Here is a 50467-nt window from a genome sequence, read left to right as displayed (position 1 = left end):
GTTAATGCTTTATTGCGTGGACCTTATATAATGAATATGCAAGTATTATGCAGTATGCAACAGCAACTGCCGAACAAGTTGCTTGATTACCTAATGCAGGACAAGCATTATATAATTTAACTCATCGTGTGGTATGACAAAATGATTATTCATTACCAAATGGTGGAGCAAATCAAACAATGGGATTAACAAGAATTCCAGTACCTATTGATAAAAGATTTAATTTAAAATTAATGAATGAGGCTTTTGATTTAGCATTAATAGAACAAAATATTAAAAATGGTGTTATTGCTGATGCTATTTCTAGTGTTGTACAGAATAAATTTGTTAATTTAGAATGTGAATTAATTCAGGCTATTTATGATTATTGTTTAGCAGATGGTCAATATGAAGTAATTCCATTTCGTAGTTATACAGCAGAAAATGCTGATGATGCAAATAAGGCATTCTTTACATTAAATGAAACTTTGATTGAATTAACTAATCAAATTAGTAATTTATATTTTGGATTGCCAACTGATAAAATGTTTATGGTTTTAGGACGAAGAGCATATTTAGGATTAACACCGGCTTATTTAAAAGTAATTGGTTCACAAGCTCAATTAAAAGCAATGGTTAATGGTGAATTATATGAAAATACCGCAATGGGAATTCCTGTATCAAAAAGTTTTCATTTAGAAAAAACATATACAAAAGGACAAGTTAACCGTGATAAAGGTTATAATTTTACTAATGTAAGTGGTTTAATTATTAATAAACAAGTATGAGCATATCCAATTAATATGGATACTATTCAACAAGTTTTAGATAATGATACTGCTAACCCTAAATGAATTGGTAAAGTACAATATGCAACACCAACAATTTTATATCCAAAAACATGTAAAATTATTTTAGAAAAAGAACCAACAATTGAAGAAAGAACAGCAGCTTACAATAATTTAAATAAAACATTTAGAGTACCAGTTGATTATGTAATTAATGAACCAACAACAAATAAAATTGATATTAGTAAAATTAATAAATTAGATAAACCAACTATTCATGTCACAGACCCAACAAAAGCAACAATCGAACAATTAAAACCACAATTTAAAGCTGTCGTTTTAAAAGCAGTAAAAGCGGTAGATAGTTCTTTAACTGAAAATGATTATGATTACTTTATTGAAAGTAAGGGTGAAGATTGACCAATTGATATTACAAATGATAAAGCAATTTCAGTTCAGATTGAGGGTAAAAACAACGCTACTGGTCAAACAAATCCAATTGATGTCGTAATTAAAAATACTTAATAAACAATGAACTTATTAATATTACGAATTTTAACTTTATTAGCAGAGAATTTAGGTAATAAATCAATAATAAATAAATTTGTTAATTTAATTAATAAGGTTAACAAATTTGCTTCATATTATTCTAATCCGCTACAAAAAATTACAAATAAGATTGAAGATATTTATCAGTGGTTAAATCCATTTACTTATTTAGATTTAATTAAAAAGGGTCATAAAAGAGAAATTCAACAAATATTAAGTCAATTAGAAAAAGATAATAATATTAAAAATAGAGAACAATTTAAAAAAGAAAATTATCTAAATACTAATTGACAACCTTTAAATAGTAGTTGACTTGATAGTGGTATGTTTAATATTACAAATAAATTAACTTTAACAGGTAATTTAACTATTTTAATATATACAAAAACAGCAAAACACCCGAAGTTTTATGGTCCCTATGTTTATCCTAGTGTTCCAGTTGAAATTTGAAAATTATTAAGTAATGCCGTTTCTAATGCGGGTACTTTATTTTGACGTTATTGATTAAGAAAATGATTACCTAGTCATTTAAGAAATTATATTAAAAAAAGACTGCCAAGAGGATTAAAAGAAAAATATCCCAAAGGAACTACTAAATTAACATTACCAACAGTTCAAAAATTACAACAAATTAAAAAGTTTATTAATAATTTAAAGATTGGCCATTTTAATTTTAATTTTGCTGGTGAAATTAATAATAAAAAATGGTATCGAGAACGAAAAAGTGATGTTAAAAATATTAAGAATTTATATAAATCACCAGTTAAAAATATGTTTTACAAAACTAATCAAACTATCAAAACAATTAAGAAAACAAAAACAAGAGTTAATAGTTATAAGCCAAGTAATTTAAAAAATAAATATCGTAATCAATTAAGAGGTGTTTTATATGGAAAATAATTTAAGTAATTTGTTATTTATAACAGTTGAAGATGTGAAAGAAAGTAAACTTTGACAACCTATTAATGATAGAAAGCAATCTGCTTGTAATGATAACTTAATTTATAATGCTATTTTAAAAACTAGTTTATGAATGGATAGATTATCAGGTGGGACAATTTCAGATAAAATTAATAAAAAAGATTTGTTTCCTTGAGTAAAAAAAGATAATACTGGTTTAATTGAATATGATAAATGATTAAGTTATATTCAATCGGCTTGTTTATTAGCAGTTATAAATTGATATTTACCAAAAGGAGTTAATGATTTAACTGGTAGTGCTTCATTTTCACAAGGTGGTGTAGCATATTCACAAACTAATGACCCAGAAGCAAATGAAAATATTACTCGTGATGTTAAAAATGCTTTAAAATTAGCAGGTGAAATAATTGATATTATATCTAGTAAAACGGTATCTAGACCGTATAATTATCATTTAGGAAACTATTCTCATCCATGAGAAGAAGAATATAAATATATTACTAAAAAAACATTTTATCCAACATTATTATTTTGATTAAAAGAGCGATTGCAAACAGATGGTTCAATAAATATTACTTATCCAATTATTAATGATTTTTCTAAAATTGATTATAATGAATATATTAAATTAATAGTTCCATTTGATAATAACACGATTTATTATGAAGATAATGTCTGAAAAGCAAAACAAAGTGGTGATATTCCATCATATGGTATTAAAGATAGTGATTTAAATAAAGATTATATTGATAAGCAAGATGATAAATATATTGTAAAAACATCACAAGATATTATTCTTAAACAAGATAAATTAGTAAGTGGGGAAAATATTAAAACTATTAATGGTAATTCATTATTAGGTAATGGTGATATTTCTATTAGTGTTGGTAATGATTGAGAATTTGTAGATACTAGTGATTTTAAACCAGCAACTGAATATCAAATTAAAGATTTTGATAGTTCTAAATTTAAATATAAAATATGATGTCAATTTTCAATTTTACCATATATGTTTGTAGAAACTTTTAAAGATTTTGATATTGGTTGTGGAATTGTTGTATCATATAGTAAAGGTGTTTCAGGTTGGTATATTGACACAAATGGTCTTATTAGTTCTTATGATAATGTAAATATAGTTAATTTAAAAATTGAAAGAAAATTGGTGAGTTAATTATGAAGCAAGATAAAACAACTTGATTAAAGGGGGCGTTACCTTGAAATTGATTTAAAAAAGACCCTATTCCAACTTATAATTGAACTCATAAAGATATTAGAGAATGAGAAAGAAAATATAAAATTCGTAGTTGAGTAGTTAGTTTTTATACATTGATATTTTTAGCATTAAATTGTTGGTTAGAATATGGAATGATTAATGCAATTAAAGATGATATTAATTGATATAATTATGGTCAATATTGAGGTAATGGCATTGCTATTTTATTAACACCTTTATTTACGTATGGAATTCAGGGCATATTTGTTGCTAGTAGTAAACCAAAAGTAGATATGAAAATTGATATACCAAGATTAAAAATATCTAAAATGGGATTAGTATTTACAATATTACCTTTAATTACTTTAATAATTTCTTTAATTATCATTTGAATTGATAAATCAAAATGAAAAAAAGACCATTTAAGACATTGTTTAGATTGTCGGATTAATCCGCGTGTTATTCAACCAAGATTAGCAAAACAATGAAATAATTTAGATGGCATAACAGAAGAAATATTTAAAAATATACAAAATGAAAATATTAAAAAACAAAAACAAGAAGAAAATAACAAAGAATTAAATTTAAAATAGACTATATATAGGGGCGGTTGATATTTTTGGGTGGTTATATAGTTTAATTTATAAATTATTTTGTTCTGAAAGGATAGATGGCCACTGTTTGAGTAAGAATAAGAAAGGAATTAAATAAAATGAATGAAACATTAATGATTGCTTTACTTGTGTTAGCGGGTGCGGGTGGAATGGGTAGTCTTGGTATTCTAGGATTATCTGCTAAAAAAATTAAAAAATATAAAGCAGAAATCAGAGAATTAAGAACTGCTGTTATTGCCCACGAAAAACATTTACGAGGACCTGATTATGCAACAGAATTAGCATTAAAAACAGGTCAAATTAAAAATGTTAAAAAACAAGTTAAAGTTAATGATAAAAAACAAGCACAAAAAGATGCCATTAGACAATTAACAAATAATATTTAAAAAAATAACCTTAATTGGTTATTTTTTATTTTTCTTTATTGTGTGTTATATAAAAGTTTATAAGATATTCAATTCGTTGCGAATAAGTATTAAAATTTAATTCATTTCAAACTTGTTCTTCATTTTCATTTAAGTAAACATTTATATTCCGAATTTTACAAGAATAATATTTTCCTGTTTTTTGATTATATGAATGTTTCATAAATTAACTTTCATAATTAGCAATAATAATTGCATCTCGTAAATGATTACTTATTTTTTCATTATTATATTTTCAACTTTTACCATATTGATAAGTTAAATTAACATCTTTTTCATATTTTCATATATAACCATCATTATATTTACTTAAATTTTCCATATTTTTAACAACTGATTTTGTATGTTTTGGTGAAATAGTAGCAATATATCCTTGCGTTTCTAATGAACCTAATAATTTCAATAAATCATCTCTATCTTTTGAGCCATTGGCATTTGTATATAAACAATTTTCTATAAAAATTAAATATTCTAGTTTATGATTATTTGATAATATTTTCCCAAATAGTTTTTCATTTTTCAAATAATTTATAATAAATTCATAATGTTCTTTTCAGCCTTTATTTGTAAATTCTTGTTTATCTATTAATTTATTATTTTTATAAACAACAATAGCCGTAGTACCAGTTCCTGATGGGTCAATACCTATTTTTATCAATTGGCTCATTCTTCATCATTGTTATTATTAACTACTGGTACTACATTTGATATATCTTCTTCTTTAACTACATTATCGTTTATGTACACTATTTCATCATTAGGTGGGGTATTATAATTTAAATTTATATTATTTGATAAAGTTTCATCGTTAATATGCCCATTATTTTGGATGAAAGTAGCATCATTATCAATATAAATCTTTTCATCATTAGTTGTAATAACTGCTTGATCTGATTTATATGCTTGTTGTAATTCAACTGACATAATACCTCATTTTCTTAATAATGATGTTAATACTGTTTTAAGGGCCATTTCATCAAAACTAGCAATATAAAATGATTTATTTTTAGCATAAGTTTTAGAATATTTCATAAAATGATTTTCCATTTGCTCTTTTGTCATATATAAAGTTTTTTCAAAACCATTAACCATTTTAAAATATGCTACATAACCTATAATTGATAATTTTTCTCGTTCATCTTCATTTTGATTTCAATTAAAAGCAGTACCTTTTAAACGATCATAATTTATTAATTCATTTGCTCTAACATCTGATACTGACATATCTAAATATTGGCCACTTCTTTGGGCTAATTGAATATAACCTTTATAACCCATTTGAAATTGGGCTTGATTAATTCATTCTTGGATTTCACGACCATTAATAATTCTTGTTATTTTTGTATTATATGGTACTACATAAGCATAACCGAATTGTTTTTCCATTGGTAAATTTAATAAAACACCTTGATAACAAGCAGTCATAATTGTTTTTGGATCTGCTTTTTGTAATAATTCATTACTATTTGATATTGCAATTATATTACTTTTAAATCTTGCAATTTCATTTTCATTAGAAAATTTACTTTTTATTCAATCAGTTACCTTATCTGTTCTTAAAAATTCTACAATATTTGTCATGTTATTTTTCTCCTTTATTTATTTTAAAATTAATACCTTTAACCCCAATTAAATTAATATCTTTATTACTATCTCATTGATCTTTAATTTCATTTTTAACAATTTGTTCATCAACAGTTAAATAATTTTTAATAAGATTAATAAGTTCTAATTTATCAGCATTTTGTAAAAAATCATCATTAATACCAATAACCTCAATATCTTTAATTAATAATTTTTCTTTCCGAAAATTACTAGTAATAATTTTTAATTCTTGTTCTTGTTTTGCTATACTTTTAATTTCTAAAAATTGCTCTTTTTTATGAGTTTCAATAATTTTATTTTGTTTTTGAAATTGAATATTAATGACACTATTTTTTAAAGAATCATGATTATTCTTAATATTATTTTCTAAATTTAAAATATCTTTTCTAATAAAATTTAATTCATCTTTAAAAGATTTTATTATTTCTAATGGTTCTCTAAAAATATAATCAATTTTTGAAACTACTAATTTTAAATCTTTTAGTGATTGTGATTTATATTCTCCATTTATTAATCAAGCTTGTTGTCGATATATAAATTCTGCTAATTCTTGTCCATTTTCATCAATTCACTTTTTAATTGTTAATGCTTTTAAGCTTAATTCTTTAAAATTATTTCCTTTTAAATAAAACGGATAAGTAATATTTTTAACTTCATTATTTAATTTTAAATCTTCCATAATTAAATTTCCTCTAATTCCATTTCATTAATTAAATTATCAATATATTCATAAGCACTTTCTTCTGAATAACATTCATCTAATGCTAAATTAAATAAATCTTCTTCTGTATAAACATAACCATTTTCATCTTTTCACATAATTATTTATCTCCTTGTCATTTAATATTGCTATCTTCTAAATCAATAATAGTTGTTAATCAATGATTTTCATTTTCAACATTAGCAGTAATCCTCGCTTCTTCTAATGTATAAAAAAAATCTGTTTTAAAAATAGTTGTTTTATCAAACAAATTATTATATTTCATTATTAATACGTATCTTTTATTCATAATTTAATTCCTCCTAATTTTGTTTCCCTAATGCTCAATGTTCATCAGTCATATCTTAAAATGATACTGAATAACTTTTAAACATTAATTCTTGTAATTTGTTTTCTTGATTGCATTTTGAGCAATATCCTCAATATTTTTGTTTAAGACAAATTTTATTTAACTTTTTCATATTTACCTCCTAAATTATTTTTCCTATTTTTTAACTCGCTGGCACTCACTACCAAGTGAAAGTGCCAAAGCGAGAATTAGTTATATAAGTATTGTATTTATCTATTTTATTTACTACGCCATCCGCTTCGCTGTGGGTGAGAGGTGGCGGTATGTTGTTAGTTAAATAATCGACAGTTGTTTTTTGTTTTTGTAGCCAGAGAGTTTTCTCTCTCTTCACCCGCACCATTTCAGGTCAAAGCGTTCAGTTTTTAAAATAAATCTACTTGCACCTTGAAGAGCCTAATGCTGACTTTGTGGTTTTTAAACCGCTGTCACTTCTAAGAAGTAATATCTATCGCAAATTTATTTATAAAGTGACCATCTCTTTTGTTTATTGTGGTTCGATGTTGACCGCGCACTTATCACCACTATCGCTTGTTAAAGCGTCTATTATTTCCGGACTGATTACCGCTGTGCTAGACCGCCTCCTGTGGAATAAAAACACTTAGTTATTTAAAATAACCGTTCCACTCTGCATTAAGTTGTTTTATAAAATCAAAGTTTTAAAAAACCAGTTTTATAATCAAAGATAATTTTTGAATTTTCTAAACGTTTATAAAACCACTCTTGGTTTTTATCTTTTGTATGATTTAATAAATTTTTATGTTTTTCACAAGTTCATAAAACTTTATTTGATAAAAATTCTTTGGTAATGAATGATATTGATTTATAGCAATCAATAACATCACATATTTTTTGTTGTTTATTAATTTCCATTACTTACTCCTTCTTTTATTAAGTTTTTTTATTTATTAACAAACTAATTAACTGAAACAAAGAAAAGACAACACCTTAAATTAGGAGAAAAAACAGGTACACTTTGTAAAAATTTCTAAGATATTTATAAATGTGTAAACAACTTAAAGAGGGTATCAGAAAGTTGTGTAAAAAGTTTCTATTTTAAGAATTTAAGATGCTGTCCTTTCTCTGAATCAATTAATAATTTTGGTTTTACAAATAAAAAAACCATTTTAGTAAATGGTTTAATTTATTATTCTTATTCAATTTCCGAGTTTTTTTCCAAAACCCCAATATTTTTTATACGACCTAATCCTGTTGGTAAATAACAATTTTTACAAATATATCCTTCTTCAATAAAACTAATTGTTTTAATATTATGTTTTCCCCCACAACGTTTACACATCGTTAGATTTCATTGTAATCCATACCATTTTAAAACTTGTAACATGAAAACAATCACAACACTTAAGTTATCTTCTCAAGCAACTAAATTATCTAATGCTGTTGCTAATAAATCATATAGTTTTAAATCAGCAGAACGTTCTTCAACAGCTTGTTCGGTAATTTCACAAAGCAATGTCCCTAGTAAATAATCATAATAATTTTGTGTTAATTTAATTCGTGTTATTAACAAATTTCCTGTTTTTAACTTACTTAATTTATTTGCTTGATATGATAAAAATATTTCAAATGCACTAGTTGCTAACCATTGCACCGCATATTGATTTTTCGAAGTAATTTTTCAAACACCCGGAGCAAAAAAAGCTAACTTACCTAATTCTTTGGTAAAAACCGTTATAATTTCACTGTCATCATCGTAACTTTGCTTATTAATAACAATTCCAGTAACTTTTGTTGTCATTATTGCTTAATAACTTTCTTTGTTATATCCTAAACGAGCAATCATTGATGGTTTATCACGTCATTTTTCAACCACTTTAACAAATAACTCTAAAAATATTTTTGTTCCTAAAATTTGTTCTAACTCTAAACGAGCTTGCGTCCCAATTTCTTTGATTAACCGTCCATTTTTACCAATCACAATGCCTTTTTGTGAATCGCGCTCAACACAAATTGAAGCCATAATTTTTAATAATGTTGGTTGTTCTTCAATCTTGTCAATTAAAATTGCCACACTATGTGGAATTTCATCTTCTGTTAAAAGTAAAATTTTTTCGCGAATAATTTCACGAATTAAGAACTTTTCTGGTTGGTCAGTTAACATATCATCAGGATAATATTGTGGTCCTTCTGTTAGATGATCTTTTAATAATGTTAATAACTGCGGAACATTTTCGTGTTTTAATGCTGAAATTGGGATTACAGCAGTAAAATTATGAACTTTTTCTCATTCAGCAATTTTAACCATTAATTCCCCTTTTGAAACTAAATCAATCTTAGTAACAACTAAAACAATTGGAACACCTCGTTCTTGGAGTGCTTTAATAATATAACGATCATTATCACCAATATGTTCATTTACAGGCGCTAAAAATAAAATAACATCAGCTGCTTTTGTTGTTGATAAAGCAACTTTATTCATAAATTTACCCATTTCATGATGTGCTTTATGAATTCCTGGCGTATCCATAAACACAATTTGCGCTTCATTGTCATTATAAATTCCTTGAATTCGATTACGCGTTGTTTGGGCTTTGGCGGTAACAATTGCTACTTTATTATTTAAAATTGTGTTTAATAATGTTGACTTTCCAACATTTGGACGGCCAATAATTGCCACAAACCCTGATTTAATTGTCATTTTTATCACCTCGTAATTAACTTAATTATAAAGGAAAATAAGATAAAAGCTCATTATTTTAAAATTCAAATGCAATTTGATCATCTAATGATAAGCCTTTTAAAATTCCAAGTTCTTCAAAAGACTCTAAATGTACTTTTGTAATATTTGTTCGTTTTTGTAAATCAGCAATTGATAAAAATGGTTTTTCTTTCCGAGCATTAATAATGCTATCACCAACAGCGCCTCCCAAACCATCAATCGCTGAAAATGGTGGTAGAATAATTTTTTCATGATTATCATTTTCAACAACGGTAAAATTTTTATTCATACTTGTTTTTAAATCAATATTACTCATTTTAATCCCGCGGGCATACATTTCTAAAGCAATTTCATAAACAGGTATTAAATCCTTTTCTTTTTGTGATGGTTTATTTGGCGCATTAAAATCCTTATTATCTAAACGAACTTGAATATCACGTAAAACTTGTTTAATTGTTTCTGCTCCTTTTAAAATTGTTTTAATATCAAAAACATCAGTTCTCGTTGAAAAGAATGTTGCGTAATATTCAACTGGATAATTTATTTTAAATCATGCCACGCGTCATGCCATTAAAACATACGCTGTCGCATGCGCTTTTGGAAACATATATTTAATCTTATTACATGAATCAATGTATCATTGTTCAACATTATTTTCACGCATTAATTGTTCATGTTCTGGGGTTAAGCCCTTTCCTTTTCGGACATCTTCCATAATTTTAAAAGCACTTTGTGCTGGTAAGCCCTTATAAATTAAATTAACCATAATATCATCACGACACCCAATAACATCAGAAATTCGAATATTCTGGTTTCGAATTAAATCTTGGGCATTCCCAATTCAAACATCAGTTCCATGTGATAACCCTGAAATTTGGACTAAATCAGCAAAAGATGTTGGTTTAGTATCTAATAACATTTTCCGAACAAAAAAAGTTCCAAACTCTGGAATCCCAATAGCCCCCGTTTTCTCACCATTAATATCGTCTGGTTTAATGTTTAAAACATCTAAACTACGAAAAAGACTTAACACTTTTTCATCATTAGTTGGAATTGTTTTTGGGTCAATTCCCGTTAAATCCTCTAACATTCGTAAAGCGGTCGGATCAACATGTCCTAAAATATCTAATTTTAAAACATTATCATGAATCGCATGGAAATCAAAGTGTGTTGTTAATCAATTTGACTTAATATCATCAGCAGGAAAATTAACCGGCGTAAATTCTTCGACTTGATATTCTTTTGGGATAACAACAATCCCTCCCGGGTGTTGTCCCGTTGTTCGTTTCACACCTTCACAGCCTTTTGCAATTCGTTCTAATTCAGCACGTCGTTTTAAATGTAAGGTATTCTTATTTTCAAAATAACCCTTCACATATCCATAAGCAGTCTTTTCTGCCACCGTTGAAATTGTTCCGGCACGATAAACATTTCGCTCTCCAAACATTTCTTTCGTAAAATCATGGGCATTTGGTTGATATTCACCCGAAAAGTTTAAATCAATGTCCGGAACTTTGTCTGCTTCAAATCCTAAGAATGTTTCAAAAGGAATATCATGACCATCACCTTTTAATGGGTGTTGACATTTTGGGCAATTACGTGGTGGCAAATCATAACCACATTTTACAGACCCATCAACAATGAACTCGCTATAAGTACAATTTGAACACAAATAATGTGGTTGTAATGGATTAACTTCTGTAATATTACTCATCGTGGCAACAAAACTACTTCCAACACTTCCTCGTGAACCAACTAAATAACCATCTTGTAATGACTTGTCAACTAATTTATGGGCAATTCAATAAATAACAGCAAAACCATGCTTAATAATCGCACTTAATTCTCGTTCTAATCGTTTTGCCACAATTTCGGGTAATGGATTACCATAAATCTTATAAGCATTCTGATAACACAACGCTTCTAAAAGTTCATCACTACCATCAATTTTGGGAGTATATAATTTATCTTTAATAATTTCAACTTTTTCAATTTGATTGGCAATAAGACTTGGATTTGTAACAACAATTTCTTGAATTAATTCGTCATCATTTAAAAATTTAAATTCATTTAACATTTCAGGTGTTGTTCGTAAAAATTGGTCCGGATAATCAGTTACCCGTTGTTTATAATCATACAATGGATGTGGTCGCCCCCCAATTCCTTTTGCATTAATATAAACCTCACGAAAAATTTTATCTTCTGGATTAAGATAATGAACATCACCTGTGGCAACAACTGGTTTATTTAATTTTTTCGCGGTATAAATAATGTCCTTAATAACTGTTAATAATCGTTCTTCTGATAAATCACCCATTTGAACTAAATGTTTATAAACACTTGGTGGTTGAATTTCAATATAATCATAAAAACTAATCACTTCGGTTAACTCACTAAGATCTTTATTCCGAGCTACTTCAAAAACATCACCATTAACACATGATGAACCAATTAATAAATTAGCACGATGTTCATTAATTACACTACGTAATAATTTTGGTGACGAATAGAAATAAGTTGTATGTGCGGCGGTAATTAATTTAAATAAATCCAATAATCCCAGTTGATTTTTAGTAAGAATTGTCATATGTTTTGGACGGAGCTTTTTATAAACAGCAGCATCATGAATTTGATCAATATCATCATCAAATTCAACCCCATAAACATTAATCATTTTTCGTAATTGATGTTCATAAACATCGGTTAAAACAATAGCATCATAATCCCCACGGTGCGCTACTTCTTCATTATAAATAACATTATAGCACAGAGCAATTGTTCCCAAACGATAGTTTTTTAAATGTGGTTCTAAAATCCTTGAGATTTGTAAAGTATCAATAACAGTATTATTGATCTTAGAACGTCCGGCTTTTTCTAACCATGATTGAATAAAACCTAAGTCAAATTCAGCATTATGGGCAATTAAAATCGCATCTTTAAAATACTCTAAAATTTGGTCAATTGATTCCGTAAAAGTTGGTTTATCCGCCAATAATTCATCCGTAATTCCTGTTAGCTCTGTTATAAAAGAAGATAACTTAATTGTTGGTTTAAATAAGTGGTTAATAATTTTACGTTCCCCACTAATCCCATCCATAATAACTGCTCCAAACTCAATAATCTCATCATAACTACTACTTAGACCAGTTGTCTCTAAGTCAAAAATAACATATTTTGCTGTCCGTAAATCATAATGATGAGGATTTTTAACGTACCAAACTTTGTCATCAAGTACATCTGCTTCGACTCCATAAATAACTTTAATATTTGGATATTTCTTATTAAGATTATAAATTTCAGGATACGCTTGCACATTTAAATGATCAGTAAAAGCAATTGCCGAATGATCCCAATGTTGTAAGGTTTTAAAAAGCGCTGGAAGATCAATCACCCCATCCATTGTACTCATTTTAGTATGTAAATGTAATTCAACGCGCTTTTCAGCAGCATTGTCTTCCCGATATAAGTCTTCGCGATCTAAACGGGCAATTTTTTTAATAAAAAGCATTTGTTCATTAGCATAAGTATCATAACGAATGTCCCCAAAAATACTAACTCATTCATCAATTTTTAATTCTTCAAAAAAATCATCTGCTTGTTCAGTTCGCGTAAAAAACTTCCCAGCAATAGTATCACTATAATCAGTTACTGTGATTGTATAAATAAATTTTTTAGTTGAAATGAATTGGCGATCTTTATTAACAATTTTTCCATAAATTGTTATATTAGGAGCATCTTGGTCAATATCGGTGATTCGTTCATAACTTACTTGCCCGATTTTCCCTTTAACATAATTACTAGTCCCATTTCGCAATTGTTTTGTTGAAATTGCTGGTTTTAATGTTAAACTTTCATTTTTTTGTTGATTTTCTTGGTATTTTATCAATTCTTGCTCATTAAGCTCTAAAATATTATTTTCTTGTAAATCAACAATTAAATCTAATCGTAAATTATTAAAACCATAACGACATAATTTGTTTTCATAATAATGATAATGTTCACTAACAAGTTTTTTTTCACTATCGGAATGAACAATAATTTTTAAAATATTATCTGCTAAAGTAAACCGAGATGGTGGTAATTTACTAAAAAAACTATTTTTTAATTCTGATTTATTAAAACGAATATATTCTAAATAAGAAAAAATTGTTTCTAATTGATAATTTTCATTTCGTACGCGAAATGAAACTTTTGTTGGCAACGTTGCATTTGCTAATAAAGTTGTTTCTAATTTTAATAAGACATCAGTTGGTAAGAAATCATTGATTTCAATAATAACACGAAAAAACGACTCGCTTGTACTATACTCACTTTTAATGATTTTTGCATCAGCAAAATAATTATCCGTAAATTCTAAATTATTAGTTGTAAATAGTTTTATCAATTGTTGATCCATTTGCCATCCCTCATCTATTCTTCATTTCTAAAAAAAGACATCTTTAATTGTTATTCCAATAAATAATAAAATAAAGAGTACTGCCCCCGTGACATTAATAATAATCTTTGCCTTATGTGGGAGTTGTCAATTTTGTTCTTTTGTTTGATATTCTTCTAATAATAACTTTTGCTGTTCTGGATTGTGACGATGTTTTCAAATTTGAAAACGCCCTTTAAGCCGTTTTCCCCCACCAACAATTCTTTCAACTAGGGTTTCTAAGAATTTGTATCCATCCAATGGTGGAATTGGAATTAAATTTAAAACAAATAAGTTTGCTGATAACATTGCAACATACATAAAAAATAATGCTGGTCCTTCCGTTAAAATTGAAGAAACTGTTTTAGCAATACCAACTGGTCCTGATAACTGCCCTCATTGACCAGTAAATAATAACCCAAATGACTTTAAAATTGTCACTGATTCAGTAAACGTTTCACGTCAACCATAGCCATAAGCCTGTGCTGTTGAAACAAACTGACGATCAGGTGCCCGAATTCCAACCGTATAAGTATTACCCGTTATTTTTAATTCAGCTGGTTCAGTTTGAAACAAATGATTGTTTTGATCAGTTGTCACTTCTTTTTTATTATTTACCCAAACAAAATCTAACGTAATAAAATTGGTACGTTGTTGGGCATCACTTTGATCATATTGTTTTTTTAAATTATTAATAAAATTATAAACCGTTGTTTGATAATTTGGAATATTATGAACAGTTCCAATATGACTAACTAAAATCTTATGTGTTTTATTATATCCTTCATCATCTTTACCATCACGATAATAATTTTTATGGGCCACTTTAAGAGTAGCTTGGTCTGGACCTAATCAATAATTTAAAATAACAATATCCTGGCTAATCGGAACTTTTCTTGTTGATAACGCATTATATGCTGCTCCTCCAACATCATATTTTGCCCCCCAATATGTCATATCTGATGGTTTGAGATTTAAAGCGGCAAAAGTTGTTGTAAAAATGAAAACAGCAATAAAAAAATTCATTAAAGCTCCCGCCACAATAAAAATTAACCGTTTTCATTTCGCAATGTTTTCCATTTTTCGTTCTTTTGGAACTTCCTCTTCTTCACGCCCTTTCGGAGCATCAACTAATTCACTAGCAATATACACATAGCCACCAAAAGGAAAAATTCGAATTGAATAACGCGTTTCTTTTTTCCCTCAAGAAAAAATCTTTGGACCAAATCCAATTGCAAATTCATAAACATATGCTCCTGATAATTTTGCAATAACAAAATGAGCAAATTCATGAACTGTAACTAGCATTAATAAAATTATAATTCCAATTACAAATCCTAAAACTATCATTCCCGCCGACATTTACTGACTAACTCCTAACTGTACCTTTTCATAACATTATTTTTTGGAAAAATAATTAATAATTTCTCTTTTAATAGTATCATTTAATTGTTTTATTTGTTGATAATTAGATAGTTTTTGTGGCTTAATTTTATCCATAAAAAATTCAATATAATCAACAATTTGATAAAATTTAATTTTTCCAGCTAAAAATAACAACCGCAACTGTTCATTTGCAGTATGAAAAGCAACAGCCAAAGCATTATTTTTATTTAAACAACGATAAGCCAATGTTAAAGCTTTTCACCGTGATAAATCTGCTTTTTGAAATGTCAAAGTAATTAGATCGTTAAAATCCAGTGGTTTTAATAAATTATTTTTTTTCCGTAGCGGATAATAAAAAAAATAATTTAAAACTTGAATCATTGATGGCAGTGATAATTGCGCTAGAATTGAATAATCTTCATATTGCACAGCCGAATGTAAGATTGATTGAGGGTGTATCACAACGGTAATGTTTTTTGTTTTAAATAAATGATATACTTCAATAATTTCAAAAGCTTTATTAACCATTGTTGAAGAATCAATTGTAATGTTTTGACCCATTTGCCAATTCGGATGACACAACGCTTGGCTTTCATCAATCATTGTTAATTCCGTTAATGTTTTTTCCGCAAACATTCCTCCCGAAGCAGTTAAAATAATTTCTTGCACTGGATTCTTTTGTTCTAAACATTGAAAAATCGCACAATGTTCAGAATCAATTGGAAACAATTGGTTTTGATGTTCTTCCAATAATTTATTAATTAAATCGCCCGCTAAAACTAATGATTCTTTATTTGCCAATAATAAGGTGCGATTATATCCTTCTAATGTTTGTAAAGTTGGGTATAACCCAGCAAACCCCCCAATGGCATTAAGAACCATTGCTGTTCGAAAGGTTGTTAAGATTTGGTCAAAACCTGCTTCTCCTATAACAAAAGTAATTGTTGGATAATTAACAGCAAAAACTGTTTGTTCTGTTGCATTAGCAACATGAACCATCGTGATTGTTGGAAATGTTTCTAGCATTTCATCAAGAACAGCAACATTGTGATAAACACTAACTACTCTTAAGGTAAAATCATTTGGATTAGTTTTTATAATTTGTAAGGCTTGTTGGCCAATACTTCCTGAAGCCCCAAAAATAATAAGTTCTCGCATCATTAATTAACGTTGTAATGCCACATTTGAAATAATAAACATTATAAAAAAGACTAATGAAAATGAATCCAAACGATCAAGAACACCACCATGACCAGGTAATAAATTACTAAAATCTTTAATATCATAACGCCGTTTAATTCATGAAAATGATAAATCACCTAATTGTGATAGAATACTTAACATAAAAGCTAATAAAACATAAATAACATAACGCATTACATTTTTGGCATTATCATTTGAAAAGAAATTAAAAACTCAATTTTTTTCATTTCCAAAATTAAACATTAAAACAGCATAGGCAATCGCAATTCCAGCCGCCATAATTGTTCCTGTTGCAGCCCCTTCTCAAGTTTTGTTTGGCGAAACATTTGGTGCTAGTTTGTGTTTTCCATAACTAACCCCACCCACAAAGGCAAAAGTATCAGTTAAAATAATAATTAACACTAATCAAACAACGCTACTTCAACCATAATTAGGATTTAACATAAATTTATTCATTGCTTTAAAAGCAAAAATTAAATATAATGTAAAAATTAAAACTAACGTCATTTTACCAAAAGTAATTTCTTTTGAACTAAAAACTAAACAATAATATACTAAAATTGCACATAAATAAATGACAAAAATAATTCATGGTTTTAATCAATTTCAATTTAATAAAGTATAAAACGGATAATTAATGGCCCCAATCCCACCATAATTGTCCGTAACAGATTCAACTGGAAATAAAAATAAAAACAGCATAAATAAGTAAGTAATAACTTGGGTATAAATTGGTCACTTTGTTCCCCCTACTAAACGCAGAATTTCGTAGTTAACTAATCCCAAAATCACAGCGTTAATACTAATAAAAACATAATTGGCAACTTCAATATGAGCAACTTTGCCTTGTCATTCTGTAGCAATTGCACCAGTAAATAAATATAATACCAAAAAAATTAATAAAACATAAAAGGTAATATGGCGTGCAACATATTTTTTTTGAAACATTCCTTTTTTTTGTTCCGTTTTGCTTGTTTCGGTAATATTATTACCATTTTTATCCAACGGTACGTTTGTTTCATCAACAAGAACATTATCTTGCTTATTATTCATCACTTTTTACCCCTCCAAATCTTCTATTTCTATTATTATAATCTAATATTGCTGTTAACAAAGCATTTTCATCAAATTCTGATCAAAATTTATCAGTAAAATATAATTCAGCATAACGATTTTGTAATAGTAAAAAATTACTTAAGCGTTGTTCACCACCACAGCGAATCATTAAATCAACAGCTGGTAAATCTTTGGTATATAAATAATTAAACAAAGTTTTTTCATCAATTTCAGATAATTGTGCTGTTAACATTTCGTTAATAGCAGTAACAATTTCTTCAACCGCCCCATAATCAAAGGCAAAGGTTAATACTAAACCGCTATTATGCTTTGTCTGATTAATAGCTTCATTAATTGCTGCTAACGTTTTTGCTGGCATTTTGGTTTTACGACCAATATGGTTTAAAACAATATTTTCATTTTTAAAATTATTTACTTCTTTATTATTTAATAACCGCCCTGGCATTTCCATTAAATACGCAACCTCACTTTTACTACGCTTTCAATTTTCTGTTGAAAAACAATAAAGTGTTAAATATTTAACTCCTAACATATTTGCTTTTAAAGCAACTTCTTTAATTCGTTTTGCTCCTTCTTCATGGCCAGCTGTTCGCTTTAAACCTTGTTTTGTTGCTCAACGACCATTTCCATCTAAAATAATTGCAATATGTTGTGGCACATTCATATTCTTTGTTCCTTCTTTCTTGTCTTATTTATTATATCTAACATAATAAAAAATGAAAGTTTATACTTCCATTAGTTCTTTTTCTTTTAATGTCCCTTTTTCATAAAGCTTTTTAATAAAATTATCTGTTAATTTTTGAATTTCACCTTCGTAATATTTTTTGTCATCATCAGTTAAATTAGCATCTTTTTTAATTTGTTCATTACTATCACGACGTTCATTACGAACCGCAATTTTAAAATGTTCAACTTCTTTTCACATATCTTTTACTAAAATTTTACGACGTTCTTCTGTTAAAGCAGGGATATTTAAACGAATTAAATCTGCTTCTGAATTTGGTGATAATCCCAAATCCGACTTATTAATTGCTGTAACAATTAAACTAATTGTTCCTCGATCATAAGGTTTAATTACTAACTGGCGCGCCTCAGGAACCATAATGTTTGCCAATTGTTGAATTGGAGTTAGTGTTCCATAATAATCAATCATAATATGAGCTAACATATTTGGATTAGCACGACCTGTCCGAATCTTTACTAATTCATTTTCAAATGACTCTAATACTTTTGTCATCTTCTCTTTTGTTTGGTTAATAATTTCTTGTGACATTTATTTTTTCCCTCCTGTAACAACTGTTGAACGAGCACTTCCGTGTGCTGCTTTATAAATATTATCTGGTTCATTAATATCAAAAACAACAATTTTAACATTATCTTCCATTGCTAAACTTGATGCTGTTAAATCCATCACTTTTAATTGTTTTTCTTGTAGTTCATTTAAACTAATATTATCAAATCGAATTGCATCAGAATTTTCACGCGGATCTTTGTCATAAATGCCATCAACACCATTCTTTGCCATTAACATAACATCAGCATCAATTTCAATTGCTCGAATTGTTGCTGCAGTATCAGTTGTAAATTTTGGTTGACCAGTTCCACCAGCCATAATAACAATTGCTCCTTTTTCTAAACCAGCTTTTGCTTTTTTAAATAAATATGGCGATGCTACTTCTGGAACCTGAATTTTTGAAGTTACAATAACATTCTCACTTCCCTCATATTTTAAAACTGCTTCTAATGCTAATGCATTCATTATCGTTGCTAACATTCCCATATAATCCGCACTAATCGGATTCATATTGATACTATCAGCACGATTACCGCGCCAAATATTGCCACCACCAACAACAATTGCAATTTGCAGTCCTTCTTTTTGTAGTTTAACAATTTGTCTAGCAATATCATGAATTCTCTTTGAATCATACAAATCAGCAGGATTTCCTAATGCTTCACCAGACAATTTTAATAAAACACGCTTATATTGTAATGCCATTATAACATTCCTTTCTTTTTCTTGTTTATTCCTAATATATTATAAATTGTTTTAAAAAAATAAGCAAAATAAAATTAGTAATTATTAAGAAAAGATGGAAAGAAATAATTGGAACTTTTAACAGTAAATTTTATCTGGGATAACAACAATTATCCCTCAAACAAAAGACTAAAAGTCTTTTTTCTTATTTAGTTATTTTTATTTTACCCAATTTATAACTTTATGCAACAACAAAATAAAAATATTTTTAAAATATTTCTTTAACTACCTAAAGTAAATTTCTTGAATCTAATTTTTATTGATAAAGAATTTAATGATATCTTGCATTTTTGTTCGTTTATAGCGTAAAATTGGAAAATCAATTGTTCGTCCATAAACCTTTTAATAATCTTTTTTCCAATGTTTATATCATTTTCAAATATTTTGGCGATAATATTTAATTTCTTGTTCATGATAAGCAATAATATTATCTTTTAACACTTTTAAAGGATCTAAACCATTTGTTTTTGCCATTGCTAAATCTAAAATAACATTAAAAGATTCATATTTATAAATTTTAGCTCCATACCCCATATATGCCTTAATTGAATGAGAAATCATTGCTTCAGAACAAGAACCAATATAACCCTTATGACGATAACTTTCAATCCCTTTTTGCTGGTTTTTTAAATATCTAATAAGCTTATTATAATGTTCAGAATCAATTTTAAATTCGTCAGAATATTCTGTAATTTTTTTAAAATCAGATAAAAAAGTAATAACTTTAGCTACATCGCCATTTAAAATTTCGGTTTTAATTTTGGTTGTTAATATATCAAATAAATTTCTATAATTCGGATGCAAATGACGTTTTTTATTAAATGCCTTGTGAATATACTGTGATAAATGAAAATAATCTAAGACATAATTAGATTTTAATTCTTGTGCCGTAATTTTAATTCACCCAGCTCCATCACCACATAAAAATAGTTCTTTTTCTTTATAGGTTGCTCCATAAAATTTAAGTAATTGCCTAGCAACTTCTCGGACAAATTTCTTAGTATTTATTTTAGCACCTTTTGGAACAGATCAATAAAATTGTCGTTTATTTAATAATCGTCCCCTTGCATCTTTCCCAATATGAAAAGTTACTAAGCGATAGCGACATTCATTAGATTGCTTATTAACTAATAAGTCTTCTCAGGTATCATCGGTTAAAATATAAATATATTTATATTTACTAATATCTGGAATCTTATATTGTAGATTAAATGATTCATTGATTAATTCTTTAATATTATATTTTTTAACAATATTTGAAATTGTTCGCTCTGAAATTTCCATATTTGGAAACACTGATAAAATATTTTTATAAGTTTTTTTCGATGTAATATGTTCTAAAATCGCAATAATAAAATCTAATGATAATCGTTGCCATTTATTTAGTTGAATATAATTATCTAATAAATATTTGTAATGCCAACGCCCATCCTCACCAATATATTTATACTTTGTCCGTTGAAATGTAACTGGTCCTTCTTGGGTTAAAATTGTGCGTGGTACTAATGTATTTCGAATATATCCATTTTTTAAACGTCACTTTTCATTATTAATTTGCTTATCCAAGTCTTCTAATTGTTTTTTAATATTTTGCAATAAAAACTGATTATTTTTTTCTTTTCGTCTGTTACATATGCCACCATATTAAAATTAAATAAATCAATACTTTTATTATTCCCCATTTGGTACTGCCCTTCAATTTAATTTTTACTAATTAATAATTGTTGATACAGTCTAACTTTAAATCTATTTTTTAATTATAACATAAAAATATCCCTTTTTTACTAGAAAGACTCACATTTAAGATGAAACACTTATATTTTAATGATGAATTATATGATTTATTTAATTCTCCAGCTACGATCTTAAATATTCCCGCAAGAGTATTTAATATTTTTCAAAATAAATTTGAAAGAATATCTTTCTTAGAATCTAAGAATGTTGAAGTTAGACATATTATTCAATCGATTTATATCTTTACTGAAAATGTTCGAAATGTTGGCAATAAAACTATGGCAGAATTGACGGAGATATTAAAAAAATATAATTTAAAAATATTCACATCCGAAGAAATTCTTGAAATCTATAATTATGAATACGCTAATAATAGACTTCTTGCGATACCCTTTTTTATTAAAATATTATTATAAAATATAATTTATGAGGACATAAAAATATGAACAATAATAAATTTAATACTCTTAATGATAGAGAATGGTTAAGATTAATAGGAATAAAAAAATCCACTTTTAATAAAATGTTAGATATTTTAAAAGTTGCTGAAATAGAAAAATTTAAAAAAGGTGGTAAAACTAATAAATTATCATTAGAAAATAGATTATTGATGACTTTATTATATTGACGAGAATATCAGACTTATTTTCATCTTGGTAAAAGTTTTGATATTAGTGAGGCTAATTGTTATCGTAATATTAAGTGAATTGAAGATATTTTAATTAAAAACTCTGATTTTCAACAACTTGCTGGTAAAAAAGCACTAATAAATGATTATTTTAATGATAAAACTATTATTATTGATGCTACCGAAACTCCAATCCAACGCCCAAAAAAAGACAAAAACAATCTTATTCTGGTAAAAAGAAAAAACACACGATCAAAACACAAGTAATTATCGAACAAGAAACCAAAAAAATTATTGCAACAAGTTTTTCGCCCGGAAAAAAACATGATTATGCTTTATTTAAAGAATCAAAAATCCCAATTTTAAAAAATACCAAATTAATAGTTGATAGTGGTTATCAAGGAATACAAAAAAATCACAATAATGTTCTAATACCTACAAAGAAAACAAAGAAAAACCCTTTAAACAAAGAACAAAAGCAATATAATAGACTAGTTTCAAAAATGAGAATTATTATTGAAAATATTTTTGCTATTCTTAAAAAATTTAAAATTATTACAGAAAAATATCGTAATCGAAGAAAAAGATTTGGTTTAAGATTTAATTTAATTGCCTCAATTTATAATTTACAATTATTATATTTAACATAAAATATTTATTTAAAATTAAATAATTTAAATAATAAATTAATTTTTCGTTGTGGAAAAATATTAAATTTTTAAATAAAAAACATAATTAATTAAAATTATATTTTTCTATTAGTATCTTTTTTACAAATATTTGCAATTTTTTAACAAGTAATGCAAGAAGTCTAATAAATGATTTCTTTTTAAAAACAAAGAAGATACAAAATATTTCAAACCATATAAAAATTGACGACAATTAATTTTAACGGTTGATGCCCAATTAAAAATGAAACGACATAAAAAGAATTAAGCAAACTTACTTAATTCTTTTCTTTTTTCTAATTATAAACCATATAACACCAATGCCTATTCCTATCATTGGACATAAAATAACAGGTAATAGTCATAATAAATATTTATGTTGAAAATTAATATCTGGGTCAAGTGGATTTGGTGGAACTGGCGGGTCAGGTGGAACTAGCGTTGAACCTGAATCATTTGTTAAAATAAATTGTGATTGACCAACCGCCAAATCAGTTGCATCATCAGCATATACAATAATTGTCAAGGTTCTAATTTCTACTGAATTATCTAGAAAATTAGTTAATAATTCATCAGATAAATCACCCGGTGTATTATGATGTGTATTAGGATCAGATATTGGTATTTTATTACCAGTAATTCCATAATCTGTATTTAATACTAATGATTTATATCCGTATTGTTTAAAATAATTATCATTATTTCTTAATAATCAATCTCTTAGTTGCTCTGGAGTTTGACCAGCAAAATTATATGTATAATCTTTAAATTTTATTTTGCTTAAATAATAGCTAGTTTCTGGATTATAAATTGATGAATTGCGGGTTGACAAAGTCGCATTACCAATTAAAATTGTTGATGTAACCAAGGTGCTAACTGAAACTGTTAAAAATTGTGGATTATCTTTATTATTTAGTAAAGGTTCTAACCCGGATGCGTCAACTGTAATATCTTTACCATCAGGAGTTTTAATCTGATAATCAATGCCAAGAATAGCTTTATTACTAAATTTAGCAACATATCTTTTAACCTTATCAATAATTGCATCCTTAATTGGGTTAACTTCTTCTTCATTTAATTTTAAGACATCTATATTGCCATTAATATCTTGGTAATTTTCAGGCGTTGGATTTGGTGGAATTTTTTGAGCAATAACATCACTTGTATAATCTTTTCAATATGCTAACACCTGCTCATAACTTAATCCGGCAATCCCGGTAGAATCTAAATTTTTATAAGTTGCTAAATAATTTTTTAAATGAACACCATGAATTGTTGTTCAAAATTCAACTGCTTGATTATTTTCAACAATATCTAAAAAACGGGGATACTGATTTTGATATTCAGGACCTATAATAGCATATTTTTGGGCCGTAGTTTTATCTGACATTTCTACGGTATAATGCCAAATTCCACTGTCTGATCAATACTGCGTTGCTGTATTTGAAGTTATTTTAGTGTTTCTTTGTATATCATCTGGTTTTTCAAAGGCTTTAAATGATTTTTCATCAATTCCTTCCCGGTAAACATTTTTTATTGCCTCACTTGAAAAAGTTTGATTTACACCTTTCCCCACAACCGAACCTTCAACAATAAAGCCCAAATCATATTCTTCTGGATTCTTTTCTGGGTTTATAACTTCACCATTTTTGCTTAATGGGTCTAACGGAAAAGGCACAGTTGATTTTTGTTTAACTCAAATAATTTGAGTTTTAGTACCGGTTTTTGGATTGATTTCTTTATCATATTTAGAATTAGGCTGACCATTTTCCAAATTTGGAGTAATTAATTCTTTTTGTTGTGGATTGTGTTCTGGATCTCATGCATGTCATTTTAACTTTAAATTTGGTACTAACGTTTCAATAACAATATCAATTGAATAAGTAATATCATATTTACTATCTTTATGACGAATTACAATAGAATAATCATTTTTCTCTTCTCCCTTAATACGATTATCTTCTAGTTTAGCAATAAATTTATTATCTAAAACATCAATTTTAACGCCATTTATTTCAACTCATTCAGGATTAACTGTTCCATCTTCTGCTTGTTTTAAAGCATCAAATTCTAATCCAACTGTTGTATGGTATCTTCACTTACCCCCATAATTTTTTGAAGTATCAGGTGGGGTCAATTGTTCAGGTTCATCTGTTACCATTACTTTTGTTGAATCATCTGGATTGACTACTTTACCAGGTAGAATATGCAATCTCTCATTTAACTCATTACTTCAATAATCTTTTGATAACATAATCTTTATTGGGGTTTCAAATGTTCAAACTTCTTGCCGGTTATTAGTAGGATTTTTAAATTTAATTGTTGTTGTAGCTTTTCGTGTTAAGTCACTAAAAGCATAAGGTTGAATATATTGTTTTCAATCATTATATTCATTCCCTAGTACATTTGAAATTTAGCATTTAATAATGATGTTAAATCGTTATTTTTTCCGGTTGGATCATGAATATTACGTTGGTCAATTAAACTTCCAGAGTAATTTGAAACAAAGTTAATTTCATTAGACTTCTTGCGATACCCTTTTTTATTAAAATATTATTATAAAATATAATTTATGAGGACATAAAAATATGAACAATAATAAATTTAATACTCTTAATGATAGAGAATGGTTAAGATTAACAGGAATAAAAAAATCCACTTTTAATAAAATGTTAGATATTTTAAAAGTTGCTGAAATAGAAAAATTTAAAAAAGGTGGTAAAACTAATAAATTATCATTAGAAAATAGATTATTGATGACTTTATTATATTGACGAGAATATCAGACTTATTTTCATCTTGGTAAAAGTTTTGATATTAGTGAGGCTAATTGTTATCGTAATATTAAGTGAATTGAAGATATTTTAATTAAAAACTCTGATTTTCAACAACTTGCTGGTAAAAAAGCACTAATAAATGATTATTTTAATGATAAAACTATTATTATTGATGCTACCGAAACTCCAATCCAACGCCCAAAAAAAGACAAAAACAATCTTATTCTGGTAAAAAGAAAAAACACACGATCAAAACACAAGTAATTATCGAACAAGAAACCAAAAAAATTATTGCAACAAGTTTTTCGCTCGGAAAAAAACATGATTATGCTTTATTTAAAGAATCAAAAATCCCAATTTTAAAAAATACCAAATTAATAGTTGATAGTGGTTATCAAGGAATACAAAAAAATCACAATAATGTTCTAATACCTACAAAGAAAACAAAGAAAAACCCTTTAAACAAAGAACAAAAGCAATATAATAGACTAGTTTCAAAAATGAGAATTATTATTGAAAATATTTTTGCTATTCTTAAAAAATTTAAAATTATTACAGAAAAATATCGTAATCGAAGAAAAAGATTTGGTTTAAGATTTAATTTAATTGCCTCAATTTATAATTTACAATTATTATATTTAACATAAAATATTTATTTAAAATTAAATAATTTAAATAATAAATTAATTTTTCGTTGTGGAAAAATATTAAATTTTTAAATAAAAAACATAATTAATTAAAATTATATTTTTCTATTAGTATCTTTTTTACAAATATTTGCAATTTTTTAACAAGTAATGCAAGAAGTCTATTTAATAAATTAATTTTTTACAAATGTGATACCATCTATTTTTTGATTATCATGAATGGTATCACCAATTAAAACAATTATTTCAATAAGAATAGTTTTAATAATAACTTTTAAATTTATTATTTGAATTTTTAATAAATTAACAAATTTATAAATATTTTTATACAGAGAGAAAACCATAATAATACCTTAAATATAATTAAATTGATATTTTTACACTATACACTGTTTACAAATAAATCCTACTAAAAAAATATTTTTCATAATTGGAATGGCAAGGGTTTTTTGGACAAATTTTATGTAGAGTAAAGATTTTTATATTCAATTGGTGTTAAATAATTTAATTTGCTGTGAATTCGTACATTATTGTATCAATTAACATAGTAAAATAATTCTAATTTAAATTGTTCAATATTTTTAAATTTTCTGTTTTTAATTAATTCTGTTTTTAAAATTTTATAGGTTGATTCAGAAACAGCATTATCATAAGGACAGCCTGGTTTACTATAAGATTTTGCAACATTGTTTTTAGCTAAAAGATTGTAAATGATATTGTTATTAAATTCGCTGCCTTGATCAGTATGAAATATTTTAATATTATCTAAAGAAAAACTAAGCTTTTTAAAAGTATTTTCAACTAATTTGGCATCTTTATGAGAACTAACATCATAACCAATAACTTCACGATTAAATAAATCAATTAGAAAGCACACATAATATCATTTGCTATTGATAGCAACTTGTGTTAAATCACTGACAACAACTTCATGTAGTTTATAATTATTAAATTCTTGATTTAACAAATTATGATATTTGTATATAGCGTTTTTGTTACTTTGATGTTTATATTTAAGTTTTGTATAATTGGAAATTAAGTTATATCTTTGCATTATTTTACTAATTTTTATTCGTGATAATAAAATATTTTGTTGTGCTAACATAACTTTAATTTTTCTTGTGCCATAATTTTTACGACTTTTTAAGAAAATAATGATAACAGCATTATCAATAGTATGGTTTGATTTAGGATTATTTGATTTCAATTGATAATAAAACGTTGATCTAGGAACTTTTAGTGTTTTGCATAAATTAGTAATTGCATATTTTTCTTTGTTGTTTTTAATAATTACTATTTTTTGCCTATTATCAGTGTGGCTTGCTTTAAAATATCATTTTCCATTCGTAATTGTTTAATTTCTTTTCTTAGATGAATTAGTTCATTTTCTTCTGGGCTTCGATTATCTTTTGCTTTAAATGAACCAGAATTATTGAATTCATGAATTCATTTTCAAACTGTTGATTTACCGACCTGATAGTCACTGGACAATTGTTTTGCTGTTTTACCTGTTTTATAAAGACTAACAATTTGTTGTTTAAATTCATCGGTATAATGATTCTTTGCCATAATTACACCTCCATTTATTAATTTAATTATAATCCTTACTCCACATTATTGTTGTCCAATTTATCTTAACCCATCCAAATAATAATAAAATTTATTAAAAAATAAATTTGTAAACAGTGTATAGTGTAAAAATAAACAATAAAATTATTTAATAAAATCACATATAAAAACTAGTGTGCCACAGCTAAGATATATGATCAATTATAATAAATATTAAAATCCTTTAACCATAACACGGAAAAAGTTTAAAATCTTAATAATTACAAAAATACCAAATGGAATTAAAATAATTCATGCATCACCTAAAAAAGTCATTAATTGTGGTAATACAGCATAAATTGCTTCTTTAACTTTCATCATTGCTTGCCCTAAACCACTTCAAATAGAACCCATTCCATCTGAAATAGTAGGTTTATCACCAACTGCTAAAAAATTAACCACTGTTGTTAAATACATACCTAACATTATTTTTTATCCTCCTTATTTTCAATTTCTTTCTTATCTTTTTTCTTACCTTTAATTTGTCTAATTTTTTGATAAATTGATAAACCAATTCACGCAAAAATACCTAATATAATAACAACACTAAAAATTGTCGTTAATCAAACTGGCATAATATATCTCCTTTCAATAAATTAAAAAATTGAAATTTGCAAACTCGCTCCGCTCGTTGTCGCTTTGCTCCACTTAAAAAACATTATTGAATAAATTACCCGCTAATAAATTACGCGGATAATTTATTCTTTACTTTTTAATTTCAATATCATTATGCAATCTTATTGACAATATTAATAACATTATCTTTACCATACTTTTTTACTAACGACCGCAAAATAAAATATTGCTTTGTTTGCATAATTCCAACTCCTTAAAATTTTTAAAAAATAATAACTTTAATATTAATAATTTCTATATATAAAAGAAAAAACAAGATTATATCTTGTTTTTAACTAAAACCCGTATCTTTGCAACACTCCCAGGGGAAACACCATATCTTTATCAAGGGGAAGAATTTGGGATGGAAAATAATGATTATCAAAATATTAATCAACTGAAAGATATTGAATCAATCAATTATTATCAAATTTTGCAACAAAAGGGTTATGAAAGATCTGCAATTTTAAAGGTTCTTAGTGCACGTTCACGGGATAATGATCGAACACCAATGCAATGAAATGATCAGCAGTTTAGTGGATTTAGTTCTCATCAACCATGAATTAATGTAAATACAAATTATTTAAAAGTTAACTGGGAAAAAGATTATCATAGTTCCCAATCAATTTTTAAAGCATATCAATTTTTAATTCAGTTCCGCAAAAAAAATTAGCCTTTAGTTATGGCCAAATTGATTTTATTGAGCTTAATCCTGTTGTACTAAGTTTTTATCGTTCTTATCAGGATCAAAAATTTTTAGTAATTATTAATTTGTCAAACCAAGAAATTATGCTTGATGATAAGGCACCTAATTTTAAAATTGTTTATAACAATTATCAAACTTTTGATAAAAAAATTAAACCATATCAAGTAATAATTTTTGATTATTTAATGTCAAACCCAGTTAAATAATCTAATCCCTTTTTTAAATGACTTAAATCTAATTCAATTTTAGCAATTAAATCATCAATACAGTCTTGAATATTTTTGTTCCTTGCAATAATTGGTTTTCAAATTTGATCTTGATGATGTGCTTTTTTACTATAATAATATTTATCAAGCAGTAAAGTAAACTTATTATTAACAAAAGACATTGATAAAACTTCTTGATATTTATTACTATTATCAATTAAATTAGCCATTACTTTTGGTGTTAAAATCTTTCGTAATTCAACTGGATCAGTTGTATTAGTATCAAATAAGTTCGAAAATTCTGTTCCTTCTAGTTGAATTTCTTTGTTATTTAAAATAAACTTTTTAAATTTGTTTTGATGAGGAACAATATTTGCTTCAATTTCAAAGTTTTTTGGTAATGTTGCAGTAAAGAAAAAGTAGTTTTCTGATCGCTTAATTTCAATTCATAATAGTAAGTAAGTCATATTAATACCATTAGCAATGCTATTTGATGTTTTTGCATCTTTGCCTTTACTATTAGAAAGACTAGCCAAAATAATTAGACCAATAAGAAGACAAAAAATTAATGTTTTTAAAAAAACCATTGTTTTTCGAACAGTAATAACACCCAATGAAAATGTGTTATTTTTTGTTGTTCCGTTAATAATTTTATTATCTAGTTTTTCTTCTAAACTACTTACTCGAATTAAACTTTGTTGTAAAAGATTATTTTTTTTTGGGTCTTTACTAAAACTAGTAAAATTTGGTTCGGGGATAATTTTAAAGTTGTTGCTTACTTCATCAAGGGTAATTTCATCTTTTCAAAGATCTTCAATTGCAATTCGGTAATATGCATTATAATCTAAGCGGTTAAGAAAGAGACTAATGCTAACAGCGCCAGCTTTGATTAAAATATAAATAATAATTGTTACCACCAATAGTGGTAAGGTAAGATAGATAAGATAAAATTGTAATTGATTATTATTAGTATTGACAATTTTAAGGATAATTCCTACTAGCAAAGATGTTGCTAAAATTGTAATTAAGATACAAAAAATAATGTCGATTATAATTGATTTTCGTGAAAAACTAGTAATTTTTTTATAGTGTTGTTGAAGATGTTCTTGATGAAGAGTTTTAATTTTATTAACTGCTGCTCCTGATAACGCAGTATTGTTCATTTCTAATTTCACTTCGCTTTCTAATGTTTATATTAATTTGGGTAAATTATAATTTAAAAAGAAGAGAATTACAAATATGTTGTAAAAATAAGTGTACTTTTTTATTAGAACTTGGTATATAATTATTATGCATTGATTATTTAGTAATTAATTATTAATAAAAGGAGTGAAAAATTAAATGAGTAACATCTTATTAACAAGTGGTCCACCTTCTCCGAATTGAATTACCCCAACGAATACGCCGTATGATATTTTAGCAACATATGGTGGTTGAGTTCATATGTATGCTGTATTTATTACAACGGGAATGATTTTATCTGTTTTAGTCTGTTTTATTCGGTTAAAAATTAAGAAGATTCCAATTGAACCTTTAATTTGGTCAATTTTTGTTATTATTCCTTTTTCATTATTTGGTGCTAGTTTTTTTGGAAAAGTTAATAATGATATTCATAATCTATGAGTAACAGAACCAGGAGCCGTACCATTTTGATCATTATTTGCCTTTTGAAAAGCAGGAATGAGTATTCATGGTGGTGTTCTGTTTGGAACTATTGCTGGTTTAATTGTCTTTGGGATTGTTGGACGAAAAGCAAAAGTTTCTCTTTGAGTTTACACTGATGCGATTATTCCAAATATTTTATTGGGACAAGTATTAGGGCGTTGAGGTAATTTCTTTAATCACGAATTATTGGGGAGTGTTGCTTCTTATGATTCATTACGTTGATTACCAGCATTTATTCGTGATAACTTATGACAATGAGATGGTTTATCACCAGAAACAGTTGGCGGACAAATTGTCTTTCGTCAACCAATCTTCTTATATGAATCGTTCTTCAACTTTTTAGCGTGATTATTCATTACTTTCTTTATTCCGTTTGCTGGTCAATTATTTAGTAAAAAACCATGGAAAAAAGATTCAAAAGAATATCCTTTTGATTTAAAATATAATTTTATTCATTTCTTTAATCGGAAATATATTAAAAAAGATAAAATGACATGAAAAGAAGTTTGGGATAAAGCGTATTTTAATTATGTGCCAACGCAAAAACAATTAGATGAAATGCCAAAAGTATCAATTACTAAATCGAAATCAGAACTAGGTAATACTTTTAAAAGATGGTGACACAATGATAGTGCCCAATTAACAAAATTAAATAATCCTGGTCGTTATTCAATAACACGTAGTGGAGTGCAAACTGGTTTTTATTTCTTTTTATGAAATTTAATTCGTTTTGTTCTTGAAACACAACGTGATGATGTCTCAACATTATTTATTAAAAATTATCGGAAATTAGATTATGCTGTTTTAATTTTAATTGCAGTATTGGGATTAGTATTAGCAGTTTATGCGCAATTAGGAGCTCCAAGAAAATTCCGTAAAAATGGTTTTATTTATGAAAAAGAATATGTTGATTTTGAAAGTTTACAAACTTGAAAATTTGATAAATATTTAACTAATAATATCGTTATTGGAGAAGACAACTATGTTGATAAATTACCAACGATTATTAAAATAAAAGTAATGGAATTCCTAGGTTATCAAGATGAAACTTTTGATAAATATTTTGAATTAAAATATTTTAAAGCCAATGATCAAACTTTAACTAATAATGAAATTACTAATTATAGCTTTAAAATTGTCGCGTTACCAACCAAAAACAATAAGTTTATTGATGATTTAGTTGTTAATCAAACATATAAAGTTGATTTAAGCAAAGTTTTAAAACATGCAACGTTAAAATTAACTAAACCAAATAATAATCAATATTTAACATTATCAAATCAACAATTTGGAACATTATTAAATGATCTTGCTCATCATAATGAAACAGCAACGCAAATTAAAGTAATTTGGAATAAGTTTTATCCAAATATTAATGAGAAGAAAACAACTATTTTTAACCTTAATCTTAATGAATTAATTAATTTTGATGAATTAAAAATTAGCCCAGATGCTAAAAAAATTGAAGTATCAAAATTCAAATTTAAAGAAAACCAATTTTATTATTTTAATAAAAAAGTTTGTTTTAAATTAAACTGACAATAAAAAGTGTACAATGGAAGTAGAAAGAGGGGGAGAGTTATGTTAACAAAAGAGATGGAAAAAGACTTACAACAATATATTAATGAACATCTTAAAATGCAATTTTTTTGTTATAATTTAAGTTCAGCCGCTGAAAAATTAGGTTTTCCTGGTTTTAGTCATTATTTTCAAGTTCAAGCCCAAGACGAAATTTTACATCAACGTCGAATTATGAACTTTGTATTAGATCGTGATGGTCATTATGAAGTAAAAAATATTACTGAAGAATATCATAATGTTAAAAATATTACTGAACTAATGGAAACCTATCAAACAAAACGGGCATATTTTGCTGATTTAACCAATAAATTAGCACATCATGCGCAAGAAGTTGGTGATTTAGTAACTTATAAATTTTATGATTGATTTATAATTGATTTTTATGAAGAATTAGCGGAAATAAAAGATATTATTGATTGAATTAAAATGTCAGATAATAGCTATTATAATATTGATGATAAAATGGGAGCAAAAGAAGAACCAGATACTTTAGCAGTTATTGATCCATTTAGTCCACATGCATAATAATACTTTTTCTTTTAAAAATTTTTAATTTTAAAAGAAAAAGTATTTTTTATTGATTTCCAATTTAAAATTAATATTATGAGAAGTAAAGCATTAGAAGACAATTTAAAAACAATGATAATTAAGGGCAAGCCAGGTTTAAAATTGCCATCAGAAGCAATGCTGATGAAACAATATCAGGTTAGTCGAACGACTGTTCGTGATGCATTTAAAAAGTTAATTGGGGAAAATATGATTTATAGTCTGCAGGGGAAAGGTTATTTTACTTTAAATCAAGCCTTTTGAAGCACAGAAATATCGTTTTCAAAAAAATATGACAGTGCAGTTAATAAATTATATGTTGTTAATATTCCGTTTGATTCATATTTTATTGATACATATCAATGTTCGGATAATGATTTTATGAGTTTAATTAAAGTTCGTTATCAAAATGATCAGATTAAAAAATATTCTATTATTTGAGTTAATAAAACAATTTTAAAAAATCTTAATTTTAAAGATTGTGAAGATAGTTTATTATCTTATATTAACTCTCGTAATATTACGCTAGTTAATAACCTGAAATATTTAGGCTTAGAATTACCTAATATCTATGACAAAAAGTTTTTGCAGTTAAATTTTAAAACATATATCCCGAAAAAATATTCAATTACTTTTTCTGAATATCATGAAGTTGTTGAATGTAGTAAAGAAACATATCAACCTGAAAAATTTGAATTTTATAAAGTAAATTATTTTTAATAAGAACTTGTTACGACAAGTTCTTATTTTTATTTTGGCAAATAAAATTAAAATTGAAGGGAGAAATCAAAAATGGCAAAATCAGAAAATTTAAGGAAAAAAGAAAACTATTTTATGAAATTAAAAAACAAAATTAAAGCGACATTTGAAGGGGGAAAGAATTCACAATTTAAAATTGGAATTAATAAATTTGCTAAAGCAATTTTAACAATGATTGCAATTTTGCCAGTTGCCGGATTGTTTATTGTTGTTGGTAAGATTATTGGACCATTAGGTTTTGGCCAAATTACGAGTATTACCAAAGTAGCCAACCATATTGGAACAATTATTGAGACAATTGGTTGGATGCCATTTCGTCATATTGGATTGTTGTTTGCCATTGCCATTGGTGGATTATGAGCTAAAAACAGAGCAGGGGGTTGTTTTGCTGGAGCAATTGCTTATTTAACATTATTAAGTGTTGGAGCAACATTTTTTGTAACAAGAACAGGAACTGATGGAACTGAGTTTATGAATTATATTTTAGGGGGAAAATGAACCAACCAAAAAGATTATTTTAGTAATCAAGAAGGCGTTTATTCGCTTCGCTTCGACGCATTAGGAGGAATTATTACTGGTTTTATTGGAGCTGGGGTTTACAATAAATTTTTTGCTTTTAATCGGTTACCTAACGCATTATCTTTTTTAATGGCCCACGTTTTGTACCATTAATGGTAATTGTAATTTCTTTACCAATCGCAATTACTTTGTCTTTATTTTGACCATTAATTCAAACGGGAATAAATGTTATTGGAAAGAGTATTGCTTTAAATAATAAAATTCCGTTTATTATCCCCTTTGGTTATGGTTTTTTAGAACGTTTACTATTACCATTTGGATTACATCACATGATTACCATTCCAATGAATTATACTTCATTAGGTGGGGTTTTAGATTATACTAGTGTTAATACTTTCTCAGATACTTTATTTGAAAATTATCCGCTTACAAAATAAGAACTGGTAGCTTTTTTTGATTATACTGTTGCTGAGCATTTAGTTGATAAAAAGAGTTTAGTTTCAGAAGGACAAGAACAAATGTTATATACCTGAATTACAGCGTTAAATTTAGTTAAAAATAATTGAACGGAATATGCAAATAATATTGTTCCAAATTCAACGGGGGTTAATGATGTTTATCAAATTGTAATGAACGCTTTTGAACCAGTGCGTTTTAAAGTTGGACAAATGGTTACTTCAACAGGGTCATTAATTGGTGCTGGAATTGGAATGATGTATGCAATTAGTAAAACTAATCGCGTTAAATATAAATCAATTTATATTTCTGGGGGATTAGCTTGCTTATTAACCGGTGTGACAGAACCAATTGAATTTATTTTTATGTATACAGCACCATTATTATATTTAGCACACGCGGTAATGACAGGAATGGCTTTTAGGATGGCTGATTTAGTTCCGATGCGAATTCATGCTTTTGGAGCAATTGAAATTATTATGAAATACTTTTTAGTATTAGGACCAACAACATTAATTACAGACAATATTAAAACTAATTTATGATTAGATGGTTGTTGATTTATTTTAGTTAGTGCTCTTTTTCTCGCAATTTACTTTGGAATCTTTTATGGGTTAACAAAAAGATTAAAACCAAATATTCCTGGTGTTGGTGAAGAAGTTAATATTGTTTTTTCCTTGACCCCTAATCAAAAAGAAACGGGGGGGGGTAATGACAAAATAATTCATAAAATTGTTAGTTTACTTGGAACGGCAGAAAATATTGAAGAAGTTGATTGTTGTATGACTAGATTACGAGTTGTTGTTAAAGATGATAAAAAAGTGGTTGATAAATTTAAAGAAGAAACAGGTGCGATTGGGGTTATTAAGCAAGGAAAGTATTATCAAATTGTTTATGGACCAAAAGTAAGCATTTATAAAGAAAAAATTGATGAATACTTAAGTGATCAAATTGCAGAAGGGGAGGAGAAATATTAATGATTAAAGATAAGAATTTATTAGCATATTCATTTCCCCAAAAGAAACCATTTTTTGATCTTAACTATGATTATGCTGTTGTTAGAAAAATTAGTGATTTTTGATGGCAAGATGATAGTTTATATCTTGAAGTTACATTAAGTAATTTACAAAAATCAACTTTAAAAATAACATTATATTCTAATGGAATCATTAACTTACAGTATTATCAAAAAAAGATAAATAATAGTCGATTTGCTGAGCATTTAAACTCATTAAATCTTAAGAAAATTGATTTAATTAATCATCCTAATTATTTTGAAATAAAATTATTAAAGAATGAAAAGTTGGTAATTCAAAAGGAACCCTTTCAAATAACATTACTTGATTGCAATGCTGTTGTTAAATTTAAAACCAATACTCGTAAAGGATATGAAATGTTTGAAAATTATCGTACGCCCCCATTAGGTTGAAAAATTGGTAAAAGTAATGAATGACAACCATTTATGTCGTTTTGGTTAATGAATGATGAAAAAATATATGGGTTGGGGGAAAAATTTCGTTTTTTAGTTAAAAATGGAATTGAGACAACGATTTGAAATAGTGATAATTCTTGTGTTGCAAATCATGATTTAGCATATAACGGATTGCCGTTATTTTATTCAACAAAAAAATGAGGAGTATTAGTTAATACTGGTGAACAAACTAGTTTTGAAATTGGTTCGCCAGTAACTGATGCTATTAGTTTCCTTAGTTTTGAATCCTGTTTAGACCTTTATTTTTTTACGGGGTCAACAATGAAGGAACTGATTAGTCAGTATACCGACTTAACTGGTAAACCAACAGAAATCCTTGATTTGAGTTATGGGATATGATGTAATCGCTTGTATTATCATAATAAAGCTGAATTGTGAGCAGAAATTGAAAAAAGCAACAAAGTTAATTTCCCATTAGATGTTATTTGTTTGGACCCAAAATGATTAGAAAACCGCTATACAAAAAGTTGTAACTTTGAGTATAACGAAAATGCTTTTGGTTCTTTTCAAGAATTATTTGCTCAATTAAAAACAAAAAACATTGCCGTTTGTTTTTGAATTAACCATTATTTATAAGCTGATAATAGTGTGAATTGACAAATTGCTTTGAAAAATAATTATTTAGTAAAAATAACAAATGATAATTCATATGCCAATCCGCTAACAGGAACCGAAACTTATCAAACAAATTGTGGTATTGTTGATTTTACTAATCCAGCTGCTGTTAAGTGATATCAAGATGAATTGCAAAAATTATTTAAATTAGGATTACGATTTGTTAAACCAGATTATGGGGATGGTATCCCACCCAATCCCACCCAATGCTTATTTTAATAACGGTTTAACGGGAGAAGAATTTCGCCAATATTATCATTTTTTATATTAGACTTCTTGCGATACCCTTTTTTATTAAAATATTATTATAAAATATAATTTATGAGGACATAAAAATATGAACAATAATAAATTTAATACTCTTAATGATAGAGAATGGTTAAGATTAACAGGAATAAAAAAATCCACTTTTAATAAAATGTTAGATATTTTAAAAGTTGCTGAAATAGAAAAATTTAAAAAAGGTGGTAAAACTAATAAATTATCATTAGAAAATAGATTATTGATGACTTTATTATATTGACGAGAATATCAGACTTATTTTCATCTTGGTAAAAGTTTTGATATTAGTGAGGCTAATTTTTATCGTAATATTAAGTGAATTGAAGATATTTTAATTAAAAACTCTGATTTTCAACAACTTGCTGGTAAAAAAGCACTAATAAATGATTATTTTAATGATAAAACTATTATTATTGATGCTACCGAAACTTCAATCCAACGCCCATAAAAAAGACAAAAACAATCTTATTCTGGTAAAAAGAAAAAACACACGATCAAAACACAAGTAATTATCGAACAAGAAACCAAAAAAATTATTGCAACAAGTTTTTCGCTCGGAAAAAAACATGATTATGCTTTATTTAAAAAATCAAAAATCCCAATTTTAAAAAATACCAAATTAATAGTTGATAGTGGTTATCAAGGAATACAAAAAAATCACAATAATGTTCTAATACCTACAAAGAAAACAAATAAAAACCCTTTAAACAAAGAACAAAAGCAATATAATAGACTAGTTTCAAAAATGAGAATTATTATTGAAAATATTTTTGCTATTCTTAAAAAATTTAAAATTATTACAGAAAAATATCGTAATCGAAGAAAAAGATTTGGTTTAAGATTTAATTTAATTGCCTCAATTTATAATTTACAATTATTATATTTAACATAAAATATTTATTTAAAATTAAATAATTTAAATAATAAATTAATTTTTCGTTGTGGAAAAATATTAAATTTTTAAATAAAAAACATAATTAATTAAAATTATATTTTTCTATTAGTATCTTTTTTACAAATATTTGCAATTTTTTAACAAGTAATGCAAGAAGTCTATTGTAAAACAGCATATGATGCTAGTGTTAAGTATTTTGGGCCAAACAAAACATTATCTTTTTGCCGGCCAGGATATATTGGCACACAACGCTTCTCAGAAAAATGATCTGGTGATAGTTATTCAAATTTTACAGAATTAAAGATTCATTTAAATGCGGGGTTATCGTTAGGAATGAGTGGGGAAATGGCATAAGGAACTGACATTGGTGGTTTTTATAGTAGACTTCTTGCATTACTTGTTAAAAAATTGCAAATATTTGTAAAAAAGATACTAATAGAAAAATATAATTTTAATTAATTATGTTTTTTATTTAAAAATTTAATATTTTTCCACAACGAAAAATTAATTTATTATTTAAATTATTTAAATTTAAATAAATATTTTATGTTAAATATAATAATTGTAAATTATAAATTGAGGCAATTAAATTAAATCTTAAACCAAATCTTTTTCTTCGATTACGATATTTTTCTGTAATAATTTTAAATTTTTTAAGAATAGCAAAAATATTTTCAATAATAATTCTCATTTTTGAAACTAGTCTATTATATTGCTTTTGTTCTTTGTTTAAAGGGTTTTTCTTTGTTTTCTTTGTAGGTATTAGAACATTATTGTGATTTTTTTGTATTCCTTGATAACCACTATCAACTATTAATTTGGTATTTTTTAAAATTGGGCTTTTTGATTCTTTAAATAAAGCATAATCATGTTTTTTTCCGAGCGAAAAACTTGTTGCAATAATTTTTTTGGTTTCTTGTTCGATAATTACTTGTGTTTTTATCGTGTGTTTTTTCTTTTTACCAGAATAAGATTGTTTTTGTCTTTTTTTGGGCGTTGGATTGGAGTTTCGGTAGCATCAATAATAATAATTTTATCATTAAAATAATCATTTATTAGTGCTTTTTTACCAGCAAGTTGTTGAAAATCAGAGTTTTTAATTAAAATATCTTCAATTCACTTAATATTACGATAACAATTAGCCTCACTAATATCAAAACTTTTACCAAGATGAAAATAAGTCTGATATTCTCGTCAATATAATAAAGTCATCAATAATCTATTTTCTAATGATAATTTATTAGTTTTACCACCTTTTTTAAATTTTTCTATTTCAGCAACTTTTAAAATATCTAACATTTTATTAAAAGTGGATTTTTTTATTCCTGTTAATCTTAACCATTCTCTATCATTAAGATGGATGGGTTAAGATAAATTGGACAACAATAATGTGGAGTAAGGATTATAATTAAATTAATAAATGGAGGTGTAATTATGGCAAAGAATCATTATACCGATGAATTTAAACAACAAATTGTTAGTCTTTATAAAACAGGTAAAACAGCAAAACAATTGTCCAGTGACTATCAGGTCGGTAAATCAACAGTTTGAAAATGAATTCATGAATTCAATAATTCTGGTTCATTTAAAGCAAAAGATAATCGAAGCCCAGAAGAAAATGAACTAATTCATCTAAGAAAAGAAATTAAACAATTACGAATGGAAAATGATATTTTAAAGCAAGCCACACTGATAATAGGCAAAAAATAGTAATTATTAAAAACAACAAAGAAAAATATGCAATTACTAATTTATGCAAAACACTAAAAGTTCCTAGATCAACGTTTTATTATCAATTGAAATCAAATAATCCTAAATCAAACCATACTATTGATAATGCTGTTATCATTATTTTCTTAAAAAGTCGTAAAAATTATGGCACAAGAAAAATTAAAGTTATGTTAGCACAACAAAATATTTTATTATCACGAATAAAAATTAGTAAAATAATGCAAAGATATAACTTAATTTCCAATTATACAAAACTTAAATATAAACATCAAAGTAACAAAAACGCTATATACAAATATCATAATTTGTTAAATCAAGAATTTAATAATTATAAACTACATGAAGTTGTTGTCAGTGATTTAACACAAGTTGCTATCAATAGCAAATGATATTATGTGTGCTTTCTAATTGATTTATTTAATCGTGAAGTTATTGGTTATGATGTTAGTTCTCATAAAGATGCCAAATTAGTTGAAAATACTTTTAAAAAGCTTAGTTTTTCTTTAGATAATATTAAAATATTTCATACTGATCAAGGCAGCGAATTTAATAACAATATCATTTACAATCTTTTAGCTAAAAACAATGTTGCAAAATCTTATAGTAAACCAGGCTGTCCTTATGATAATGCTGTTTCTGAATCAACCTATAAAATTTTAAAAACAGAATTAATTAAAAACAGAAAATTTAAAAATATTGAACAATTTAAATTAGAATTATTTGACTATGTTAATTGATACAATAATGTACGAATTCACAGCAAATTAAATTATTTAACACCAATTGAATATAAAAATCTTTACTCTACATAAAATTTGTCCAAAAAACCCTTGCCATTCCAAGAGTATTAAATTTATTATTGTTCATATTTTTATGTCCTCATAAATTATATTTTATAATAATATTTTAATAAAAAAGGGTATCGCAAGAAGTCTAGTGAAGAACCATTTGATGAATACCTTTATATGCGTTGAACACAAGTGGGAATGTTATGTCCTTTATCACGTTTTCATGGAATTGGCCCGCGTGAACCATAAAACTTTTCAGCAAGGGTGTTAGATAACGCAATAAAATATGCAAAATTAAAACGAAAACTATTACCATATTTTAAAATGTGTGAATTAGAGGCAGCAACAACAGGGGTTCCAATTTTGCGAGCAATGGTGTTGGAAAATGAAGATGATTCAATTGCACAATTAATTTATGATCAGTTTTATTTAGGAAGTAATTTATTAGTGGCACCTGTTTTAACACCACAAACAACAAAGCGAGAAGTTTACTTGCCAGCTGGAGAATGGTTTTTGTTCGGGCAAAAAGAAAAAAAATATCTTGGAAAGCAATCTTATTTATTGGTTTGTCCGGTTGATGAAATGCTAATTTTTGTAAAAGGAAACAATATTATTCCAACTATTAAAGAAGATAATTATCATTTTGAACAATTAGATACTGTTTCATTGAAATTAAATCTTTATGGAACATTACCAGCACAATACGACTTAAAGTTTAAACTTAACGAAAAATTAATTATAATCACTTATCAAAATAAAAAGTTTGATGTTTCATCAAATCATAATTATCTTGTAAAATAGGTGCTATTTACATTTTTTCCTTAAAAAAGAGTATAATATATAATACTTTAAGTAGAGGAGACATAATTATGGAAATATCTATATGAGTAATAACCATTATTGCTGTTGCAATTGGTTTTTACTTTCTTGGGTTTTTATGTGAAAAATATCTAAGATTTAAATTAATTAAAAAAACGAAGTTAAAAATAAAACAAGCTGAAGAAAAGGCAAAAAAAATTATTAATGTTGCAAAAGCTGATGGAAAAGTTGAAGCAGCACAAATTCGACAAGAAATGAATAATGAATTAGCTCGTAAACGAGAAGAATTTTTAGAAACAGAAAAGTTCTTAACAAATAGAGAGCGTTTAATTATTGAACGTGAAGAAGTATTACATAGTAAAGAACAAGAAACGTTTCGTAAAAAAGAAGAATTACAGGGAAAGATTAATTATTACCAAGAACTAGTTGAACATAATCTTCAACAACTTGAAAAAGTTGCAGGTTATTCTCTTGAAGAAGCGAAAGATGTACTTTTTAAAGAAATAAGTGACCATTACCAAAAAGAAATTGGTGAATTTTTAAAAAATGCTGAGAATACAGCAAAAATTAATGCTAAAGAAACAGCGATTAGTATTGTTACTAGTGCAATTGAACGGTATGCTGTTAATATTGTGGTAGAGAAAACAACCACTTCTGTTTATTTAGAAGATGATAATATGAAAGGCCGAATTATTGGGAAAGATGGTCGTAATATTCGAACTTTTGAAGTTGCTGCTGGAGTTGATCTAATCATTGATGATACTCCAAATGTTGTTCAAATTTCATCTTTTAATCCTATTCGTCGTGAAATTGCCAAAAAAACATTAGAAAAATTATTAATTGATGGGCGGATTCAGCCAAATCGGATTGAAGAAACAATCAAATTAGAACAAGATGAAATTGAAATGACAATTTTAGAAACAGGAAAAGAAGTTGTTGCGGAATTAGAATTAGATAATATGGACATTGAATTGATTCGTCATTTAGGAATCTTAAAATATCGAACTAGTTATGGCCAAAATGTTTTATTGCATTCAATCGAAGTTGCTAAATTAGCAGCAACAATGGCTAGTGAATTAGGTTTAGATGCAACGATTGCAATGCGAGCTGGTTTATTACATGATATTGGAAAAGCAGTTGATTTTGACAACGAAGGAAGCCATGTTACCTTAGGAGTTAAATTAGCAACAAAATGTGGTGAAAATTCAATTGTTATTAATGCAATTGCTTCACACCATAGTGAGGTTCCTGCTAATAATCCATATTCAGTTTTAATTTCTGCAGCTGATACATTATCAGCAGCACGCCCAGGGAGTCGTAATAATAATCTTGAAAATTATATTGCCCGAATGTCTGAATTAGAAAAAATCTGTCAAACAGTAGTTGGCGTTCAGTCAGTTTATGCTTTACAAGCAGGTCGTCAAATCCGTGTTATTGTTAATCCAGTTATTAGCGATGATGACCGTACCCATAAAATTGCAATTGATATTAAAGAAAAAATTAAAAAAGCAAAGGCAATCCCAGGAGATATTGTTATTACGGTAATTAGAGAATTACGAATCACAGAGACTGTTATTTAAAAGAATAATTTTTTGGTCGTATAAATTATTTTGGGGTCTTAAATTAATATCTTAGAAATTGTGGAATAATATACCACTTACTTATTTAGATTGTATTACTTTTAATTTTATTGTCAATATATTTTTCTATTTTTTTAAATTTTTCCACAAAAAAAATACATTTTTATTAAAGTTATTTAATTTCTTAGATAAAACTAATAAAAATATAAGTTTTTTTGTAAATTATTATTTACAAAATTATTAACTGAATAATTAAATTTATTTTCTTCTAACAATTGTTCATTAGTATTAAATAAATTAATTTTATTTTTTAATCCCATCATACTAGCATTTAATTTATTTCTAATAGTTTTTTCACTATAAATAGCTTTTTTAATTATAGTGCCTTTTCAATAATGAGAAATATCACCTTCAATATCACAACCAATATTATTCCATAGTGTTTGGTTTTCAATTCCTTCTTTATTATTTTTAATTAATCTAATAGTTTTATTCAAAAAAATTAATTTAGCATCGCTTATAAAAGATTTACTATCTTCTAAACACTGTAATAATCCCTCATATTTACCATTATAAAAATTATCAACTGCTTTATGATATATTTCTCTATTTTCTTTGTTTTTACTTTGATATGGATATAGTTTTTTAAATCTACTTGTAAGATGAAATTTATCTATTGTATAGTGAATTTTATTTTTAGGAAAATATTGACGCATAAAATTTTTAGTATTTTTAATCCATAATGCACCATCACCTAAAATCATAATTTCAATATTAGGTGTCAATTTGAAATGAGTTTCAATTAAAGTAAATAATTTTATAAGAACTGGTTTTAAATTTGCTTCTTTTTTAAGATAATCTGGAATATTATCCATTTCAAAAACACCTAATTTATTTGCGATTACAGGTCTTTTTACAGTATATTTTTCTTCATCATACCCAGTATGTACAGTACATGCTATCGTATGTTTTTTTATCTTTTTTCTTCCTTGCTTTGTTGAATCTAACATTTTCAAATAAGTACCATCCATTTGAATATATAAAGTGTGTGGAATATCTATTTTTTTATTACTTTTATTAAAGTAATATTCTTCGTCAGTTTTTGCATTTTTCATAATATTAGATACTGTCATTAAACTAATTTTTACATGCTCCATAGTATCTAAAATATCTTTATATCTTTTGTTCTCAGTAATAAATGATAATATTTTTTCTTTAACAGAATTATCTATTCTTTGTCATTTTTCAATTCCTAAAAGTTTATCCAAAGGAAAAATATATTCTTCTTTACCTGTTTCTGGATTAATTTTATAATATCTTCTTCTTTTAAAAGTTATTTTTCCATTTAAAATTACTAATGTTCTTTCAATTTTATCTTTTACTTTATAATATTTAAATTCTTTTAAAGTTTTATCAATTTTGTAATTTTTAAAAATTCATTCATCATAATCTTCTGAACTTTGTTGAATAATTTCAATACTCTGTATATATAATAAATTAATAAAATTATTAATAAAATTGTTATCAACATTCATCATTTTTTACCCTCTTTCCTTAGTTCTACACATTAACACAAAAATAATAAAAATGCAAAAAAAGATATTATTTTTTATTTATTATGTTATAATTTAAGTGTTAATTATTAGCAAATTAATTTAACTGAAAAAAGTAAAGTAATTTACTTTTTTTTATTTTGATGTAAAATATAGATAATAAAAAAAAAGAACCCTGTTAAGTTCTTCTGTACATGTTTTTCTCTACTTATATTTAACCATATAAAAGGAGTAAAAATGAAAGAATTTAATCCAAAAACAGCAAGTTTGGCGACTTTTTATCGTAAAATAGAGCAATTTTGAGAAAATAAATCACCTAATAAACCATATACTTTGAATGATTTAACCAATGAATTCAATCTTTCTCGCAAGTGAAGATATGATACTTATGCGAGCGAAAAGATAGTTCCTTTGCTTGAAAAACAAGTTGATAGAATTGAAAGTGAAATAATTAATTTTATGATGAAATCACCTGATGGTGCTAAATTATATTGACAACGAGCATTTAATTATAAATATTCACTGCAAGAAAAACAGTTAGAACAAGAATTAAACTTAAATAATCAACAGCCAATAATTGTTAATTTACAAACGGATATTAGAGATATTAAAAAAGAAAGTGATAATAATGCTTAATCATTTTACTTATTTGTTAGAAACACCTTATTGGTTATTACAAAATAGTAATGTTGGTAATAAATATCCCTTTGCAAAGAAATATGAGTTAGTTAATGAAATTAATCAAATTGGGACACGATATAGTGGTAAGACTATTTCAAATATTAAAATGTTTGGTGAATTATTAAAAATTAGTTTATTGATTAAAGAACCAATTTGTATCATTGCTAGTATGTATTGGAGTAAAGATTTAAAAGATAGTGTATTTCAAAATATATGAAATATGTTAGATGAAAATAATATTCCTTATACTATTAATTTATCTAATTTTACTTTTACTTTATCAAATGGGAGCAAAATATATTGTAAAGGTTTACATTCACCAAGTCGGAAAGAAAAATTAAAAGCTTTTGCTGATTTGAATAAATATAAATTAGTTATTGATTGAAGAGAAGAATGTGACCAATTTCAACAAAAAGATTTAAGTGATTTAGAGTTTGCTATTCGTGGTTATCAAAATAAAATAACAATTAATACATGTAATCCTGAGAGTTTAAAAAGATATATTGTTGGTTATTGTAATGAATTAATGCCTTTTGATGAACAAATAATGCGTAGTAAATATGAACAAATTAAATATATTGAAAAATGAAATATGAAGATTATTATTCATTATTCTAGTTGAAGACTTAATTACGAATTACCACAAGATAAAGTTAATGAACAATTAAGATTAGAACAATTAGATATTGAAAGAGCAAGAGTATGAAGTTGAGGATTGCCCGGTAATACTAGTGGTTCAATCTTTGCAAGATATATTGATATTATGCAAGCAACAGATATTATTCAACCAACTAAATTATTAGGTGGTGTTGACTTAGCAAACTCTACTAGTCCCAAAGGACATACAACAGCATCGAGCTTTTGAATATATAATTCATTTGATAAAAAAGCCTATAAAGTTGCTGAATATACACACTCAAATGCTACGCAACAATTTAAAGGACCATTAGAACAAGTAAAAGATATTTTAGAGTTTTACAACAATCAATTAAACCAATATTTTAATTTAATACAACAAGGAATATCAATTAATGTTGATGATAGTGCTTATGCAACATTAGAAAGTTTAAATAGAGAAAAATATAATTATACTTTTGGTCAATACATGAATTTTAAACCAGCACAAAAGCAGAAGTTTAAAATAAAACATCGTGTAGAAGCATTTACAATGTTAATAAATACTAATCAATTAAAATGATTATGAGAAAAATGTCCTGTAAGTAAAACCCAATATGAATTAATTCAATGAGAAGATAAACCCGATGTAAGAGAAGAACGAATGTTAGATTTATATGATGATACATTTGATAGTGATTTTTATGCTTTACACTTTGAATTAATACCAATGGTTAAACATAATAGTTCATCCGATTATAAATTATGACAACAAAGGGAGTGATTAACTTAATGAAAAAAGATATTTATGTAATACATGATGAACGTGTAATAAATGCAAAAAGACCTTATATGTCTGTTTGTGGACAAGTTAAAAAAAGACTTTGTCAAGAATTAAAAAAAGATAATATAGCAATATGTAAATTAAATTTATATAACGAATATATTAAGAAATATCAAAAAATTAAAGTATGTGTACAAGTTTTATCAAATGAACCAAATTTATTAACAGTAAATATTATTAATTATGCACTTATTTTAAAATTAAAGGAGCAAAATAACAATGAATAATACTTTCCCTAGTTTACCAAACTTAAATGATATTAATAGTGTTTTAAAATTTTATAATTATGATTGAACTATTAATTTAGCAAATATTATTGCTCGCCATCAAATGCGACTAGTAAATGGTAAAGATATTTTATTTAAGTCTCATCGTAAAGACATTTTAGAAAAATTAAATTGATGATATGAAACTTATAAAATAAAAGAAAAATTAGATAAAAATGAATTAACAGCCAGTTTAATGGGTAAAACTATCTTTGGTTTATTAGAAACTAGTGATGGCAATATTGATTTATGAATTAACCCATTTAACTTTACTTCAAGAGTAAGCAAAATAAATGAAATTGAACAAGGTGCTGATATTTGATTAAATTATCATCAATCAGATAGTGGTTTTATTTTAAATTTAATTTGTACCAAAGATAAAATAATTATTAAAGGTTGACCAAAAAATAATGAAGTAGTTGTTGGGCAAAGTAAAACACAAATTAAAGATGATGTTAGACCTGTTTTAGTACAAGAATTTAAAAACAAATTAGGTATTGTCCCTTTTTGAGAAATGATTAATGAACCTAATCCATTATTTTTATCAACTTCAACAACATTAAACCCATGGCCTACTATGGCAAATTGTTATAAATTACAATTTGATTTAGAAGATAGTTTTAATATTAAATCAAAAGAAAGATGAGCAAATCGTACTCATTGATATGGGGTATTAGATGATGATTTAATGACTGCTTATAACAAAGGCAATAAAAAAGTATTACAAGATGCTTTTGATGATATTTTTATTCAATCAGGTCAATCAGCAGTAGATGGTCAATTATCACAATCTTTACAAGTAGTACAAGGTACACCAACCTTAGAAACATATACCGAAGACGAAAAATCAATTATTGAACAAGTATATTTAGCATGTCATTTTTCTAGTCCTTTTGGTGATAAATCAGATAATGACCAAAATAAAACACAATCTTTATTAACTAAAACCAAAGATTTAGAAAAACAAGCATATTTACAAGCATATCGTAAACAATATTATACAAAAATATTTGATACTGTTTTAAAATATTATGGTTTATGAGATGGTGTTGGTGAACGACCTTATGGTTTTGATTTTGTTAGTGCTAGTTTAGTTGACCAAATGCGACAAAATGAATTAATTACTGCTAGATTAGATAATGGCACAATGGAACCAATAAGAGCAATTACTGAATATGATAATATTGATGAATTAGAAGCAAACAAATATTTTGAAAAAATAGAAAAATGACAAGATAAAATGCAAACCAAAGAAATTGAACATAATAATAAATTACTAGAATATGATGAAACTGGTAATAATCAAAATGCCTTACAAGGTAGAACAGAAATTAAGGAGAATTAACAAATGAGTAGAATTAATCCCGGAGTTATCGAAGAATTAAGAAGACAAGCCCACGATACTTTAATAGATATCAGAGAAAACATAAAAGACAATCGTCATTGAATGGTATTTCCTTTTAATGTTTATAGTTCATATATCCCTGATACTGAAACAGGATGAAAACCTAATAATGCAAAACCAAGTGATTATGGTAGTTATTCACGCATATTTGATAATATGGAAAGTACTATTGCTCAATGACAAAATAGTTTAAAAATAGTACAAAAATATAAAGGTGAAGAAATTAATATATTAACGATTGATGATTTTAATAAACAGCCAATTAATTCAACTATATGAGCCAATAATGAAACACCTTTTGCTATAAAATTAAAAGATGAAAATAATAATGTTTATTGAAAATTAATTGATGGTGAAAATATTTATGATATTAATAGAATGCTAGAATACTTAAAGCAATATAAATTAAGTTATTTTATGAATAATGATAATAAAGCAGATAATTTTTATACTAAAGAAGTTAAGGTTGGGAAATATTGAGATGCTTATATGATTGATGATAGAAGTTCAATTCAATTTGGTGAAGCTAAATTTGAACAAGTATTTACTCAACAATCAACTGAAAGACAATATACTTTATTAATTTTAGATGAAGATGTCAATAAATTAAATATTAATGATTATTATAATTTTTATACTGTATTTAATGACCGTGGTTTAAATATTGGTGGGGGTAATATTAATTCTGCACCACAAGATAGACAATGATTATATCCATCTAATGTTATTAATTATTATTCACCTTATGATGGTAGTTTTTTATGACAAGAAATTACATTTTCAAGTATTAATGACAAAATTAGTAATAGTGGTTTATCAGTAAGACAATTTATACAAACAAGTGCCCCAGGTGAAGGTTATTGTTTTCCTAAAATAACTTATGATGAAAAACTAAATAAAGGTATTGTTGAATTAGATGAAGTTTTATTAAAAGACCCGGGGGTTAGAGCAATGGCAGTTAAATTTTATGGTAATCCTATCTTTTTTGATATGCCTGTAATTGGTCGGCCAATTATTAAAGGTCAATTTAATAAAAAAGTTATGAATTCAAGAGATTTATTAATGTATAACATGTATCCTTGTCCACCCGACAAAGTTAATAATTATGCATCACCAGAAGTAAGCTGATATAACATTCAAGGTATTCAACCAACAATGATAACTGGTTATGAAGATTGAAAAAAAGATATGGAAAGTAGATATGATTTTTGAAAACAGAAAAATAGTGAGGGCATTGTTATAACCGACCCCACTACTACATCAGCAACTAATTCTAGTGTTGGTAGAAATATTCATAAAGAAGATAAAAACTCTAAATTTTATTGATCTAAAGATTGAAAAATAACACCACCAAACAAAATAAAAGTAAATGGCGGTAATGTTATAATATTATTAGTACTCAAGCATCATCATATTTTAGAAGAAAAGATGAATTTGGTAATACAGTAGGTCAAGTTCAAATTGAATATAGCAAAATGGGTTCATGTAATGTTTGAGATATTTTAAATATGAATAATTTTATTAATCGCCAAGTTACCGTATTACCTTTAAACTATACTCAAAAATTAGTATTTAATCCTTTTACGATACCGGGCGGAGTTGGTAAGTTCTTAAACTTTATTTCATTTGGTATTCCATGAGGTTGAGTAATTAACCAAGACGAAAATCATGACCTAATTTTCAATGACTTTAATGGTTTTATGAGTGCTAATATTTATAGTTTTTATAATGATGCCTTTTTGGTCTGAAAATCAAAAGGTAAGGGTTATTTACCATTTGAAATATTTAGAGAACAAGGGAACGACAAAGTTGGTGCTATATTTGGTG

Annotated in this window: 56 protein-coding genes and 1 pseudogene; 32 read left to right on the top strand and 25 right to left on the bottom strand. The window is 26.3% G+C overall.

All coding sequences use genetic code 4. From position 1 onward, the window contains the following. Nucleotides 1-47: 47 nt before the first annotated feature. From MSROBK_RS08950 to MSROBK_RS08930, 5 genes are all read left to right on the top strand, one after another. Nucleotides 48-1292, top strand: a complete 1245-nt coding sequence (locus MSROBK_RS08950; protein WP_159373260.1) for a hypothetical protein — start codon at nucleotides 48-50, stop codon at nucleotides 1290-1292. 6 nt (nucleotides 1293-1298) lie between these two features. Further along, complete coding sequence (locus MSROBK_RS08945; protein ID WP_040093811.1) at nucleotides 1299-2216, top strand: hypothetical protein; 918 nt, start codon at nucleotides 1299-1301, stop codon at nucleotides 2214-2216. Continuing rightward, on the top strand, nucleotides 2206-3408 hold the full coding sequence (locus MSROBK_RS08940) for a hypothetical protein (protein ID WP_040094123.1): 1203 nt from the start codon (nucleotides 2206-2208) through the stop codon (nucleotides 3406-3408). Before MSROBK_RS08945 ends, MSROBK_RS08940 begins: the two co-directional genes overlap by 11 nt. Before the next feature lie 2 nt (nucleotides 3409-3410). Beyond that, a complete protein-coding gene (locus tag MSROBK_RS08935) occupies nucleotides 3411-4043 on the top strand; it encodes a hypothetical protein (RefSeq protein WP_040093812.1) in 633 nt (210 codons plus the stop codon). A gap of 77 nt (nucleotides 4044-4120) precedes the next feature. Next, on the top strand, nucleotides 4121-4450 hold the full coding sequence (locus MSROBK_RS08930) for a hypothetical protein (RefSeq protein WP_133165051.1): 330 nt from the start codon (nucleotides 4121-4123) through the stop codon (nucleotides 4448-4450). Between the two features lie 205 nt (nucleotides 4451-4655). Here MSROBK_RS08930 and MSROBK_RS08925 read toward each other — a convergent pair whose 3' ends face one another. The 16 genes from MSROBK_RS08925 to MSROBK_RS08850 form a co-directional block, all read right to left on the bottom strand. Continuing rightward, nucleotides 4656-5156, bottom strand: coding sequence for a hypothetical protein (locus MSROBK_RS08925; protein ID WP_133165035.1), 501 nt, complete (start codon nucleotides 5154-5156; stop codon nucleotides 4656-4658). Further along, nucleotides 5141-6070, bottom strand: a complete 930-nt coding sequence (locus MSROBK_RS08920) for a recombinase RecT (RefSeq protein ID WP_052443498.1) — start codon at nucleotides 6068-6070, stop codon at nucleotides 5141-5143. Before MSROBK_RS08920 ends, MSROBK_RS08925 begins: the two co-directional genes overlap by 16 nt. A gap of 1 nt (nucleotide 6071) precedes the next feature. Continuing rightward, nucleotides 6072-6773, bottom strand: a complete 702-nt coding sequence (locus MSROBK_RS08915; RefSeq protein ID WP_040092600.1) for a hypothetical protein — start codon at nucleotides 6771-6773, stop codon at nucleotides 6072-6074. A 2-nt stretch (nucleotides 6774-6775) separates the two neighbouring features. Beyond that, nucleotides 6776-6913, bottom strand: a complete 138-nt coding sequence (locus MSROBK_RS08910; RefSeq protein WP_157944213.1) for a hypothetical protein — start codon at nucleotides 6911-6913, stop codon at nucleotides 6776-6778. Nucleotides 6914-6915: 2 nt separating this feature from the next. Then, entirely contained in the window at nucleotides 6916-7104 is a 189-nt protein-coding gene (locus MSROBK_RS08905) for a hypothetical protein (protein ID WP_133165036.1), read from the bottom strand. Nucleotides 7105-7794: 690 nt separating this feature from the next. Continuing rightward, a complete protein-coding gene (locus tag MSROBK_RS08900; protein ID WP_040092486.1) occupies nucleotides 7795-8034 on the bottom strand; it encodes a hypothetical protein in 240 nt (79 codons plus the stop codon). Between the two features lie 280 nt (nucleotides 8035-8314). Further along, on the bottom strand, nucleotides 8315-8920 hold the full coding sequence (recO, locus tag MSROBK_RS08895; RefSeq protein WP_084218048.1) for a DNA repair protein RecO: 606 nt from the start codon (nucleotides 8918-8920) through the stop codon (nucleotides 8315-8317). A gap of 6 nt (nucleotides 8921-8926) precedes the next feature. Then, on the bottom strand, nucleotides 8927-9820 hold the full coding sequence (gene era, locus MSROBK_RS08890) for a GTPase Era (RefSeq protein WP_040094121.1): 894 nt from the start codon (nucleotides 9818-9820) through the stop codon (nucleotides 8927-8929). Between the two features lie 58 nt (nucleotides 9821-9878). Continuing rightward, on the bottom strand, nucleotides 9879-14237 hold the full coding sequence (locus MSROBK_RS08885) for a PolC-type DNA polymerase III (RefSeq protein WP_040094120.1): 4359 nt from the start codon (nucleotides 14235-14237) through the stop codon (nucleotides 9879-9881). A gap of 27 nt (nucleotides 14238-14264) precedes the next feature. Further along, the gene (gene rseP / locus MSROBK_RS08880) at nucleotides 14265-15617 is read right to left on the bottom strand and encodes an RIP metalloprotease RseP (protein ID WP_040094119.1); all 1353 of its coding nucleotides are present in this window, start codon (nucleotides 15615-15617) and stop codon (nucleotides 14265-14267) included. 36 nt (nucleotides 15618-15653) lie between these two features. Next, nucleotides 15654-16802, bottom strand: a complete 1149-nt coding sequence (gene dxr, locus MSROBK_RS08875) for a 1-deoxy-D-xylulose-5-phosphate reductoisomerase (RefSeq protein ID WP_227991236.1) — start codon at nucleotides 16800-16802, stop codon at nucleotides 15654-15656. 3 nt (nucleotides 16803-16805) lie between these two features. Further along, a complete protein-coding gene (locus tag MSROBK_RS08870; RefSeq protein ID WP_040094118.1) occupies nucleotides 16806-17897 on the bottom strand; it encodes a phosphatidate cytidylyltransferase in 1092 nt (363 codons plus the stop codon). Continuing rightward, a complete protein-coding gene (gene uppS, locus MSROBK_RS08865) occupies nucleotides 17890-18585 on the bottom strand; it encodes a polyprenyl diphosphate synthase (protein WP_040094117.1) in 696 nt (231 codons plus the stop codon). Before uppS ends, MSROBK_RS08870 begins: the two co-directional genes overlap by 8 nt. Before the next feature lie 60 nt (nucleotides 18586-18645). Next, nucleotides 18646-19194: a ribosome recycling factor gene (gene frr / locus MSROBK_RS08860; RefSeq protein WP_040094115.1), complete on the bottom strand. Its 549-nt coding sequence runs from the start codon at nucleotides 19192-19194 to the stop codon at nucleotides 18646-18648. Further along, nucleotides 19195-19920 carry a UMP kinase gene (gene pyrH, locus MSROBK_RS08855; protein ID WP_040094113.1) on the bottom strand — a complete coding sequence of 242 codons (726 nt, stop codon included), beginning with the start codon at nucleotides 19918-19920 and terminating at the stop codon, nucleotides 19195-19197. A gap of 381 nt (nucleotides 19921-20301) precedes the next feature. Beyond that, on the bottom strand, nucleotides 20302-21555 hold the full coding sequence (locus MSROBK_RS08850; protein WP_040094112.1) for an Mbov_0401 family ICE element transposase-like protein: 1254 nt from the start codon (nucleotides 21553-21555) through the stop codon (nucleotides 20302-20304). 209 nt (nucleotides 21556-21764) lie between these two features. Between MSROBK_RS08850 and MSROBK_RS08845 the strand changes: the two genes are divergently transcribed. Genes MSROBK_RS08845 through MSROBK_RS14150 form a run of 3 tightly spaced genes read left to right on the top strand, consistent with a single transcriptional unit; the run spans nucleotide 21765 to nucleotide 22971 of the window. After that, the gene (locus tag MSROBK_RS08845) at nucleotides 21765-22109 is read left to right on the top strand and encodes a hypothetical protein (protein ID WP_040094110.1); all 345 of its coding nucleotides are present in this window, start codon (nucleotides 21765-21767) and stop codon (nucleotides 22107-22109) included. Between the two features lie 26 nt (nucleotides 22110-22135). After that, complete coding sequence (locus MSROBK_RS14155; protein ID WP_040094108.1) at nucleotides 22136-22588, top strand: IS5 family transposase; 453 nt, start codon at nucleotides 22136-22138, stop codon at nucleotides 22586-22588. After that, a complete protein-coding gene (locus MSROBK_RS14150) occupies nucleotides 22573-22971 on the top strand; it encodes a transposase (RefSeq protein WP_416375423.1) in 399 nt (132 codons plus the stop codon). The genes MSROBK_RS14155 and MSROBK_RS14150 overlap by 16 nt, the downstream gene beginning before the upstream one ends. A 292-nt stretch (nucleotides 22972-23263) precedes the next feature. On the opposite strand, the pseudogene MSROBK_RS08835 reads toward MSROBK_RS14150, so the two are convergent. After that, nucleotides 23264-25512: pseudogene (locus MSROBK_RS08835) on the bottom strand (Mbov_0399 family ICE element protein); the annotation flags it as partial. Between the two features lie 65 nt (nucleotides 25513-25577). Here MSROBK_RS08835 and MSROBK_RS14145 point away from each other — a divergent pair. Both MSROBK_RS14145 and MSROBK_RS14140 read left to right on the top strand, forming a co-directional pair. Beyond that, nucleotides 25578-26030, top strand: coding sequence for an IS5 family transposase (locus MSROBK_RS14145; protein ID WP_040092446.1), 453 nt, complete (start codon nucleotides 25578-25580; stop codon nucleotides 26028-26030). Next, a complete protein-coding gene (locus MSROBK_RS14140; RefSeq protein WP_242441474.1) occupies nucleotides 26015-26413 on the top strand; it encodes a transposase family protein in 399 nt (132 codons plus the stop codon). Before MSROBK_RS14145 ends, MSROBK_RS14140 begins: the two co-directional genes overlap by 16 nt. Before the next feature lie 460 nt (nucleotides 26414-26873). Here MSROBK_RS14140 and MSROBK_RS08825 read toward each other — a convergent pair whose 3' ends face one another. The 4 genes from MSROBK_RS08825 to MSROBK_RS08810 all read right to left on the bottom strand — a co-directional run bounded on the left by MSROBK_RS08825 (nucleotide 26874) and on the right by MSROBK_RS08810 (nucleotide 28596). Next, a complete protein-coding gene (locus MSROBK_RS08825) occupies nucleotides 26874-27674 on the bottom strand; it encodes an IS3 family transposase (protein WP_242441493.1) in 801 nt (266 codons plus the stop codon). A gap of 32 nt (nucleotides 27675-27706) precedes the next feature. Continuing rightward, entirely contained in the window at nucleotides 27707-27982 is a 276-nt protein-coding gene (locus MSROBK_RS08820) for an IS3 family transposase (RefSeq protein WP_040093310.1), read from the bottom strand. A gap of 213 nt (nucleotides 27983-28195) precedes the next feature. Further along, nucleotides 28196-28447, bottom strand: a complete 252-nt coding sequence (locus tag MSROBK_RS08815; RefSeq protein WP_040094103.1) for a hypothetical protein — start codon at nucleotides 28445-28447, stop codon at nucleotides 28196-28198. Beyond that, nucleotides 28447-28596, bottom strand: coding sequence for a hypothetical protein (locus MSROBK_RS08810; RefSeq protein ID WP_084218046.1), 150 nt, complete (start codon nucleotides 28594-28596; stop codon nucleotides 28447-28449). Before MSROBK_RS08810 ends, MSROBK_RS08815 begins: the two co-directional genes overlap by 1 nt. 326 nt (nucleotides 28597-28922) lie before the next feature. Here MSROBK_RS08810 and MSROBK_RS11845 point away from each other — a divergent pair, with 326 nt between their 5' ends. After that, on the top strand, nucleotides 28923-29309 hold the full coding sequence (locus MSROBK_RS11845) for an alpha-amylase family glycosyl hydrolase (RefSeq protein ID WP_227991232.1): 387 nt from the start codon (nucleotides 28923-28925) through the stop codon (nucleotides 29307-29309). 211 nt (nucleotides 29310-29520) lie between these two features. Here the strand turns inward: MSROBK_RS11845 and MSROBK_RS08800 are convergent, their stop codons facing one another. Beyond that, nucleotides 29521-30711: a DUF3137 domain-containing protein gene (locus MSROBK_RS08800; protein ID WP_040094101.1), complete on the bottom strand. Its 1191-nt coding sequence runs from the start codon at nucleotides 30709-30711 to the stop codon at nucleotides 29521-29523. Nucleotides 30712-30889: 178 nt separating this feature from the next. On the opposite strand from MSROBK_RS08800, the gene MSROBK_RS08795 reads away from it, so the two are divergent. The 11 genes from MSROBK_RS08795 (at nucleotide 30890) to MSROBK_RS08760 (ending at nucleotide 38712) form a co-directional block, all read left to right on the top strand. Next, nucleotides 30890-32758, top strand: coding sequence for a prolipoprotein diacylglyceryl transferase (locus MSROBK_RS08795; RefSeq protein WP_040094099.1), 1869 nt, complete (start codon nucleotides 30890-30892; stop codon nucleotides 32756-32758). A 36-nt stretch (nucleotides 32759-32794) separates the two neighbouring features. After that, nucleotides 32795-33319 (top strand): ferritin, encoded by a 525-nt coding sequence (locus MSROBK_RS08790; RefSeq protein WP_040094097.1) that lies wholly within the window; start codon nucleotides 32795-32797, stop codon nucleotides 33317-33319. Between the two features lie 78 nt (nucleotides 33320-33397). Then, complete coding sequence (locus MSROBK_RS08785) at nucleotides 33398-34060, top strand: GntR family transcriptional regulator (RefSeq protein ID WP_227991230.1); 663 nt, start codon at nucleotides 33398-33400, stop codon at nucleotides 34058-34060. A gap of 72 nt (nucleotides 34061-34132) precedes the next feature. Next, entirely contained in the window at nucleotides 34133-34771 is a 639-nt protein-coding gene (locus MSROBK_RS12195) for a PTS transporter subunit EIIC (protein ID WP_242441456.1), read from the top strand. Then, nucleotides 34771-35055 (top strand): PTS transporter subunit EIIC, encoded by a 285-nt coding sequence (locus tag MSROBK_RS12190; protein ID WP_242441455.1) that lies wholly within the window; start codon nucleotides 34771-34773, stop codon nucleotides 35053-35055. Before MSROBK_RS12195 ends, MSROBK_RS12190 begins: the two co-directional genes overlap by 1 nt. A gap of 81 nt (nucleotides 35056-35136) precedes the next feature. Beyond that, nucleotides 35137-36051: a PTS transporter subunit EIIB gene (locus tag MSROBK_RS11835; protein ID WP_227991227.1), complete on the top strand. Its 915-nt coding sequence runs from the start codon at nucleotides 35137-35139 to the stop codon at nucleotides 36049-36051. After that, nucleotides 36051-37142 (top strand): TIM-barrel domain-containing protein, encoded by a 1092-nt coding sequence (locus tag MSROBK_RS08775; RefSeq protein WP_052443538.1) that lies wholly within the window; start codon nucleotides 36051-36053, stop codon nucleotides 37140-37142. Before MSROBK_RS11835 ends, MSROBK_RS08775 begins: the two co-directional genes overlap by 1 nt. Nucleotides 37143-37154: 12 nt before the next feature. Continuing rightward, a complete protein-coding gene (locus MSROBK_RS08770) occupies nucleotides 37155-37400 on the top strand; it encodes a TIM-barrel domain-containing protein (protein WP_052443537.1) in 246 nt (81 codons plus the stop codon). Between the two features lie 118 nt (nucleotides 37401-37518). After that, complete coding sequence (locus MSROBK_RS14135; protein WP_040094093.1) at nucleotides 37519-37911, top strand: transposase family protein; 393 nt, start codon at nucleotides 37519-37521, stop codon at nucleotides 37909-37911. A gap of 45 nt (nucleotides 37912-37956) precedes the next feature. Beyond that, complete coding sequence (locus tag MSROBK_RS14130; protein ID WP_416375422.1) at nucleotides 37957-38355, top strand: transposase family protein; 399 nt, start codon at nucleotides 37957-37959, stop codon at nucleotides 38353-38355. 150 nt (nucleotides 38356-38505) lie between these two features. Continuing rightward, a complete protein-coding gene (locus MSROBK_RS08760; protein ID WP_040094091.1) occupies nucleotides 38506-38712 on the top strand; it encodes a TIM-barrel domain-containing protein in 207 nt (68 codons plus the stop codon). Nucleotides 38713-38902: 190 nt separating this feature from the next. On the opposite strand, the gene MSROBK_RS14125 is transcribed toward MSROBK_RS08760, so the two are convergent. Both MSROBK_RS14125 and MSROBK_RS14120 read right to left on the bottom strand, forming a co-directional pair. Beyond that, nucleotides 38903-39301 (bottom strand): transposase, encoded by a 399-nt coding sequence (locus MSROBK_RS14125; protein ID WP_416375051.1) that lies wholly within the window; start codon nucleotides 39299-39301, stop codon nucleotides 38903-38905. Then, nucleotides 39298-39657, bottom strand: coding sequence for a transposase family protein (locus tag MSROBK_RS14120; RefSeq protein WP_416375021.1), 360 nt, complete (start codon nucleotides 39655-39657; stop codon nucleotides 39298-39300). The genes MSROBK_RS14125 and MSROBK_RS14120 overlap by 4 nt, the downstream gene beginning before the upstream one ends. 135 nt (nucleotides 39658-39792) lie before the next feature. On the opposite strand from MSROBK_RS14120, the gene MSROBK_RS08750 reads away from it, so the two are divergent. From MSROBK_RS08750 to rny, 4 genes are all read left to right on the top strand, one after another. After that, complete coding sequence (locus MSROBK_RS08750) at nucleotides 39793-40068, top strand: IS3 family transposase (RefSeq protein ID WP_040093310.1); 276 nt, start codon at nucleotides 39793-39795, stop codon at nucleotides 40066-40068. Beyond that, nucleotides 40011-40901, top strand: a complete 891-nt coding sequence (locus MSROBK_RS08745; RefSeq protein WP_206780854.1) for an IS3 family transposase — start codon at nucleotides 40011-40013, stop codon at nucleotides 40899-40901. Before MSROBK_RS08750 ends, MSROBK_RS08745 begins: the two co-directional genes overlap by 58 nt. Before the next feature lie 240 nt (nucleotides 40902-41141). After that, nucleotides 41142-41678, top strand: coding sequence for a glycoside hydrolase family 31 family protein (locus MSROBK_RS08740; RefSeq protein ID WP_040094084.1), 537 nt, complete (start codon nucleotides 41142-41144; stop codon nucleotides 41676-41678). 68 nt (nucleotides 41679-41746) lie between these two features. Next, nucleotides 41747-43276, top strand: coding sequence for a ribonuclease Y (gene rny / locus MSROBK_RS08735; protein WP_052443535.1), 1530 nt, complete (start codon nucleotides 41747-41749; stop codon nucleotides 43274-43276). Nucleotides 43277-43470: 194 nt separating this feature from the next. On the opposite strand, the gene MSROBK_RS08730 is transcribed toward rny, so the two are convergent. After that, nucleotides 43471-44814, bottom strand: coding sequence for an Mbov_0401 family ICE element transposase-like protein (locus tag MSROBK_RS08730; RefSeq protein ID WP_084218044.1), 1344 nt, complete (start codon nucleotides 44812-44814; stop codon nucleotides 43471-43473). Between the two features lie 252 nt (nucleotides 44815-45066). Here MSROBK_RS08730 and MSROBK_RS08725 point away from each other — a divergent pair, with 252 nt between their 5' ends. The 6 genes from MSROBK_RS08725 to MSROBK_RS08700 form a co-directional block, all read left to right on the top strand. After that, the gene (locus MSROBK_RS08725; protein WP_040092461.1) at nucleotides 45067-45465 is read left to right on the top strand and encodes a hypothetical protein; all 399 of its coding nucleotides are present in this window, start codon (nucleotides 45067-45069) and stop codon (nucleotides 45463-45465) included. Beyond that, a complete protein-coding gene (locus tag MSROBK_RS08720; protein ID WP_040093565.1) occupies nucleotides 45458-46918 on the top strand; it encodes a PBSX family phage terminase large subunit in 1461 nt (486 codons plus the stop codon). Before MSROBK_RS08725 ends, MSROBK_RS08720 begins: the two co-directional genes overlap by 8 nt. Then, a complete protein-coding gene (locus tag MSROBK_RS08715) occupies nucleotides 46918-47196 on the top strand; it encodes a hypothetical protein (RefSeq protein ID WP_040093566.1) in 279 nt (92 codons plus the stop codon). Before MSROBK_RS08720 ends, MSROBK_RS08715 begins: the two co-directional genes overlap by 1 nt. Then, entirely contained in the window at nucleotides 47189-48580 is a 1392-nt protein-coding gene (locus tag MSROBK_RS08710) for a hypothetical protein (protein ID WP_040093567.1), read from the top strand. The genes MSROBK_RS08715 and MSROBK_RS08710 overlap by 8 nt, the downstream gene beginning before the upstream one ends. Nucleotides 48581-48583: 3 nt before the next feature. After that, a complete protein-coding gene (locus MSROBK_RS08705; protein WP_159373259.1) occupies nucleotides 48584-50089 on the top strand; it encodes a hypothetical protein in 1506 nt (501 codons plus the stop codon). A gap of 59 nt (nucleotides 50090-50148) precedes the next feature. Beyond that, nucleotides 50149-50467: hypothetical protein (locus MSROBK_RS08700; RefSeq protein WP_159373258.1), on the top strand; the 319-nt coding region annotated here is incomplete at its 3' end.

Source organism: Spiroplasma poulsonii (genome assembly GCF_009866525.1).
GTDB classification, from domain to species: Bacteria; Bacillota_I; Bacilli_A; order Mycoplasmatales; family Mycoplasmataceae; genus Spiroplasma; species Spiroplasma poulsonii.
This window is presented reverse-complemented; position numbering and strand designations above follow the sequence as displayed.